Below are 57,671 nucleotides of genomic sequence, written 5' to 3'. Positions count from 1 at the left end.
CAAGAGCCATTGTGACAAAATAAGGCTTTAGGGCCTTGGCACTCCGTTCAAAAGAGACCAAATTCATATCCGTATGAGCCCCATTGGAATAAGGATCCACTAACCCCGGCTTTGGAAGCGTATAGACCTCCTCCAGCAGCGCAACGTATGCCAGTTTTCCAATCCGATATGCAGCTTCTTCCTCCTTTGATGGAACGTTCACACAAGACCCGCTTTGCATTGTCTATTCTCCTGAAAATTCAAATTTTTTAATCTTACGGACAACATCCATTACTGTACCATCACGGCTTTCAATGATTCCCACTACTTTATCATCAAATTGTACCCGTTCCGGCTCTCCCACGATGGAATATGCGATATCCCGCAGCTCCTCTATGGTCTTAAACGGAAGATCCACATTCTTCATGGCCTCAATTAAATCCTGTCTTCTGGGATTAATTGCAATGCCATAATCCGTTATTACCACGTCAATGGATTCACCAGGAGTGGTAACGGTTGTCACGTCGGTACAGATGGCTGGAATTCTTCCCTGTAAAAGAGGTGCAATTACGATGGTGCATTTTGCACCAGCCGCCGTATCCGGATGCCCACCCTGGGCGCCGGTAATAATACCGTCAGAGCCCACCACAACGTTACAGTTAAAATTCACATCTACTTCAAGCGCAGCCAGAATTACGAAATCCAGCTTATTAACCACCGCTCCTTTATTAAACGGATCGGCATATTCACCGGCACTAATGCGGAAATGTCTGGGATTAATTACAGACTCCACTGCATTTAAGTCAAAATCCTGGGTATCAAGCAATGCATCTACCTGATTGTTTTCCAAAAGATCGCACATGGGTTTTGTTAAACCTCCCACGCCGAACTTCATTCGTATGTTTCTCTCTTTCATGATTTTAGAAAGAGAGATGGTTGAAGCAATGGAAGCACCGCCCACACCGGTCTGATAAGAAAATCCATCTTTGAAATATGGTGTATTTACTACAAACTGAGTACAATAATCAGCCATCATCAGCTTTCTCATATCTGTGGTTGGCTTTGCCGCTCCTGTGGCAATTTTATCCGGGTTTCCAATCTCATCAACCACAACCACGTAATCCACCTTTGTCATGGAAATATGGGCAGGAAAGTTGGGAAATGGAACCAGGCAGTCAGTAATGGCAACCACTTTATCCGCATAATCCCCATCAACCATGGAGTAAGAAAGCACACCGCAATCGGACTTTCCGCCGATTCCGCGACAGTTGCCGTAATCATCACAGGTAGGCGATCCAATAAATGCAATATCAATTCTCACTTCTCCAGTCTCTATGGCACGGACTCTGCCCCCGTGGGAACGCATAACAGCCAGACCTTTTAGTTTTCCTTCTGAAATGGCGCGCCCGATTTTTCCTCTGACACCGGAGGACTGAATGTTTGTAATTGTACCGTCTTCTATAAATTCCACCAGCTTATCATGAGCTTTTCCCAGGGAGCTTGCGCAAATGGTAATATCCTTAATACCCATTTTGTGGATCTCTTCCATTACCATGTTAACTACATAATCACCATCCCTGAAATGGTGGTGAAAGCCCAGTGTCATCCCATCTCGAATCCCGCATTTTACCAGAACTTCGTGAATGTTCTCTACCAGCTTACTTCCCTCTGAATTAATGACACATCTGGTAGAAGGACCGTCTTTTTTATATTCGTATCCATCAAAATAGTGATTTCCTTTAAATGGTTCTTTTCCTGTTATTTTTAAGATTTCTTCTGGAATCTCTCTTCCTACTGCATTGATCATCTTATAAATCTCCTTTATATACGCCGGAAGCCTTTGCCAGTTCAATGGTTCTCCTAGCTCCGTCATAAAATGCAATGTCAATCATCTTTCCATCTACTGTAAATACACCGATACCCATTTCTTTTTTCTCTTCAATCTCTCTTACCACCTTTTCTGCAAAGATAATGTCTTTTCCAGAAGGGGTGAAAATATCATGAACAATTGGAATCTGGCGGGGATTAACAATTGACTTTCCGTCAAATCCCATAAGATGAATTGTCTCCACATCACGGCGGAAGCCTTCCATATCATCAAGGTTTGTATATACGGTGTCAAAGCACTGTACCTTTGCGGCTCTTGCAGCGATGATTAAATTCTGTCTGGCTCCCATGAGCTCAATACCCGTACCTGTAATGCGGGTCTGCAGATCTTTGGTATAATCTCCTCCTGACAAAGCAATTCCAAAGAGACGGTCTGATGCTTCACAGATATCCAGAGCCTTCATAACACCTCTTGCCGATTCTATTGCCGCCATGATAAGGATCATACCTTCCGGCATTCCAAAATCCTTCTCTGCCTTTAAAATCTCCTCTTCCACTCTGTGGACGTCTTTGGGGCTTTCCACCTTTGGAATACGAATGGCATCACATCCACCAGCTACTGCACAGCGGATGTCCTCCTGCCAGTATGGTGTATCAAGCCCGTTAATTCTTACCACCCGTTCACACCCTCTGTAATCAATCTCTTTAAGAGCATGATACAGGGAAAATCTGGCAGCGTCTTTTTGGTTTTCTGCAACTGCATCCTCTAAATCCAGGATGATGCTGTCCGGTCTATAAATATAGGGATCCTTAATCAGTCCCGGTTTCTGGGCATTTAAAAACATCATGGTTCTTCTGAGCCGCTTCTTTACTAAATTGATCATTCTAAAGCACCTCCCCATAAAGCATTGACAAATTGATCCATAGAGCGGGATACGGCCGCTTCTACCCTGGCTTTGATGGTGCAGTCCAGGGCGCCCTTATCTACCATGGAAATTTTTATATTATCCACTCCCAGGTGACTCAGAGTTTCAAATACCACTTTTCTGATTTGGTTGCCATACTGATTAATTACTGCACTTTCCAGTGTAAAATCAATTCTTCCGTCTCCTGGCTCAACAGTTACCTGACAGTCACTGGATTCCAGCGTTCCGGCCATAGCCGGTCTTTCTATCTCCATTTTGTTTAAAGCCTCCCTTTAATTTTCTATAATTTCAGTTTACATGGGGAATCTTAACTCTGGAAAAAATGTACCTTAAAAAATATTAAGAAAGGAAGCCTGCATTTTCGTGCAGTGCTTCCTTTCTTAATTGGTTAAATACTCTTTATTTTTCCTGGTGCTTTTGATAGTCCCGGATCATACTCTCTACTTTACGCATCAGCTCCTCAACGGAATGGGTTCTGTTTCTGGCGCACCCTTTTGCCTCCTGCCCGCAGATGAAACAGGTGCGTGCAGGTGCAGAAATAGCTGCTCTGCTCATACTGATCCCTTCTATATTATAAACATCTATATCCCAGAGGCGGCCTAATGGGTGAGTTTCTTCCAGTCCGACAGCCAGATCCTTCACCAGGACTGGGTCCGCACAGTCTAAGACATAGAATTTCATAAACCCAGCATTCTCTGATACTCCGGCCATCTCTATTATTTTTATGCCTGAATCAGTAATTTTTTGTTCTAACCACCTGGTTCCCTCCTCAAAAGCAAACAAAATATCATCGGAAGTTTTAATGGGCCCCGGTATGTTCATTGCCAGTGTCATCGTCACCAGTCCCATATATATTCCCCTCAGTTCCTCCTGAATTCTGGCTTTCCTTTCGCGGAAATGAAGCATTTCTTCAAGTTCAACATATCGATTCATAATCTACCTCTTATCTGTTGTTAATCCTGACAGGTTTCTGATTTTTAACGTCAATGGAATCACCATTAAAATCCAGACAATTGGTTCTGCCACAATAATTCCCATATATTTAAGAACCGGTGCCAGAAATGCTGCAATTGCAACTTTTCCTGCCAGTTCAATAAAGCTTGATACAACCGGGGTTTTATGATCCCCGCATCCCTGAAGTGCATTCCGGAAAATGGAAATAGCTGCAGGTACAAAATAAAACAGGGAATTAATCTTTAAGTAAAGGGCAGCCGTTCCTGCTATATCACGGTTTAAAGAACCGGTCACAAGATACACCAGATAAGGCGCAGCCGTATAACTTAAAAGAATCATTGCCACTGACCAGATGGACGTAATGATAAGCGCCTGGGAAATGCCCTTATAAATTCGGGATATCTTACCCGCCCCCATATTCTGGCCACAAAAATTCGCCATGGTCACGCCCATAACGGAAAAAGGGAGCATGAAAAACTCTGTAATTTTACGAGCCGCCGTGTGTGCAACAATAATATCTGTCCCCAGAAGATTGATTGCACTCTGCAGGGAAAGGGTTCCAAAAAATACCAGTGACATCATTAAAGCCATGGAAATTCCCGACGAATAGAGCTGCCTGATCTCTCCTCTGGTAATTTTAAAATCCCGGATATGAAAGCGAAAAACCGGATAGCGTTTTATCATATAGCAAAGGCTTAACACTGCCGACAGGGTTTGGGACAATACGGTTGCAATGGCCGCTCCCTCCACCCCGGTATGGAGAACAAGTATGAAGAAAAGATCCAGAAATACATTGAGTATACTGGATAAAACCAGAAATGCCAAAGGGGCTGCCGTATCTCCCACCGCTCTTAAAATGGAGGCACATGCGTTATATAGCATGGTCATGACCATTCCAAACAGAATGATCCGGATATATCCCTTTGCAGCAGGCATCAAAGACTCCGGTACATGAAGTGCTCTTAAAAACAGAGGCAGACCTCCCACACACAGCAAAGTAATTACAATGGAGGTGAGAGTCCCTAAAAGCAGACAACCAGCCGAGTACCTTCTGACCTTCTCCTCATCTCCCGCTCCATAGCTTCTTGCTGTAAGCAGGGCGAAACCGCCGGTCAGTCCGGACAAAAAACCAATAAACAGAGTGCTGATGGAAGTTGTAGCTCCCACAGCCGCCAGTGCACTCTCTCCCAGGGTGCTTCCCACTACCCGGGTATCTGCAAGGCTGTAAAATAGCTGAAATAGATTGCCAGCTGCAACAGGAAGCGCAAACTGAAGCATGATTTTTCCAGGGCTGCCTTTCGTTAAGTCTTTCATACTTTCTCCTTAGTCAACTTCATATTCTCCCATGGGGCAGATACCGTCAGACAGTAAAATCCTCAAATCCCGAAATCATGGGATAGGGTGCAATGCTTTTCACCGGACTGGTTATGGTCCCCTTAACATAAGGACTGAATGTCAGACGGCGAAATGGTTCTTTTGTTTTATTTTTAATCAGTCTGTCATTTCTTCCTAACTCACCTATGTAATTTCCATTCTTGTCATACAGCTCTTTGCCGTAAAACTTACCAAGAACTGTTCCATCACACGCAACTAAATAATCCCGTTGCTTCACCCCGATATAGCTTCCTCCCCAGTTCCAATATTTTTCCATTTTTTTAACACCTTTCCATTTTTCATTCGTTAACATCATACAACATTTTTGAATAAAAAGGAACACTTTAGAAGAGACACTTGGTCAAACTTAACCAAATTTCAAGGAACACTGGATTTTTCCCGTGTTCTGTTATATAATCAACTGCAAAAAATAAAACAGCAATGATACAGGAGGATATTATGGGATTTCAATATGTCAGCAATCTGCCCAGCCCGGAAGAAATCAAAGATCGTTTTCCTCTTCCAGCCGCTTTAAAAGCCCTTAAGATAGAAAGAGACCAGGCCATCAGTGACGTACTTACAGGAAACAGCGACAAATTTCTGGTTATTATTGGTCCCTGTTCTGCTGATAACGAAGACTCCGTCTGTGATTATGTAAATCGGCTGGTGAAAGTTCAGGAAAAAACAAAAGACCGTCTGATTCTGGTTCCCAGAATTTACACAAACAAGCCAAGAACCACAGGCGAAGGCTATAAAGGAATGCTTCACCAGCCTGACCCGGAGAAAAAGCCGGACATGCACGAAGGACTCATCGCCATCCGCCGCATGCACATGAAGGTTTTTGAGGAGACCGGTTTATCCACAGCAGACGAAATGCTGTATCCGGAGAACTTAACCTACCTTGACGATATTATGTCCTACATTGCCATCGGAGCCCGTTCCGTAGAAAACCAGCAGCATCGGTTAACATCTAGCGGCTGTGAGGTGGCAGTTGGTATGAAAAACCCCACCAGCGGCGATATATCGGTTATGCTCAACTCCGTAGTTGCTGCCCAGCAGGCTCATGATTTTACTTACCGGGGCTGGGAAGTGAAAAGTTCCGGCAATCCACTTGCCCACACCATCCTGCGAGGTGCGGTTAACAAACACGGTCAGTGCATCCCCAACTATCATTTTGAAGATTTATTTCTTCTTCATGAGATGTACAGCAGACGCAATCTGCAGAATCCCGCGTGCATCGTAGATGCAAACCATTCAAACTCCAATAAAAAATACAGAGAGCAGATTCGTATCTCCAAAGAAGTCCTTCACAGCAGAAAGCACGCGCCTGAGATCCGCAGTCTTGTTAAGGGACTGATGATTGAAAGCTATATCGAGCCTGGCTGCCAGAAGGTTGGAGACGGATGTTATGGAAAATCCATTACCGATCCATGTCTTGGGTGGGAGGAATCCGAGCGTCTGATTTATGAGATTGCGGAGAACTGTTAATTGCCCATATATTTTTCTCAATTACAAGTAATTTAAAAGAAGGTATAGACCAAAACAATCTGATGTATCTTTTAACAGATTACTTTGGTCTATAACCTTTTTTAACTTTAAAGTAATTTTTAAATTTAAATATTTTCTTCACTTGATGTTCTAAACATATCCAAAAAATAATTGATGCTATTTTTTCCTTCGCGCCAATGATAAATTATATCATTCAAGGGATAAGTCCCACTTATGTCTCCACGCATCTTATCTATCCAGCATATATTTCCATAATCCTCTCTCCATTGCCACTCACCACCCCTCCTGGATATCAGTTCTTCTCCATATACTGCCGCCAAACCTACGAGGTTGTTTTCTATCTCTTTAAAATCTTTATTTTTATACTCTTGTATTACCTCATTGATTTTTTCCAGTACTTTTCTTGTTGATGTCTCATTTTCTATCCCCATAAGAATACGGTATTCTCGGTTCAAGTCACTATGTTTTTGAAATAACTCCTGATTTGTTTTTATTGTGGGTCGTTTTTCCGTTGATGGCACACTGATTTCTTCTAATGCATTAAGACCATGTTCCAGGATAATGTTCTTAAATGTATTTAAAATGTCAACAAATTCCTCCTCATTATTCCACAGCCACCATTCTTTCGGAATTGGGAGACCTGGATATAAATAAGTAACCTTTTTGTCTGGATAAAATTCACTTCCATCTATCGTTTTCTGCTGGTATGCATTCGTATTGAATTTGAGTGCTAAATATTTAGAATGTATTATTTGTACATCTATAAACTGCTTTAGATCGCCTCTTTCCCTGACAAACCGAATCCCCTCATTCTTATCTGAATTATTGATTTTAAAACCATGCGAGGAAATGGAGTCACCTATTATCTTTTTAATTTTTCCTATTTTATTCATTATTTTATTCCTCCAAGATCATAATATTACGGACAAGCAAAATTCAATGGAATAGAAGGAGGAAAGAAAAGTGATGGAATCATACGTATTGCTCTATAAAGTATATATCCACCAACTCCGGCTCCAACTCCTATACCCACAGTTTTTGCTACCTTTTCCGCATTTTTCCCCTTTTCTGTACTCACTGATGGTACAACCACAGGTTCTTTCTTTGGTTTATTTACATACCCCCAATAAACCATTCCTGGCTCGTCAAGAAACGTGTAGTATCGAAGATTTTTATTAGGTTTCGTGGGGCAAGGTACCGTCCAGCCATTAGGATTAAATGTGGTTCCAGTTGCATCAATATTATTGATTCCCATAGTTCTCAGAGCCTGTATATATCCTTTCCTCTGTTGTGTTCCTGTTGGTTGTCCTGCATTATTCCAAAATGAATTATGATGATATTGCGATATAGGTTTTATTTCATAAACCTCTGCCATTCCACTTCCATTATTATTTAAATACATATCAATACTTCCGGTTCCGGTCATGCTATAGGGATATCCGGTCACTTTCTTCTCTACTTCACCATTTCCTGGATATCTTACCATAAAAATAGCTTGTAATACTTCATGAGCTTCCCTACCTTCCTTAGAAGTGTAATACCCCCATGGATCAACATATCCCAGAGGATTTTGAAAACAATAGTTATAGTAGTTTAAAGAAGCAGTAATACCCAGACTGCCTCCAAAGCTGTCATTACTGATAAATCTACCTATAGATGGCATATATTCTCTGGCCTGTGCGAAATAATTATTATTTTCTTCCTCTAACTGATATCCTGTAAACCCAAAGGGCTGTAAACAAGGACTATCATCAAGAATATTTCCAAATTCATCATAGCTGTAACTTTCTAACACCGTACCATTATTCGCCAAATACCGAATGGGGCTCCCAAGATCATCTAACCAAAAATACCTTTTTCCATAATTATCCCAGGTACCTGCTAAATTATCATCCCATATATAATTTTGTCCACCAGAATTTGTCTCTTTCCTTAACAAATTGTTATAACCACTTGTTAAATCGATTACGTACTTCGTTTTATCATAAACACCTGTTTTTCTTTTATCACTGCTCTTCCCTATTCGAAATCCCAACCCATTGTATTCGTATTTTACACTCATACCATCATTATCTGTAAAATTTGTAAGTCTGTTTTTTTCGTCAAATTCATAACTATATGTTTCTTTTCCATTCTTAATAACTGAAATTAAATTTCCTCTTTTATCATAATTGTATTCTTTTCTCTCTCTTCCTTCTTCTTTTATAAGCTGGTTCGCAGAATTGTATAAAAATATTGTTTTTTCACCACGTGCCTCGGTGCAGATACGGTTTCCATAAGCATCATATAGATAGTTAATATCCTTCTCACCATTCTTTTCAATTCCTTCCAAACGATTTAGTTTGTCATAATAATAAATAGAATTATCACTTTTGGAATTCATACCTCTACGATAGCTTTTTATATTTTTTTTATTACCAACCGCATCATAATTAATATAATATTCATCTATGGTTTCATCATAGATTGAATGAGTAAAATGGTTTAGTCTACCGGAAACATCGTAATTATAATTTGAAATAAGGCCGTTACCACATTTTTTATTAATTAGCTCATTTTTATCATTGTAGCAGTATTGGCTTATCCAGCCAGTTCCTTCTACTTTTGACAGGCGGTGACATTTATCATAGATATAATTAACACAACTTCCATCTGGATAAATTATCGCTTCTTTCTGATTATTAGCATTATATCTGTAATTAACTGTTTTCCCTTCGCTATCAGTAACCTGATTTATTCTCCCATATATATCATTATTTATTTTGGTTTTACCTGTACAATCATTAATCTCAATAAGCTGCCTGATAGAATTATATATAAAATTAGTTTTTTTATCACTTCCATAGGATATTTCAGTAATCAGACCTGATAAATTATATTTATATTTTGTTTCATAACCATCTGAATCTATCATGCTTACAAGATTTCCGATTTCGTCATAATTATAATAATTAGTGTTACTTAAAGCATCTGTTATGGATTCAACTCTTCCTAACAAATCTCTTTTATATAAAATTGAGTGGTCTCTTTCTTTTTTTTGTCTGCTGTTTATATTTGTTATTTTGTCATACTCCATCTCCATTTTATCAGAAATTCCGCCACTTTGTTGGATAGAAATTAAATCGCCTAAATTATCATATACGTATTGAGTTTTATTTCCAATGGCATCAATAATTTCTGTAAGCCTTTTTGTTGGAGAATATGAGTAGTTTGTCCTATTGCCGTTTCCGTCTACAATTGAAGTTACATTGCCTACCTCATCATATTCATAAACAATGCTCTCACCCAAATTACTTATAATACCCGTAAGCTGATTAAGTATGTCGTATTCGTAATTTAATACATATCCGTTATTAATAATTTTTTCAGTTATGTTCTCATTTGCATCATATTTATAATCTTCACTAACTCCATTTGAATATTCAATTCTCTTTAATAAACCTCCTTTATAATAAAAACATAGTGTCTCTAGTCCGTCTCCATCAATTATTTTTACAGGCAAATTCATATTATTGTAAACATATGTAAGCGTTCTTCCATAAATATCTGTTTCTTTTATAGTTCTACCCAATGCATCATATTGCGTAAGTATGCTTCTTCCGGCATTATCAGTAATTTTAATAATCTTACCCTGGTAATTATACTCAAATGTTGTAAAGTTACCATCGGGTTCATAAATACCAATATTACGATTTAATGCATCATAAGAAAAGACAGTTTCATTTCCCAAGGGGTCTATGATATTTGTCCTGTTGCCATTTCTATCATACTTAAATTTTGTTTTTCCTCCAGATCCATTATCAATACATTCCAATTGATTTAAGTGATTATAATAATATTGAATGCATCTGCCATTAGGTAGTGTTTTTTTAGTGAGCATGTTCATTGTATTGTACTCAGCTATAGTAATATTTCCCTCCTGATCTATAAATTGATAAGGTTTATTACTATCATTATAATTCATTACTTGTTTACTTCCATCATAATCAATGATTAAAGTAAGCCTATTATCTTCATATACAAAAGATTTTCTTTTTCCCGCAGCATTTATTATGCTAACTAAATTATCCTGGTTATCATATTCATATTTTGTTATATTTTGATTTCCATCAACACTTTCAATTATTCTATTTAATAAATCATACTTGTATTTACTGATACCGCCATTTCCTTCTTTGAATGATATCACATTTCCTTTGTGATCATATTGATAACAAATATCTGATTCATCAGGCTGTATAATTCTACTAATCATCTCTTTATCCTGATATAACACTTTAGTTGATATACCAAGCTGATTTATAATTTCCGTACAATTACCATTACAGTCATAATTATATTTTAAGCAGCCATTGCCTGGATCTTTAACTTGAATTAACTGATTACTCGCATTATACGTCATATTTGTTTTCTGTCCCAGAGCATTTATTATCTGTGTAATATTCCCACGGTTGTCATATGCATATCGGGTAACGTTACCATTCTTGTCTGTATAACTGATTTTCTGGTTCTTGTCATTATATGCAAACGTTTCCTCACCATCCTCATAAATAGTTCGAAGGTTACGCATCCGATTATCGCATTCATAAATGACCATATTACCATTCTGCTCTTTCATAAAGGTAAGATTATTTTTATCATCATAGCGCAGCTCTACCTCGCCACCATCTGGCATGATTTGTTTCACTACCCGGTCCGCACCATCATAATTGTTTTTCACTCCCGAAATTCCATTAGGTGTGACAATTTCATCTAACTTACCGTTCTCGTTATATTTATATGTAAAGGTACTTCCTAAGGTATTTGTAAACCAGCGCAATTTGCCGTATTGATATTTTAAGCTGATCTTTCGCCCAGTATGGTCTTCCACATAGATTAGATTCTTTTCCTTGTTATATTTATACTTTAGCTGATCACCTGTACCGTTTTCCACTCTCTCAAGGAGACCAGCCCCATCATATGTAAATGTTCGGCACTTTCCACTTTTATCTTTCTGAGTACGCAATCTTCCGTCGCAGTCGAACTCATAAATTATTCCATCTTCCCTTTCGTACAAATAATTGCTTCCTGACTTATTTAATCTACCTCCATCTCCCATTACCGGAGCATAATCTCCATCTAACTTCTTACGGTATGGAATCTCTCTGCCATCCTCCAGGATGATTCCAAGCAGGTCTTCACCGACAATCTTTACCAGACGCACCCCATAATTATGGCTCCAGCCCACTCCAATATCTCCCTGAGAACCGCAGTCCATTGCATTATAAAACAGCTTGAAACTTAAGGGCATGGCGCCATTAATAACAAGGTCTTCTTTTTCATAAATATAATTCCCTGTATTCATATTAATTGGGTCCTTGCCAAAAACGTGGCAGAGCATATTTTTCCCAGCGGTCCAGCGGACTACATTTTGATAACGTTTCAAAAAAGCAGCCCAGTTTATTGCTCCGTCATACCCCTGACCTGATGTGACTGGAATTATGATTCCTCCCTTTTTGCACATTAAAACAGAACTCATACTAATTGCATCTTCTCCGCCAACCATTTCTGCCTTTGTGGCTGATACTGTAGTATTTTCCCATTTTTCAACCAGATCCATAAAACCCTCACACTGATGAGTATCCTGATTCTTCTTACATTCACCAAAATAAGGAATATTAACACATGCTTTACAATCCTTGCAGTTCGCTTTCTGCTTTCCACCACTGGTATAGTTATGATTTTCCGGTAACTTAAGCTGTGTAATACAACTACCATTGACACACATTAATTTTGCTCCTTCTACCAGATACTGTGTACTGTCAGTGGATTTCTTATCCTGATTAAAAATATTCCCCAGTCCAAATCCTAAATTCAATTTTCCTGTGTCACTCATTAAGGTTCCCCCTATCTTTTGTTCTTTTATCTATCCCTTCTATTACAGCCTATTAAACGCTCCATCAATCAAACAAATCTCTTTTAGTTCCAATCCAATAATATTTCTTTCCAGCAGGCTTTCCGCCAGATCCATTCGAATAACGATCACATTCTCCGCTCCAACTCTGACACGAAACAATGGAGTCCCTCTCATTTTACTCCGATCCAAAATAAGTTCCCGCTGCCCAGGTCCCGGTTTTTGCGCCAGACAGTCCTCTTCTTCCAGCACCGGACTAAAGTAAGAAGCACATTCTTCTTTGTCTGTATCGAAAAGTACAAAAAACAGAAATGGAATATTGGAATCGTATAAGCCAATTACTTCCATAGCTGCCCTTGATAGCAGAAAAACAGGTTTCTCAATGATATCGGGAAATATTCCATCTATACCAAGCTTTGCATTTAGCAATACATAAGAAGGCATGTTCTGATACTCCTTCCTGTTTAGTTTCCTTACATCAATAGACTGGTTAACATTCATAATCTGCAAAAGGGGATTCTTTTCTTCGTTGGTCAGTATAAAATATTTTAAGTTTCCCTGGTACGCCATATAATCTCCCCCTCTCCCTGATACCTGCCGAAAAAGGCAGAAAAGTCTTTTGCCTTTCCTGCCCTTTGAAAGGCTTCTGTTTCCATTATTTCATCTGCCAGGTCCGCGCACAGCTGACGTACGGCCGCATAGTAATATTCCACACAAACTCTGCGGACCGCGTCCTCCTCATACCTCCAGATCCTGGGATACTTTTTCCTTAAATCTACCATTACTGATTTCATATCATCCTCAAAGCACTCAAAAAAGCCGGATGGACGCCAGTACAATTCCACTGGATCCGGATCAAAATAAAATTCGTTATTATATAAAGACAACAAAAACTCATAGCTTCCTGTTTGCAGACTGGTATTGAGATAACAGATCCCAAGCCAGGACCACTTTTTCTCTTTCTTTGCCGCCTCTTCTAATAACTGAACGAAAGGCTCCAAAGCCTGCTTCCTCCACTCTTTGTTCTGGTAATCAAGTTCCAGCCTGCGGCACTTTAATATAAATATCTTATCTTCCGCATTTTGGGCGGCTTTTTCCAGTTCTTTTATCCGACCCATCACACTTCCTCCTGTTTACTGTACTTTCAGTTCCCCACCAGTAAAAGAGATGCCCTGTTCTATATTAATGCTGGTTGTCTTCTGCTTTATATTGACGGAATCTGTTCCTGCTGCAATGAGAGAGCCAGTTTCACTTGAAATAGTAAGGTCATCTTTTGCCTTTAATACAATATCATTCTGGCTGACGATATGGACTCCTTTGGCATCACTTAGTTCTATTTTGGTTCCCTGGTTATTGGTAATTACAATGGAATCTGGAGTAAAACGAATCTCCTTCTGGTATTTATTCTTAATAATTTTGTGCTCTGGATTTTTACGATCAGAACTTTGTGTATCAAGATGAACCGAACTTATCACATATGCTTCTTCTTCCTTTTGTTCCGGTATATGGAGCCGGACAGCATCCCCCACCTCCGGCATACAGTACCAGCCGGTTCCGTCAGGGGTGGAATAAACGGTAGAGTATGGATACCACAGATTAATTTTCTGATCCTGATTCTCATCCTTACTGATCTTCACCATCACCTTATCTTCTTTTACCTTTAGAACTTCTGCCGGGAAAGAACAGCCGGCACGGTCTTTCTCCCGGTATTCCGGAAAATCCATACCAGATCTGGATTTTAAGTGACATGTATGCAGCATTTCACCTCTTTCATACCTGCTTTCTATTTTCCAGACAAAGAGTTGCATTCCATCTATTGAAATCTGGTCACCAATCTGGTAATCCTCCCGGCTTTGTATCACATACTCCAGACAGGAGGCTTCCCGCATTTGCGTTAATCCCTGACTCCGTTTCTTTTGATAATCCATCAGATTCTTTTTAACAGCGTATTTGGCAAACTTGGGGAGTTCATAACTCTCTCCCTTTGGTAAATCGTAAAAATACTTAACCCCGTTTATTCTGGTACTCGGCACAAGGAAGCTGTGAAACCCTGCCGCTATCCTCTTTAAAAATTCCCAGTCTGTCTCCCTGTGCTGCAGCACCAGTTTTCCGGTCTTATCCGTCAGGGGACGATTCTTTATAATGCCCGAATTCTCATAGCTTCCCGTAATTTGTCCGAAAATTGCTTCATATGTAACTGTGCCATCCTGAAAGGTTCTGAAGTGTGATTTCAGATCCATAAAATAGGTACCTGTTGTAAGCTCTAATGTCATCTTTTTCTGATCATTTACCTGTTCCACGGAAAAGCCGGTAACTACTCCCCAGAAAAGTGTCTGTACGTCACCCTCTTCCCCCACTTCTTCAATCTTCTCCCATACATCGCCAGTCAGCTGCTTTAAATAGATATCTTCATCCTCATCTGCGATATACCCGCTTACCACAGCTGTTCCATGCTCATTAATCTGCCTGTTTACCATAAGCTCTCTGACCTCAATAAACTGAATCGGTCCTGTTTTTAAATTATATTCTTTCACATTCTTCCTCCTCTGTCTGTATTGTCTCAAGCATACGAAGGATCACCGGCCTCCATTTATCGTAATCCTTAAATATGCAGTAAAAGGTTCCAACCATCATTTTTCTGTCAGAAAGGATCAAAAACATCATGTTATAGACCCGTTCATCGGCAGCAAAGCTTTTGTAATCAAACCACACCATAGGAACATTGCCGGAAATATTTCCCTGATCATAGAAAACGTTTTTTTCATCTGCGCGCTTTAAAATTTGTATCATTTGTTCCCTCTCATGATACAGATCAAGAACGTAAGTCTTCTTTTCCAGAATTGCCGTCTGGAAGGTCAGTCCTGAATGGGCAGAGGGATTGATTAATACCAGCTCCGGGCGGTTTTTTGAAAAAAAGATGGAAGCGCTTTTATCCTCATCTGCTTCAAAAAAACCATCGGGAATGTCCATTGCAATACCCAGACTGGGAAACCACTTCAACTTTTTTGATCGGTCAGCCCGTTCCTGTGTCTCCTGTTTTATCTTATTAATCTCTCTTTGAAGCTGCAAAAATATCTTATCAATATCGTTATCATTTATCTCTTCCATTATCTCACTCCTGACCTTTTGCGAACTACTATGCAGTTTCCTCCAGCGTATCAAAAAAATACTTTAACAGTGCCTCCCATTTCAAACGATCCTGTTCCGGAAAAGTTGCCGTGACAAGTAACATCCGATTATGAACCGATAAGACCGCTTTTACGTGCTGACTGCTCTCTCCCGCCTCTTCCAGTTCCATGGTAAACCAGCCACACTGGAATTTACCCTTATCGTACCGATGAACCGGAGATAATTCATTTCTTGGATAAATACTGCTGATATATTCTCTAACTGCTTCTGCAGCGATTCCCGTTTCATCCGGTCCCAGCTCCTTATCTATCATTTGGAACGTCATTTGACATTCCCCTGTATCATCTGCGAAAATCATTTCCGGACGATCCTCATATGGATAATATGCTTCCTTCCCGTTATCTGACATCTCTTTTAGCAAAACCGGAATTCTGGCTGTTAAGATTCCACCAACAAGTATAACTTCTTGCATCATAACCGGTTCCTGGAGGCAGCCTTCCGTATTTTCATCATATAATAAATTCATCTGTTACACTCCTGTTTACCCTCTGCTTTGAAAACTGATGCCGAAATCTGCTATGATCTGATCTCTTTTATTCAAACGATCCTGTGCTTTCGCCTGCTCTGACTGGAATACCTTCTGTTCTAAGACAGCTGCTGCGTCAAGCTGGCTGCTGATTGCATTCAGCCGGTTGACTTTTTCAATTAAAGGACTTTTTCCAACTCCGCCGACTTTAATGGTCTTACTCATTTCTTCACCCCCCAAATATTATTTTTATAACAATTTTATATCTATTGCCCTGTAACAAAGTTTACCTTTGTCCCTGTTATCTGCCGTTCCAGTTTTGTGGTGCCTGCCGCACATGGGGTTGATGCCAGAACTGCATTCTCTGCCCCATTTAAATTATATTTTCCCATGTCGGTAGACTCGGTTACAGGAAATCCCACATCACCGCTTCCCTCCATTTTTACCTTTCCAAATTTACCAATGGAATCAAACCCGTTGCATATATTAATAACCGCAGGAGAAGCCAAATCTCTTCTGACAAGGGAGATTTCCTGAGGGGCAAGAAAAGAGACTCGGCTGGCTTTTAGCCACACTCCTTTTTTTGCAAGTACGGTAAGCCCTTTACTACTCTCAATATTTGCTCCCAGGCTGTCGCTAATTTCCACCTTTAACGGCACCCTCTGTTTTAAATCTACAAATCCCAGACAATCCGGAAGCAGATACATCCGTTTATTCTTTGCTGTGGTAAAATATCGCTTTGAAGGATCAGTCATCTCTCCATTACCGGTTCCGTTTTTCCTGATACTGCCGCTTGCCCTGGCACTGCCATCTCCGTCGTCAAATGTAATCCAGATACGCTCTCCGATTTCAGGCATACAGTACATCACATTTCCGGTATCCGGCAGCCATGGATACCAGAACACTTCCTGGCCATTCTGAGCCCCATCAATATCCAGACTTACACGTACACACTCTCCCTTTGTTTCCAGTACCGTACTCGCAAGTGAGATGCCAGCCATCTGGGTATTGTCATATCTGGCTGTGCCAAATACCTGGGGAGAACCAACCGTATAGGTATAAACCAGCAGCCCTTGTTTGAGTTTACACCGTTTGCCAATAATTACCTTGTTGGAATTATTCCGTATTGTTATACTGTCTCCAACCTTCCAGTTCTCATAGTTGCTGATTTCATGACAGATAAACTGGCTCTTTAAAAAATGATACTGCTCTTTATCATAGGTGTAATAAGACCGATCAAACCATATTTTTTCTTTACTGGCTTCCTGGCCCTCTCTGGATTCGCCACGGGGCAAACCAAAATATAGCTCAGGTTTAACCGAAACTCCCCCTGGAAGCAGGGAGGTTCCTAGTTGTCCTGCAATTCTTTTTAAAAATTCCCAGTCCGTTTCCTTGTATTGATAAATCGGAGTTCCAATTTTTCTGTCCTCAATGTGAAATATCACTTCAGCATTTGCTGTATCTGCCAGGACACGCCTTACCAACGCTTTGTAAGTCATGTCAATATTTTGAAAAGATCTGCATTTTTCTTCTCGGTCAAGCAGTTTGGTAGGGGACACTGCCTCTATTTCAACAGTATAGCCGTTCCCCTCCTTGCATATTGAAACCTCCATAATAAAACCACAGAAAACAGGAGGGCTCATTTCATTGCCATTTTTATCAGCCACCGTAACGGATATACTACTTCCCTCCAGTTTTTGTAAGATCGGCGATACTCCAATATCTTCCGAAACATATCCTTTTAGCTTGGCAAGTGTATGGCAGTTTTTCTTTATGTCCATCTCAAATTCAATAACTTCATTGATATTTAAAAGACTGTTGATTATTAGATTTCCGGATGTGACTGCATTCATGAAAAAGCTCCTTCCTCCTCTGTTATTTCCCCTGTTAGTTACTATTAAATTGTATTTGATAAATAATTACATTATACTCCAATAAATTACAAAAACTACTATCATGTAATAATTAGCAGCTTATATGTAACTTTTGGTATTTTTTTTAGTTATATTCGGTCAACACGGGTCAACACCGAGATTCAGGAAGCTTTAAATCTGCTGGTACAAACTTCTTCCTCAAACTGTTTACAATATCTGTTACAAAGACTCTCACACTGTTAGCACATGGTTCTTTGAAATTGTTTGCATAAAAAAATTACCCTGCCATTGTTTTATGACAAGGTAATTTATTTATATAATTAGAACATCACAATCTATCGGGGCAGGCATACACCAAAAAGCATGTCCTTTTTTATTTTCACTCTTGTAATTTCAAATAGAATTGAGTAAAATGAAACTACCAGAGTTACCCCTATACGTAACGTTTCATAAGCCCACACCGGCGTGTCCGGTGCTAAAGAGAAGGAGGTACGGATATGCGGACGATGAATGTCGATATCCAGCTGCGTACCATTCCCATTCCGCTGGCACTCCTGATCAATACTGCCAATGCATTTATGTGCGATATCTATATTGATTACGGGTTGACCAGAGTTAATGTTAAAGACTACGATGAAATGAAGATGGGACTGGTTACACAGAATCGGAATTTATTATTTAACTTCGACGGCGAAGATGAGTTGGCCGCTGAAGGGCGGATCGGAATGCTGTTTAGACCGTAGCCGTCGGAAAGGAACCCATATGACCTACAATACAAAAGAGAGTTGACCGCGGCGATTGGCCGGCGGACAGCTCTCTTTTTCATGGTTCCCTTAACCGAGGAATGCGGTTACACCAAAATACAAAAGTACAATTGCCCCAAGGACAATTCTGTAATATCCAAAAAATTTAAAATCATGCTGTCTGATATATCCCATAAGAAACTTAATCGCATACACAGAAACGGCAAATGCCACAACCATTCCCAAAATCAGATAAAAAACCTGAGCTCCTGAAAAATTAAAACCGAATTTCACAATCTTTAAAAGGCTGGCACCAAACATAACCGGGATCCCAAGAAAGAATGAAAATTCCGCTGATGCCGCCCTGGAGCAGCCCAAAATCATTGCACCAAGTATGGTGGAACCGGAACGGGAGGTACCGGGAATTAAGGAAAGCAGCTGGAACAAACCAATATAAAGAGCTGTCTGGTAAGATATCTCTCCCACCTTCTGCACTTCAAAGTTTCGGTACTTATTCCGGTTCTCAATCACCAGAAAGAGAACACCGTATATAATTAAAGTCGCTGCTACTACATAGCCGTTCATTAAATATTTATCCAGGATGTCATCCACTAATATTCCAATCACAGCTGCAGGCAGACATGCCAGTATAATCTTGCTCCATAAAATAAATGTTGCTTTTTTCTGAGCCGCCTTTTTTCTTGGGGAAAATGGATTTAACCTGTCAAAATACAATACTACTACTGCAAGAATTGCCCCCAGCTGAATCACAACCAGAAACATATTTTTATAACTGTCCGGCTGGTTTAAATGAATGATCTCATCTACTAAAATCATATGACCGGTGCTGCTGATTGGCAGCCATTCTGTAAATCCTTCCACGATTCCCAGAACGATAACTTTTAATATCTCAATTATATTCATCTTAATTCCTCTATTTTAAATATTTTCTATCTGCCAGTCAATTGGAGTCATTCCATTTGCTTCCAGATAAGCATTGGTTTTGCTGAAATGTTTGCATCCAAAGAATCCTCTGTAAGCAGAAAGAGGACTGGGATGTGGTGCTTCCAGTATTAAGTGTTTGGGATTTGTAAGCATTGCCTTCTTATTCTGTGCGGGACGCCCCCATAAAAGAAAGACCATAGGGCGATCCTGCTCATTTAAAATCTTAATAGCCGCATCGGTAAAAGTCTCCCAGCCAATTCCCTGATGGGAGTTAGCTGCATGTGCTCTTACAGTCAATACGGTATTCAGTAACATAATTCCCTGGTCTGCCCATTTTTTTAAGTATCCGTTATTAGGAACCTCACAGCCTAAATCCTCTCTCAGTTCCTGATAGATATTCACCAGTGACGGCGGAATATCCACATCAGGCTTCACAGAAAAGCACAGGCCATGAGCCTGACCCACGTTGTGATAAGGATCCTGCCCCAGTATTACCACCTTAACCTTGGAAAGGGGGGTAAACTGAAACGCATTGAATATGTCATTGGGGTCTGGAAAAACCTGGGTTGTTTCGTACTCTTTCCTCACCTTCTGATAAAGTTCTCTGTAATATGGCTTTTTAAACTCCCCGTTTAAGGGTTCCAGCCAGTCGTTATCAATTGCTCCCATTTTTTCTCCTTTGCATCTTTAAATCCGAACCGGTACTCCTTTCTCTGATAAGTACCGTTTTAACTCCATAATTTCCAGTTCTTTGTAATGAAATAGAGAGGCCGCCAGAGCCGCATCTGCCTTGCCCTCTGTAAGAGCACTGTGAAAATGCTCCATGGTTCCAGCCCCGCCTGACGCAATAACCGGAACGGATACAGACTCTGCAATAATCCGGTTCAGTTCATCATCATAACCAGCTTTTGTGCCGTCACAGTCCATGCTGGTGAGCAGAATCTCTCCGGCTCCCAGACGGTCTGCTTTTATAGCCCACTCTACGGCATCCAGTCCCGTATCGATTCTTCCGCCGTTCTTAAAGACATTCCAGCCGCTTCCATCTGACCGTCTTCTTGCATCAATGGCAACCACCACGCACTGGCGTCCAAACTTATCAGCAGCATCAGAAATCAATCTGGGTGTATTAATTGCAGAGGAATTGATGGAAATCTTATCCGCCCCTTCCCGTAAAAGCATCTTAAAATCCTCTACTGTCCGGATTCCTCCGCCTACCGTAAATGGAATAAAGACCTTCTCAGCAACCCGGCGCACCATATCAACCACTGTATTCCGGTTATCGGAGGAAGCCGTAATATCAAGAAATACCAGCTCATCTGCCCCTGCTTTATCATAGGCGGCTGCGATTTCCACCGGATCTCCGGCATCCTGTAAATTAACGAAATTAACACCCTTTACCACTCTTGCGTTGTGCACATCCAGACATGGAATAATTCGTTTTGTAAGCATCCGGTTCCTCCTTTAAGTCAGTTCAATGAAGTTTTTCAGTATCTTAAGACCGGTATCTCCGCTCTTTTCCGGGTGGAACTGGCAGGCAAATATATTATCCCGTTCCACCGATGCCCCAAAAGCCACACCGTACTCACAGGAGGCGGCAACATCCGATTCCCTGTCTGCCTCTAAATAATATGAATGGACAAAATAAACATATGCACCGGAATCCAGACCTTTAAAAAGTCTTGCGCCCGGCCTGATTGTCAGACTGTTCCAGCCCATATGGGGAACCTTAAGCCCGGACTGATCCGGAAAACGAACAATTTTTCCCGGAAGAATAGAAAGTCCTTTGACTCCTTCACATTCCTCACTGCTGTCAAATAACAGCTGCTGCCCCAGGCAGATTCCCAGAAAAGGAGTTCCTTTTTCTGTAACCTTCCGGATCACATCTGGCAGGTCATACTGGCAAAGTTTATCCATGGCGTCGCCAAATGCTCCCACACCTGGTAGAATCACTTTGTCTGCTGCAAGTATGGTTTCCTTATCCCTGGTCACCACTGGTATCTCCCCTAACGAAGTAAGGGCTTTTTCCACACTTTTTAAGTTTCCGGCATCATAGTCAATAATCGCAATCATGGCAGCCACCTCTTTTTCGCCTTTTTCCAATATTCTAACACAGTCCCTGATCCTGCACAACGCAAAACGTTACTAAATGCTTTCTAAGAATTCCACGGAATTTACAGGAATTGATTCTGCCTTTTCCCGCAGCCCTTCGGAAAGCTGTGCAAAACTTCCATGAATGCGGTACAGAAATGCCTTGTTATTTACAGAAGCCGTTTTCTCAAAAGGCCACCGGATTACAGTCGGCGTCTGAAATCCCACACCAAGCTCTAAGATCACAAGTTTTTTATTCAGTGTTCCTGCCAGCCATCTGGTATAGGCATTCCACTGGGGGAGATACCCCTCTTCAATATAAGTTTCCGCCTGAATGGTATTTCCAGTCAGCGTTTCTCCACAATGAGGGCAGATATCATCAGGAATCTCTCCAGGTTCCCAGATGTCTTTCGTACAGGCTTTGGAACACTGTCTCCAGGTTACATTGCCACAGGGTGCCACCATACGTTTTGGATCCAGACCTGACTTCATCAACTCCCCATTGGTCAGTGTTGTGACAATAAAATAATCCTTGTCTTTTATAAGTCCGCCCAGTTTTTCATAAAGGCTGTCTTCCCCACCAGCGATAATGCCGTTCCATTCCTCTCCGATTCCAATTAACAGCTTTTCACATTCCTTTATTTCATTTAATATCTGCTCTTTTAAAGCCATACGTTATCCACCTTCTTTTCTACAGTACTGATCCATTATACATCACTTAAGTTTTTAAGAAAAGATAGAAATTCTCACCTTGCGGCGGTGCTCTCTTCTATGCTATACTAATCTGTGCTATTTGAATAATGAAAAAGGAAGTCAGCATAACATGAATCGATTCAAAAGGCTCTCTCCCTTTTTGGGAGGCTGTACCGCGATAGCAGTCCTGGCACTGCTGTTAGTCATCTATACTCTGACAAGGCCGGTTCCTATGGCGGGAACCAAGAACATTACCGTAGATGTAGTATATAAGGATGGGACAACAGACCACTATCAGTTAAAGACGGAAGCCCAGTTCTTACTGGAAGCCATAAACGCCATACCAGGTCTTACTCTGGAAGGAACCACCACCGAGGAAACGGGCCTGATGGTGATTAAAATTAATGGCAAGCAGGCCGATTATAAAAAAGACGGTGCCTACTGGGCTCTTCTTTGTGACGGAGAACCATGCAATTACGGCGTCAGCCAGCAGGCGATTAAGGACGGGGAACACTACACCTTTCAGTACACCCTCTCTGATGGTAAAGGCGGCGGGTCATGAAACAATATCGTCCCATTACCACAAAGAATCTGGTAATTGATGGGTTTTTAAGTTCGCTGTTACTGATCAGTCAGGTAAGCTTATCCTGGCTGCCCAATGTGGAGCTGGTTTCTTTGTTTTTAATTTTATACACTTTGGTATTTGGCAGACACGTATGGATTATCCTGTACGTGTTTGTTCTATTGGAAGGATTATTCTGGGGAATTGGCATATGGTGGTTTTCTTACCTGTATGTGTGGGCGATTATACCAGCCGCCATTTTTCTTCTATATAATAAGAACTGCCCATCACCATTCTCCGCCGCGCTTCTGTCAGGAACCTTTGGTATGCTGTTTGGTTTATGTTCCTCTCTGCCCACACTTCTGACCGGGGGCCTGTATGCAGCCTTTGTCTGGTGGACTGCCGGAATACCATTTGACATCCTCCACGGTATGGGGAATTTCACTATTTCACTTATTTTATTTAAGCCCTTATATCAGCTGCTCGTCCGGCTGAAACGGCATCAATCATAAAACAAAGGAGTATCAGACTATGGAAACAGCTATCGTAAGAATTAAAAAGGGAGAAGGACGGTCATTAAAAGCCGGAGGAATGTGGATTTTTGATAACGAAATTGATACCATAACAGGAGATTATACCAACGGAGATATCATTACTGTCCATGATTTTGACGGCTACGTTCTAGGCCGGGGCTTTATTAATACCAACTCCAAAATCACAGTCCGCATGATGACACGAAAAAAAGATGTGGAGATCAATGAGGATTTCATTGAAATGCGGGTACGAAACGCATGGGAATACCGGAAAACTACTGTAGACACCAGCAGCTGCCGGATCATCTTCGGAGAAGCCGATTTTCTTCCAGGAATCGTAGTGGACAAGTTCTCTGATGTTCTGGTAGTGGAATCTCTTGCGCTGGGTATTGACCGCTTAAAACCTGTGATTCTTGAAAAGCTGAAAAATATTTTTGCAGAAGACGGAATTCAGATCCGGGGTATCTATGAACGCAGTGATGCCAAGGTACGGCTTCAGGAAGGGATGGAACGATTTAAGGGATTCATCGGAGAGCCATTTGATACTAAGGTTGAGATTACAGAGAACGATGTTAAATATATGGTGGATGTGGAAGACGGCCAGAAAACAGGATTCTTTCTGGACCAGAAGTACAACCGGCTTGCCATTAAACGCTTATGCAGGGACAAACGGGTTTTAGACTGCTTTACCCATACCGGATCCTTTGCCTTAAATGCGGGTATCGCAGGTGCAAAAGAAGTAATTGGAGTCGATGCATCGGAACTTGGGGTTGAGCAGGCAAGGGAGAATGCAGAGTTAAACGGACTTTCCGATCGTGTCTCCTTCCGCTGTGCCGATGTTTTTGAACTCCTGCCCGAGCTTGAGAAATCCGGGGAAAAATTCGATGTGGTGATTCTTGACCCTCCCGCGTTTACCAAGTCCAGAAACTCCGTAAAAAACGCAGTGAAGGGGTATCGGGAAATCAATATCCGGGGATTAAAGCTTGTTACAGATGGCGGTTATTTAGCCACCTGCTCCTGCTCTCATTTCATGACCCCCGAGTTGTTTACCAAAACCATAAGAGAAGCGGCTGTTAGCGCTCATAAGCGCCTGCGTCAGGTGGAATACCGCACCCAGTCTGCAGACCACCCAATTCTCTGGAGCGGAGACGAAAATTCTTACTACCTGAAATTTTATATTTTTCAGGTTTGTGACGAGAAATAATCATTTAAAAACAGGGCAGGTTAATCCTCTTATAGGATTCCTGCCCTGTAATTCATTATCTTACAGACATAGCCGCATACATACCGCTTCTCACGGCGCCGCCTACTTTTCCTACTTTTGCACAATCACCAATCAGGCGTACCTTATTATGGTATTTTGCATCAATGGCTTTCGCGGTTTCATTGTTAGGAAGCATTCCAAAGGAAGCTACCACTGTGTTTCCTTCAAGGAAAACCTCTTTTCCATCTTTTCCCATAGCCCGAACACCTTCAGCCGTGATTTCAAGCACCTTATGTCCCGTATAAAGTTCTACTTTATTCTCTAAAAGCATTGGTATTAAGGATGCTTTGTTAATCATATGATCTCCAGCTGCCATTTCATCAAGCATTTCAATAATGGCCACCTTCTTACCCCTTAATGCAGTTTCCAAAGCACTGTCACAGGAGGACAGACCACCGCCGCAATAAATGATTTTTTCACCTTTCAGCTTGTTCTCATCCAAATGTGCTTCCAGAACATTAATTGCACGTTCAATACCCTTAATTGGGGGCATCATTGGAATTGCTCCGGTAGCAACGATGATCGCATCCGCCTTCTCAAACACTGGATCATCTTCCCCTATTTCCGTATTCACATGTACTGCAACTCCCGTTAACTCCAGCTGGCGCTTATACCAGGTAATCAGTTCACGCAGCTGACTCTTAAAAGGAGGAGTTGCTGCACTGCGTAACTGTCCCCCTAGATCACTCTCTTTTTCAAACAAGTCAACCTTATGTCCCATAAGCGCCGCTGTTCTGGCAGCTTCCATTCCACCAGGACCTCCTCCGATTACGACTACATGCTGCTGTTTATCCACCTTTTCAAGTTTAAAACGTTTCTCGAACCCAGTGGCTGGATTGACGGAGCAGCTGATTTTCGTCAGTCTGGTGAGAATTCTTCCGATGCAGTCATCGTTACAGCGAATACAGGGACGAACTTCATCACGTCTGTCAGTTAAAATTTTGTTTGCCATCTCCGGTTCAGCGATTAAAGGTCTTCCCATCAAAACAAAATCAGCATTTCCGCTTTCAATTAACTGAACGGCTGTTTCCGGAGTGTGGTTACCGGCATTTAAAAGTGGAATTTTAACCGCCTTACGTGCAACCTCACAAACATCTGCCATACAGGCATCACCCAGATAGGCGGGTGGAAATATATAATCAATATTTTCATAGCTTCCGCTGTCAATATCCAATGCATCGACTCCTGCTTTTTCCAGTTCCTGCATAAGGGGAATGGTTTCTTCAAAAGTACGTCCGCCTTCAAAATTATGCTTTACTGCCATTCGAAACAGGATAGGCATATCTTGTCCCACTGCTTCCCGTATGGATTGTACAATTTCAACGGCAAAACGCATACGGTTTTCCGGTGTTCCGCCATACTCATCTGTTCTTTTATTCCAGATTTCTGACATAAACTGGTCAATTAAATATCCTGCATGACCATGAACCTCAATGGCATCAAAACCAGCATCCTTCAGTACTTTTGCAGAGTAGGAAAATTGCTTCATAATAGTCCTTATTTCTTCAACCGTTAATTCGCGGCACATTAAATTCGGATCAAACATGGAAGGAATTGCGGAAGAAGAAACAGGCGCCTTTCCATTTAACATATTAGGAAATGCGTTTTTTCCGGTACCGCAGCTGAGCTGTGCACAGATCTTCGTTCCATAGCGGTGAACTGCTTCCACTAATGTGGTTAACTGAGGAATCACATAGGTATTATCCAGATATCCTTCCATGGAGCCCTGAGCCAGTTCCTGCGTTAAGAATTGGCAGCCCATAATGATCAGTCCGGTTCCCCCTTTTGCCCGCTCTTCAAAATAATCAATTTCATCATCAGCAATGGTTCCGTCAATATGGCCTGAGTTAAGTCCCATTGGTGCCATGGCAATACGATTCTTTACAATCATATTTCCGATTGAAAATGGTGTGTTTAAAATCTCGTAATTCATATGCCGCCTCCGTAAGTATGTTTTTGATAAAATATTAACATATTTATGGTAACATACTTACGGACGTTTATGCATCGTGCATTTATTTAGAAAAATATCAGAAACAATGACATTTCTGCACAAATGATTTTTTATCTCATTTACTGATATATTCTAAGATTTTATAGGAAAAATATAAAGTCATATAACAGTCCCTGTTATAAATATCCACGGATATCAGTTCTTGGATTTTAGACAAACGGTAGTTCATGGTATTTCTGTGAATAAACAGATCATCGGCAGAAGCCACCAGATTCCCCATGTTTATAATGTACGTATATAAACTTTTCAAATAATCTGTTTTATGGTTCTCATCGTATTCTTTTAATCTTAAAATATCCGGGTGGCAATAATGGATCAGATCCTTTTGTTCCTTTATCCGGTCCAGCATATCATAAATTCCATAATCTTCATATCGATAGATACTTAACTCAGCTGCTTCCTTTTTCCCTAAGCGGATGGCTGCCAATGCCTGCTGGTATGCCTCGGGGATCTCCAATATTTCACCAAAACTCTGACTGACACCGGCGCTCATGTGCATCTGCTTTAAATAATCAGTAATGGGCTGAATCTCTTCATTAGTCAGGTATTGGGACTGATTGCAGCCTGTAATAAATATTAAATGATTATCATGAAACATTAACTCTCCATGGGAACCTTTAAAAAGTTTTGATTCTCTTATCAAAGAGATTAAGCTGAATGTTTCCGAATAATGATTGTATTTTATAATAATAAGATATTTTTTCTCCGGCAATTTCCACTGCAGTCTCTTTGCTCTGTCTTTAATCAATTCCGGTTCCGTAAGACTTCCCTGTATCAGATCCGAAATAAAACGGTTCGCCAGCCAGTCATACTGAAAACCTGAGGATTGATTGTTTTTAATCTCATTTGCTATTACATCACATATGAATTCCGTTATCTCCAGATCTTTCTCTGTAAAAAGCCTGTTGGATTCAAGAACTGCAAAATGACCCACAATACGCCGATCCAGCCGTATTGCACAAAATATCCTTCGATATTTGTAACCCTCTCCAAGACTTCCAATCACAGCTTTTTTATTTTGTACTGTTTTTTCTATCCACTGCTTAAAATTATATTTCTGCGTATACTCATAAGTTGTAAATCCCATGTTCCTGTATTCCATCCACGGCAGGTCATCTACTTCCTTAAAATCAGATGCCGCTAACAAGCGGTGATTATTATCTCCCAGCATTACAGGATTTCCTAATAACTCACTGGCTATATCTATAATATAGGGAAGCCCTCTGCCTTGTATAATGGTATTAAAAAGTGCAGCTGGCCGCTCGATTAACGAATACTGGTCCACAAGTATATCCGTAACATTATTGAGCAGTTCCTCCATGGTGATTCCCGGCTGTATATAAACCATATTGGCATGACGTTCCTCATTTACCGCGTGAGAAATATCCAGGTTAAGCGGACACTCAAGCAAAAGAACATTCCTGGGAAAATTATTGCCGGAACTATTGGAAATGTCAGAATACCGGCCAATATAAAGTATATTAGCATCAAAAACCGTAATATGGTCAGTTAATAGTTTCACTCCACGTATAGTCAGATTTTCTTCGCATAAAACCGCCTTTATAATTATTGTTTCATCTAATTTTTCTAATATGTCTTTTATTCTCAGTATCAATTGGCTCACCTTCTCCATATTAAGTAAAAGTACCCTAATAGTAATACTATTAGGGTACAGTTTTCCTTTTTTTATTCTTATCGATAAAACTGTGAATAAACTCCGCCGGAAACCACTCCGCCCCGATAGCTTGCAAGCTCGCTTACGGTAACCAGCTGATATCCCTGCTCGGATAATCTGCGGATAATCTCAACTGCGGCAGCTCCGCTTTGAGGATAGAGTTCATGCATCAGCACAATATCCCCATCTTTCACCCGGCTCATCACTGTCTGTATGGATTTAGCCGTGTTTCGGGTCTTCCAGTCCAGCGTATCAATACTCCACATAATCATAGGCGCATGAACATTCTGAAGAACTGTGCTGTTTTTATTTCCTCCCGGAAGTCTGACTAATACAGGTCTTACACCGCAGACAGCTTGTACGGCATCATTGCAGCGGTTAATCTGGCTTTGAATCTGCTGGGCATTTAACTTGTTTAAATACTTATGCTCATATGTATGATTACCAATCTCATGTCCTTCTGCAGCCATACGCTTTAATTCGTCAGGATAATAGGCTGCCCGGTTTCCTACCACGAAAAAAGTTGCTTTTCCGCCATACTGTGCCAGACTGTCCATAATCTGATTTCCCACCGGAGCGTACGGACCATCATCAAAGGTCAGAGCAACCATTGGTTTGGAAGGATCAATCACTCTCCCAGCAGGTTGTCCCTCCGTTTCGGATGATTCCTGCTGCCCTGCTGTCTCTCCTGTACTTTGACTTTCTGTCTCCGCCTGTGACTGTGTCGCTGTTTCTGCCTGAGTCTCTTCCTGCTTTCCTGGCTTTGTAGAAATATTCCCGTTTTCATCTACCCATCTGGCAACTCCCGGCCCCAGGTCTTCATCTATCCAGCCGCCTCGTACCTGCGTTGTCTCTTGTGCAGCTGCCGCCGTCTCATACGCCATGGACGGAAATGGAGAAGCTGGCACGAAGGCTGTTATAAGGGCAAGGGCTGTCACACCCAGACCCAGTTGTAAAAATTTCTTCATAAAACATCATTCCTTTCCCTGTTACTAATCTCTACTATACAGGAATTAGGGGGAAATGGAAAGTAAAAAGCAAAAAAAGCCCCAAAATACAGTTGTTTTCTGTATTCCGGAGCCTTTTCTTTTACATCCATACAGGAGTAGGAACGACTGCAGCTTCAGTCCCTCATATTTATACAAATCTTCCCTTCAAAAGGGCAGAAATTATCCCTTCCACGCTTTTTTCTTCTACTTCCAGGGGCTGACCCGGCTCTTTGATGTCCCCCAGCTGATGAGCGTCTGAATTCTGAAGAATTGTACAGCACTCAAGATACGGGTTTTGTCTGATCAGTTCAGGAAGACGGTCCCAATTCCTCACTTCCGCCGCCATAAAACGGCTGTCAGGCGGAACAAAACCCAGGTTTGATAACAGGCTGTTGGCGTTTTTGTCCAAATGAGCGGGAAACATAACACCGTCAAAGGAACGGACCAGAGCCCAAAGTCCGTCAAAGGATATCTCTGTGGAGTTAATCAGAAGATTTTCAAACGTGCCTGCTGCTTCATCTTCCTTATTATATATAAACTGATTTCCAAAAATTTCCACGTTATTTGGAAAGGGGATCAGTTTCTTCTCCACATATGCATCGAATTCCATGGCTTTAGACAGTGTAGGAAAGAGACATACCGCATGTACCTCCTCTGACGTGCAAAGCTCCATACCAGGAATTGCGAGAATCCCGAATTCCTCTGCAAAATGTAAAACAGCGGGACAGTTCTTGCAGGAATTGTGGTCTGTGACCGCAATCACTTCAAGTCCTTTTAACGCTGCCATTCCTACGATATTACCAGGTGTCATATCGTCATCGCCGCAGGGGGATAAGCAGGAATGAATATGGAGGTCATATTCAAGCGTCTTCATGGGAAAGCCTTTTTTCAATCAGCAGAGCTGCTTCAAAAATAGGAAGCCCGGTTTTCATTACTGTAATATTCTGTTCGATTGCCTTTTGTTTTGCGGCCTCGTCAGGTGCTACTCCCTCTGCAAGAATCACACAGGCGGCATCCGTTAAAGACGCAACAGCTAAGGTGTTCATATTTCCCATAACAGTCACCCATGCACACCCCTCAGGCGCTTTGCCCATGGCAATACTTAATAAATCACAGCAAAATGGTTTTGTAATCCTTCTGTCCGTTCTCTCACCTACATGAATCGTCTCAAATTCTCCAGTATCAATCAATTCCCTTATCGTCATTTTGATTTCTCCCCTCTTTCCTGTCAAGCTGGTTCATTTCATCAGAAATCCTTACTATATATGAAGTCATGGCTCTGAATTTACTGTAGCTGTCTCCATCTCCCTCCTCAATATCAGCTGCCAGTCTGGCAACCTCCTTTGTCAGCTTATGAACATTATCCCGGAGGAAATAGATGCAGTCCGACTCCGCGGCTTCCCCTCTGACAATATCTTCTGCCAGTGCCTTACAGGTGGGAGCACCGCAGGAACCGCAATCAAGTCCCGGAAATTTCTTCAGAAGCCGTTCTACCTGATTGAGCCTTGCAAAGCTTTCCATCATGGTGTCACCCAGGTGAAATACCGGCTCATACTGGACCAGTACTGGTCCATCTCACAAGTTCTTCCCCTTCTGATTCCATATGGCTTCTTGCCACAGGCATATATTTACGCAGGCGCTTTAACTTTACCTCCGCTACATAAGGGTTTTCTACAGTAAGAACCCCTCCCACGCAGCCACCGTTACAGGCATTTAACTCCACAAATTTCAAATTGGTAAATTTCTGGTCTTCCATATCCTCCAGAACCCGTATAACATTCTCAATCCCGTCTGCAGCCAGATAATCCTCTGTAAAGAGACCGCTTGCTTCTCCTCCGCTTCTTCCCCAGCTGACGCCGATTTTCCCCGACGTTCCGATCTCCGGCGGTTCATCTCCCACCGCTTTCATGCAGGAAAGAAGCCGTGGATAAACATCTTTAATTGCAAGGACTTTATCCACTTCACTGTGATCTGTTCCCAGGGGAGCACGGGCATAAGTTACCTTTGACGGACATGGTGAAATAAATATGATCCCAATCTTTTCCCTGGGCAGTCCGGTCTTTTCCATGGCTCTTCTCACTGCAAGTATGGCAGCCACCTCAACTGGCGGATTAAGCGGCAGAAGATTGGGGATTAAATTAGGAAAACGAACGCGGATGAGCCGTACCACGGAAGGGCATGCTGTACTAATAACCGGAAGCTTATCCGGGTTCTTGCTTAAATACTCCCTGGTTGCCTCACTGACCAGTTCCGCTGCCGCGCTCACTTCAAATACATCATCGAATCCCATAAGCAGCAGTGCATTAAGCACAATGTTCACATCATCTAAGTTATTAAACTGGCTGTACAAAGATGGTGCCGGCAGGGCAACCGTGTATTCAAACTGCTTTAAATCCTCCATGGTATCGTAAATGGCATGTTTGGCGTGATGAGGGCATACACGGATGCACTCACCGCAGTCGATACAGAATTTACTGTTAATCTGTGCTTTTTTATTTCTGACCCTGATCGCCTGGGTGGGGCAGCGCTTAATGCAGTTAATGCAGCCCATGCAGAGATCCTCATCAAGTCTTACAGAATGATAAAATTTATCCAATGGCTCACCTCTTTTTAGCAATCCATATTTTTGCGGCTACAGATTCACCACCATTCGAATGGTGGTTCCTTCTCCAATCACCGTATGTATCTCCATCTCATCGGAATACTTTTTCATATTGGGCAGTCCCATTCCCGCACCGAAACCAAGGGAGCGAACCGCATCCGGAGCTGTGGAATATCCGGCCTGCATGGCAAGATCAATATCCGGAATGCCGGGACCAACATCTTCTAAAACCATCTCAATCCGTTCTGTTGATATGTGTACCGTGATCTCCCCGCCTTTGGCGTGTATTACCATATTGATCTCTCCTTCATACATGGCAATGGCAACCTTGCGAACGGCTTCCGGTGTAACACCCATTTTTTTCAATTTGCTCTTCACATCGCTGCTGGCCTCTCCCGCTCTTGTAAAATCATCCGGAGAAATCGTATAATGAAACGTAATCATATCCATAATTAAATCGCACCTCCGTGTAGTCCTGCCTCATAGAGCATTCCGCAGGCAGAAAACATGCGGTGCCCGGTGGACAGGAGAATAATCCCCCTCTCAGCCGCCATCTGAAGCATGGCTTCATCCGGCTTTTTCCCTCTTACAAACACGATGCACACAATATCAAGCATTTCAGCAGTCCGAACCACCTGGGGGTTACATAGTCCTGTGAGCAGTACAGAATGATCCTTTGAATAAGCAAGCACATCACTCATCATGTCAGAACCACAGGCGCTTTTCACCTCCTCAGACATATGCTCCTCTCCCACCAGCACTTTTGCACCCAGTATTTTCCTGATATCTTCGACTGTCATATGGCCCTTTTCCTCCATCCATTCACGCTATTCACACAATTCAAGACATTATTGATAATTATATCATAAATAGTTGCTTAAGTGTATAAATTTCCCACGTAATCATTGTTATTTTTTTGTCGAATCTTGATTAAAACTATAGATTTTTTCTCAATAACATGATAAAATATCAGTTACATTGCATAAGCAACATTGAAGGAGGTTATCAAATGACTTGTAAAAAACAAGGCGTCCAGTTTAACGGGACAAAAGAGCAGGAAGTTGCTTTGAAAGAAATGATTTCCCAGCTCAAAGATACAAAAGGATCTCTTATGCCTATCATGCAGAAGGCACAGGATATCTATGGTTATCTTCCAATTGAAGTTCAGACCATAATTTCTGATGAAACGGGTATTCCCCTTGAGAAGATTTATGGTGTTGCCACTTTTTATGCCCAGTTTGCACTTCAGCCTAAGGGCAAATATCAGGTATCTGTCTGTCTTGGAACCGCATGCTACGTAAAAGGCTCCGGTGACATTTTCCATAAAATTGAGGATATTCTTGGCATCACCAACGGAGAATGCACTCCGGATGGAAAGTTTTCTCTAGACTCCTGCCGCTGCGTAGGCGCCTGCGGTCTGGCTCCTGTCATGATGGTGAACGGAGAAGTTTACGGAAGACTGACAGTCGATGATGTTCCAGGTATTTTAGCCAAATACGAATAATTACATACGCTTATGATGACAGAGATTTCTTTAAATATTTTGGATGTGGCAGAGAACTCCACACGGGCAGGCGCCAGCCTGGTTACCATTCTTGTTTCTGTGAATACCTCTACAGATGAACTGACCGTCCAGCTTTCTGACGACGGCTGCGGAATGACAAAAGAACAGTTAGAGAATGTAACAGACCCGTTTTTTACCACCCGCCAGACCAGAAAGGTCGGTCTTGGTATTCCGTTTTTCAAATATGCAGCGGAATCCACGGGAGGGAGCTTCTCCATCGAATCGAAACCGGGTATCGGAACGAAGACAACTGCTGTATTCGGACTTTCCCACATAGACCGAATGCCCTTAGGTGACATGAACAGTACCATTCAGACACTGATCACCTGCCATCCGAATACAGATTTTCTCTATATCTATCGTTATAACGAAGCGTCCTTTGAGCTGGATACCAGACTCTTTCGGGAGATTCTGGGTGAGATTGCCTTTGACTCACCTGAGGTAGCCGCTTACATAAAGGAATATTTATTTGAAAACAAATTGGAGACTGATGGAGGCGCGGTCATTTAGACCCGTCAGAATTGGAGGATAAACATGAAGACTCTTGAAGAATTAAAAGCAATTCGGGAGAAGATGCAGAGTCAGGTCAGCATGCGCGGAGAAGATCACGCCCGTACCCGTATTTTAGTTGGTATGGCAACATGCGGAATTGCAAGCGGAGCAAGACCTGTTCTTAATAAATTGTCAGATCTGGTTCAGGAGAACCATATGACAGACCGTTTTTCTGTTACCCAGACAGGCTGTATCGGTTTATGCCAGTACGAGCCTATCGTAGAAGTATTAGAACCGGGAAAAGAAAAAGTAACCTACATAAAGATGACAGCGGAGAAGGCAGAGGAAGTTTATAAAGAGCATCTTCTGGGCGGACACGTTGTTCAAAACTACACATTATCATCTGCTGATATCAAATAAGGAGGAATCAGGATGTATCGTTCACATGTATTGGTTTGCGGTGGCACCGGATGTACTTCCTCCGGAAGCCAGCAGATTATGGTTAAATTAAGAGATGAATTAGGAAAGCAGGGTCTTTCCGAAGAAGTATCAGTGGTACAGACAGGCTGTCATGGCCTTTGTGCTCTGGGCCCAATTATGATTATCTACCCAGATGCTACTTTCTATGCAATGGTAAAAGAAGAGGATATTCCGGAGATTGTCAGCGAACACTTATTAAAGGGACGTCCAGTTGAACGCCTTCTTTATGATGAGACAGTAACTCCTACTGGAATCAAAGCCTTAAGTGATACGGATTTCTATAAAAAGCAGCACAGAATCGCTTTAAGAAACTGCGGTGTTATTAATCCGGAAGAAATCGAAGAATACATAGGTACCGGCGGATATCAGGCACTTGGTAAGGTTCTTACCGAGATGACTCCTGATGACGTTATCCAGGTTCTTTTAGACAGTGGATTAAGAGGACGCGGCGGCGCCGGCTTCCCTACCGGTATGAAGTGGAAACTGGCTAAGCAGAATGATGCTGATCAGAAATACGTATGCTGTAACGCAGATGAGGGTGACCCAGGCGCATTCATGGACCGTTCTGTATTAGAGGGAGATCCTCATGCATTACTGGAGGCCATGACCATTGCAGGTTATGCCATCGGTGCTTCCCAGGGTTATATCTATGTCCGTGCCGAGTATCCAATCGCTGTTGACCGTCTTAAAATTGCAATTGCACAGGCAAGAGAGATGGAACTTTTAGGCGACGATATCTTTGGAACAGGCTTTTCCTTTAACATTGATCTCCGTCTGGGTGCAGGTGCTTTCGTTTGCGGCGAGGAGACTGCACTTATGGTATCCATCGAAGGAAACCGTGGTGAACCAAGACCAAGACCTCCGTTCCCTGCTCAGAAAGGTTTATTTGGAAAACCAACCATCTTAAACAATGTTGAGACTTATGCAAATATCCCACAGATCATCTTAAACGGCCCGGAATGGTTTGCAGCCATGGGTACAGAGAAATCCAAGGGAACAAAAGTATTCGCTTTAGGCGGCAAGATCCACAACACCGGTCTGGTAGAAGTTCCTATGGGTACCACACTGCGTGAAATCATCGAGGAAATCGGCGGCGGCATTCCTAACGGTAAGAAGTTTAAAGCTGCTCAGACCGGCGGACCTTCCGGCGGCTGTATTCCTACCGAGCACTACGATATTCCAATTGACTATGACAACCTTCTTGCAATCGGCTCCATGATGGGTTCCGGCGGTCTGATTGTAATGGATGAAACCGACTGTATGGTTGATATCGCGAAATTCTTCTTAGAGTTCACCGTAGAGGAATCCTGTGGTAAATGTACTCCATGCCGTATCGGTACCAAGCGTATGCTTGAGATACTTGACAAGGTTACAAAAGGACAGGCAAAACCGGAAGATATTGACCGTTTAGAGGAACTGTGCTATTACGTGAAAGCTAACTCTGCATGCGGACTTGGCCAGACAGCTCCAAACCCGGTACTTTCTACCTTAAAGTACTTCCGCGACGAATACAATGCCCACATTTATGACAAGAAATGTCCGGCTGGTGTATGTAAGGCACTTCTTTCCTACTACATCGATGCTGACAAGTGCAAGGGCTGTACACTTTGTGCAAGAAACTGTCCTGCTAACGCCATTACCGGCTCCGTAAAGAACCTGCATGTGATTGATCCTGAGAAATGTATCAAGTGCGGCGTTTGTATGGAGAAATGTAAATTCGGCGCTGTCTATAAAAAATAATGGAGGGAGATTGTATCATGGAGAATATCACTATAAAAATCAATGGCATGGACGTAAGCGCTCCGGCAGGCTCCACCATTTTGGAAGCTGCCAGACTTGCCCAGGTTGAGATACCGACTTTATGCTTTTTAAAAGATACCAATGAGATTGCAGCCTGCAGACTCTGTACCGTTGAGATCAACGGAGGCAGACTTGCTGCTTCCTGCGTATACCCAATTAATCCGGGCTTAGAGGTAAAGACCAATACTCCAAGCCTTCGTGAATACAGAAAGAAAACACTTCAGCTGATTCTTTCCAACCATGACCGTTCCTGCTTATCCTGCGTACGAAGCGGAAGCTGTGAACTGCAGACTTTATGTAAGGAAATGGGCGTGGACGCAGATGACTACTTTGACGGCGACAAGACTCCTTCCGTTCTGGATGAGAGTGCCGCTCACATGGTCAGAGACAACAGCAAATGTATCCTCTGCCGCCGTTGTACTGCAGTTTGTGAGAAAGTACAGGGAATTGGCGTAATCGGACCAAATGATCGTGGATTTGCCACATTTATCGGTTCTGCCTTTGATATGGGACTGGGAGAAACCAGCTGTGTTTCCTGCGGACAGTGTATCGCAGTATGTCCTACAGGAGCTCTTTACGAGAAATCCAGTATTGATGAAGTAACTGCTGCCATAGCAGATCCTACAAAGCATGTTATCGTTCAGACTGCACCATCTGTACGTGCTGCTCTTGGTGAGGACTTTGATTATCCCATCGGAACCAATGTAGAAGGTAAGATGGCTGCTGCTCTTAGAAGACTTGGCTTTGATAAAGTATTTGATACCAACTTCAGTGCAGATTTAACCATTATGGAAGAAGCTCACGAGTTCATCGAGCGTGTACAGCACGGAGGTGTTCTTCCTATGATCACTTCCTGTTCTCCAGGCTGGGTTAAATACTGCGAGCACTACTTCCCGGATATGACAGAGAACTTATCTTCCTGTAAATCTCCGCAGCAGATGTTCGGTGCCATTGCCAAATCCTACTATGCAGAAAAGATGGGCATTAAGCCAGAGGATATTGTATCTGTCAGCATTATGCCATGTACTGCAAAGAAATTTGAGATTGGCAGAGATGATCAGGATGCCAACGGCGTTGCTGATGTAGATTATTCCTTAACAACCAGAGAATTAGCCAGAATGATCAAACAGGCTGGTATTCGTTTTAACAATCTTCCTGACGAAGAGTTTGATGCTCCTCTTGGAATCTATTCCGGTGCAGGCGTAATCTTCGGTGCTACCGGCGGCGTTATGGAAGCTGCTCTTCGTACTGCTGTAGAGACATTAACCGGTGAAGAACTTAAGAAGTTGGATTTCACTGATGTCCGCGGTACAGAAGGCATCAAGGAAGCCACCTATCATGTTGGCGATATGGATGTAAAAGTTGCTGTTGCTTCCGGTCTTGGCAATGCAAGAGAACTTTTAAACAAGGTTAAATCCGGTGAAGCTGATTACCACTTCATCGAGATCATGGGCTGCCCAGGCGGTTGTGTAAACGGCGGCGGTCAGCCTCAGCAGCCAGGATATGTGCGCAATACCACAGATATCCGCACACTGCGTGCAAAAGTTCTCTACGATACCGATGCAGCTGCACCGATTCGTAAATCTCATGAGAACCCCGCAATTAAGGAACTCTATGATACCTATCTTGGCACACCTGGAAGTGAAAAAGCACATCACCTGCTTCACACCAGTTACGTAAAAAGATCTATCAATAATAATTAATTAATTTTAAAACTCCTTCTGCCTGGTCAGAAGGAGTTTTTTTTGTCATAAAAAGGAAATGAAATAAAAATGCATGGATCGTCTTAAATTCTCCATACTATGACTGGAGGTGATGAGACATGAGCCCAAAAGAATTAAATTATATTGAAGACGCTCTCGGACATGAAAAGTTTTTAAAAACCCAGTGCCAGGATGCTGCACAAAATTTACAGGATCCTGAATTAAAAGCCTGCGCACAGCAGCTGCAGCAAAAGCACCAGCAGATTTTCGATAACATCTATAAATTAGTGTAAGGAGGAAGCAAGATGGACGATAAGTGTATTATGGAAAACTTACTCAACGTCACAAAGGGTGCCTGTGATTTATATATGCACGGAACCATTGAATCCCCTACCATGAATGTACACCAGGCATTTGACAATGCGTTAAATGATACGCTGTGCATGCAGGAAGATATCTATAAAAAGATGTCTGCCAAGGGATGGTATACCACAGAACAGGCAGAACAGCAAAAAATTTCCAAAATAAAGAATCAGTTTGCAGGAATGTAAGCAGATTTATCATTAAAAAAAGTATCCCTGCCGGATTATCATCTGGCAGGGATACTTATATCTGTTACTCTCATCTTATTTAATGACTTCTATGCATCATAACAGCCTCAAGACCCTGTTTTTTCAGATTCTCGTGAACCATTCTGGAATCAGCCTTGCCAAGGAGTAAATCTCTTGCCTTTTTGGCCTCTCCCTCACTCTTATGCTTACTTGGGCCTCCTACACAGCCGCCCATGCAGGCCATTCCTTCCACAAAGTCTGCTGGAAGCTTTCCAACCTTTAAAAGCATCAGCGCTTTCTTGCATTCCGCAGCACCGTTGCATTTCATGACCTCAATATCTGTATTTTCTCCTGATTCCTTGAGACATTCTAATACTGCAGCGGTAACTCCGCCTCCGTTTCCAAACCGTTTTCCAAATATAGAACCTGCCTGATATGTATTCTCCTCCGGCTCCAGTTCTACTCCCCTGGCCGCCATCATGGCACGAGCCTCTCCAAGAGTCAGCACGTAATCCGCATTACCCTTTACATTTAAATCCAAAGCTTCGCTTTTCTTAGCAATACAAGGTCCGATAAAGACAGCGATGGTTTCCGGATCTTTCTCCTTCAGCATTCGGGATACTGCGCACATGGGAGAAACAGTTGTGGACATATTCTCCAAAAGCATGGGGTAATGCTGCTTTATCATATTTACAAATGCAGGACAGCAGGAAGTAGTCATCTTCTTCCCTTCCTTATAAGCCTCTGCCCATTCCGCTGCTTCTGCAGCAGCTGTTAAGTCTCCCCCAAGGGCAACCTCAACCATATCTTCAAACCCGATCTTCTTAAGGGCTGTTCTCCAGCTGGCCATGGTGATGTCCGGCCCATACTGCCCCTCTGTTGCAGGAGCCACCATAGCCACTACCTTTTTCCCGGCCTTAATCAGATTGATTACGTCTACCATGAAGGTTTTTGATCCAATTGCGCCAAACGGACAGCTGTGAATACACGCTCCGCACTGAATGCATTTGCTTTCATCGATTACAACAATTCCGTCATCATCCATGGTAATTGCATCTACCGGACAGCTTCTTTTACAGGGGCGTGTTAAATCTGCGATAGCATTATAAGGACATGCCTGAGAACATTTTCCGCATTCCTTACATTTATCAGGATCGATATGGGCACGGTCATGACCCATGGAAATGGCTCCGAAATTACAGGAATTCTGACAGGCCTTACCCATACAGAGCTGGCAGTTATCTGTTACTACATATCTGGCAATGGGGCATCCCTCACAGGCAGAATTAATTACCTGCACTACATTTTTGGTGTCTCTGCCACTGGGACAGAACCCCTCTGCCAGCCTGACTCTCTCTCTGATAATTTCCCTCTCCCTGTAAATACAGCACCGAAACTGTGCTTTAGGCCCCTGAATCATATGATAGGGAATCTCATCCCTTTTCTGTTCCAATGTACCTTCCCAGGCAAGCTTCGCTACTTCATTTAAAACCTGATGCTTGATGCGAAGTAATGTTGCATCATTCGTTACCATATCGTTCCTCCTTGAAGCTTCCACAAAACGTGGCCGTGTGAATATTCTCTATTAATAATAAGCAACTGTAACCGTCTTCCCCATCTCTTCCACCGCATGCTTCAGCTGCTCCACAAGATTTTGCCGGATTCCCAAATCAAAGGGAAGCCCCGGATTCTGGTAAGCGCTGTTAATCGCTTTCCCCACATACAGCTTTAATTCCGTACAGTCCTCAATAATCATCTTTGCTACCATGGATGCGCCGTTTGGTTTATCCAGTTCCAGAAAAAATTCCTCCGTTACCGACTCATTTTTAACATACCGCTTTAAGAGTTTTAAAACCCGGTTTAAAGTCAATACCCCTTCTGTGACCAGTTCAATACCGTCGATGTAAGCCACAGGCGGTAAATCCGGATCGTTATACTCCAGGGATACCGTCAGTTTCTTATCCATGGTCCTGGAAACAATATTGGCACTGGTTCCTCCGCAGACAATCCTCTTGGTAGTATCATCTCCGGATAAGAAATCCGTTACCATACAAACATCATCTTCCGGATCCTTTGGCGGTCCTGTCATTAAATGAACCGGTTTGCTGTCGATAATCCGCATAACAGCAACGGTTGTATCATCTCCGGGCCGGTACTGGTAAAGTTCATCACACGCTCTGCATAACGCATTGGCCAGACGAACAGCAGATATGGTCATACGATACTGTTTTACCGCATAAGCAGCCACATCTTCCCAGAGCCAGCCAAAATTTAAAAGCTGCCCCACACCTGCATGAATGGTTCCGTCACTAAGCAGAATCAAAGCATCTCCTTTTTTTACCCGGAACCGGTATTCATTAATTTTCTTATCCCGTATCACCCGCATGCTGTGTGGAATGGGGACCAGACTCCCCTCCCTGATAAAGATACAGCCCGGGTTATCAAACTCCACCAGATAGGCATCTCCATTGTGGAATACCTGAAGAATACTGAAGGTAGAATATGCAATCTGTCTCACCTGACAGACAGGAAGTGTCTCCACAATGGTCTCCACACACTCTTCCAGGGTTGCACCGTTTAAAAACATGGTGCCCAGTATCTTAGAGGTCATGGTTGCCAGTATGTTTGCCTTTACCCCGCTTCCCATACCGTCGGCGAGGATCATAATATTGGAGTCATCCGTATGGAGGAGCTCCACCTTATCCCCGCAAAGTACTTCACTGAATTTATTTAAGCTTTTATAAGCAACGTCAACGGTAACTCCCATCATTTAACCTCGCTTTCGCTGCCCTCATCTAACAGAGACTTGCACAGCTTGGTCAATGTGGTTTTCGTTTCTGCCGTAGTCTCTCCCAGAAGCCCTGCGATCTCCTGGGCCACCATCATCTGCTTATGAATTACTTTTTGAGCCAGATCGATGGTTTCTAACTTCTTTTCGTACTCCTGTCTGGCCTGTTCTTCTTCCTTTGTAATGTCGATAAACGTAGCCAGCACCACATCTTCCTTGTTTACATAAACAATGTTCTGAAGAGTAGAAATTCTATATTCTCCATATGTGACCTTTTTGCCATGAATTTTCTGATGGGTATCATACACCCACTGAAAATCAGTGGTATCAATCAATTCATACAGATACATGGTTAAAGCTTCCTGTCTGGTCTTGCCAAAATACTTTTCACCAACTGCAGAATATTCCAGAATCTTCATCTCCTTATCAACAATAAGCACAATGTTGGGAGACGTCTCCATAACAAGATTGGATAATGATTCCGCCTTTTCATGCATAAAAGGAATGCACATATTTAATTCCGCTTTTTTCTGAATAACAGCTACGGCTTTCTCTCTGCATGTGGAATAACCGCATGCTCCGCAGTTTAGTTCATCTTCCGGCCTTGTCTTACCTGTCTTCTTCAAAATCTCCTGAATCTGGGCTTCCGTAGGAACAATATCCCTGGGAGCACGGTTTAAGAAACGTTTTCCAAAGGTAAGGGAGTCGAAGATTTCCTGAATTTCCTCATCGGGAACCCCATCTTTTTCAATGGTATCTTCCATATCAAGCTTTATCCTGAATCTGGATACATGCTCATGATCAGCAGCAGGGCCCTTGATACAGCCGCCTGAACACATATTCATCTCAATGAAGCACCCCGTAATCTCACCCCGGAGCATGCTTTCACAAAGATCAATACAGTTGCGGCAGCCATGGACATAAAACTTCCGGTATCCATCCCGTTCGGCCTCTGTTGCCAGCACAGAACTTACGATTCCATTGGTAACCGGATAGAGCCGGTTCACTCTTGGATTCATATGAACAAAAGGGATATCCTGGCAATCCCCGATGGTAATCTCTTCCTGTGCAAGCCACCGTTCTATATCATTGAAGTTTAAGACAGCATCAATATAATCCCCGTGTCTTAAATCCTCAGCTTCTTTCTTCTTGGCAATACAGGGTCCCAGAAAGACCACCTTGGTATCCCTTCCGAATTCTTCCTTTAACATCTTGCCATGAGCAACCATAGGGGAAACTACCGGTGCCAGATAAGGAATCAGTGCAGGATAATAAATTTCAATTAAATCATTGACACTGGGACAGCAGGTTGTGATTATATTCTCCATGCTGCCTTCCTTTAAAAGTCTGGTATACTCAGCAGTTACAACTGCCGCCCCCTCCGATGTTTCCCGCACATCGGAAAATCCCAGCTTTCTAAGGGCGCCGTTCACCTGCCCTGCCGTTTTATAGTTTAACAGCCCCATATAGGACGGGGCCAGTGAAATCACAGTTTTATACCCAATATCAAGAAATCCTTTGACCAGATCCAGATCACTGATAAGCGTTTTGGCAGACTGAGGACATACCTGCATGCATTTTCCGCATAAAATGCACTTATCAGACATAATTTCTGCCCGTTCATCTTTAATCATGACCGCTTTGACTTCACAGTTACGAACACATTTATAGCAGTGCTTGCATTTGGTCGCCTTGAAATCAATAATTCCCATGACTAAAGCCTCCCCAGAATTTCTTTATCAAAAAACTCCTTTGTATCTTCCGGTTTTAATGAATAGATCTGACCGTCAACCGTTACGCAGACTCCATTCACACAATTTCCGCTGCAAAAAGAACCATTTAAATCCACCTGCTCCTCCAGATGCTTCTCTCTCACCAGATTCTGAAGCTGGGCTATGATCTCTCTGGATCCTTTTAAATGACATGCACTTCCTATGCATATTGTTACTCTCATGAATATTCTCCCTCCGAAATAAATCCCCTGCATGAACTGCCGTTTCGACCATTATCGCATATTGTTATATTTATATCAATACTTATTTACTGATTGTGTGTATTTTTTGAAGTACTGAAAAATATAGTTTTTACAACTTCCTGCCGTTGTACGTCAATCAGACCGCAGGTATTTAACCGCAGCATGGGAATGACTGGAAGACTGGCAAATGCAAGGGTCATAAAAGGGTCAATTCCCGTTCCAATACCAAGCTGGTGCGCATGCTTCTTCAGCCTTTCCAACCGTTCATCTACCCATATTGCGGACTCCGGGCTCATAAGTCCTCCGATGGGAAGAGCCAGCTCCGAAAGAACCACTCCGTCCGCCACAACCGCAATGCCACCCTGATTTTTCCTCACTGTATTTCCTGCAAGCGCCATATCCCGGTCATTTGTCCCCGCTATGATCAGATTATGGGAATCATGGGCAATACTGGTTGCCACAGCCCCACGTTTCAGTCCGTATCCGCCAAGGAATCCAAGGCCAGTATGTCCGGTATTCTTATGCCGTTCCAATACTGCCATCTTTACAATATCCAAGTCAGCAAGGGCCTCCGGGTCAGCTCTCAGCTTTTCAGTCCATGGCACAAGTCTCTCCTTTGTGGTCAGTTCTCCGGGAGTTAAACATAAAACCCGTATGGTGTCTCCCTCTTCCTTCATAACAAAGTCTTCTAGCACAATCTCTTTTAACCGGAAGGAGTTACCCACTTTATCCGGTATCTGTCTGTGAGCATTTGTTCCAGTATCTGGAGATTGTACGGGCCTTCCATCTTCTGCCACCAGAATTCCTTTGCGGTAAACCTTACTGACTGTGAACTCCTTAAGGTCAGAAACAACAATGAGATTCGCCTGATAACCAGGTGCAATGGCTCCTGTCTCATTCAATCTGAAATACCGGGCAGCCTGATAGGAAGCCATGATCACAGCTCGCACCGGATCAGCTCCCAGCCTGATCGCCTTTCTGATAATATAATCCATATGGCCCAGCCTGGCCAGCTCACCAGGGTGCCTGTCATCGGTCACCAGCATACAGCGGTGATAATAGGGCTCCTCAAACAGGGGGAGGAGGGCCTTTAAGTTTCTGGCTGCAGTTCCTTCCCGTATCATCACCCACTGTCCCCGTTTTATCTTTTCCACCGCTTCTTCCATGCAGGAGCACTCATGATCCGACCCAACACCGGCCGTAATATAAGCATTTAACTGTCGGCCGCAAAGAAGAGGGCCGTGACCATCGATGATCCGGCCGTGTTCTGCGGCACTCACTATTTTTTTCATAATATCCGGATCTGCCTGTATGGTTCCATGGGAATCCATCAGTTCTGCAAGTCCAAGCACATATTTTTCCTGATAAAAGGGGGCCAGATCATCTGCTGTTAAAACAGCTCCGGACTCATCAAGCTTTGCAGCCGGAACACAGGAAGGGAGCATGAAGTACACATCCAAATCCAGATTCCTGGATCGTTCCATCATAAATCTTATCCCTTCAGTTCCTGCCACATTGGCAATCTCATGGGGGTCCGTAATGACTGCTGAAGTACCATGAGGTATTACGGTTTTCGCAAATTCTTCAGGAGAGAGCATGGAACTCTCCAAATGGATATGTCCGTCAATCAAACCTGGGCACACCACCTGGCCGGCTAAATCCACCTCTGTTTCCCCCTCATAGAAACCGATCCCCACAATATATCCGCCCTCAATGGCGATATCACCATCTTCCAGCTCTGAAGTAAATACATTTACCATCCTGGCATTTTTCAATACCAGAGATGGCTTTTTTCTTCCTGACGCAGCAAAAATCCGTTCCGCCAGCATACGATCCATAGGCCCCTTCCTCCTTTATTTACCGGCAAGCTTGGTAATAGATGCCGTAATCAGTTTTTTAAACAACGGTGCCACCCGGTCTGCAGTCTCCTGAACTTCTGCATGGCTTAAAGGCTGGTCAATAATACCGCACGCCATATTGGTGATACAGGAAATACCGCAAACCTTCATCCCCATATGGTTGGCAGCAAGCGCCTCACAGGCTGTACTCATTCCAACTGCATCCGCTCCCAGTATCCGGCACATCTGCACTTCTGCAGGAGATTCATAGGCCGGTCCTGTCAGCTGCAGATAAATTCCCTCCTGCAGTTCAATTCCCTCTTCCTTTGCCGCTTCTTTAATTACTGCTCTCAGCTCTTTGCGGTAAATATCGCTCATATCCGGGAATCTGGTTCCCAGCTCTCCGATGTTGGTTCCAATTAACGGAGAAGGAACAAATGTGGCAATGTGATCCTTAAGAAGCATAAAATCCCCCGGTTTGAATTCCTTGTTCACCCCACCGCAGGCATTGGTCAAAAATAAAGTCTTTGCACCCATAAGTCCCATAAGTCTTGTTGGGAGAACTACATCCGTCATAGGATATCCTTCATAAAAATGAACCCGTCCCTGCATAATGACTACTGGAACTTTATTTACATAACCAAAGATGAATCTTCCTTTATGACCGGCTACGGTTGAAACCGGAAATCCCTCAATGTCTTTATAATCTATGGTGGCAGCTACTTCAATCTCCTCCGCATATTCCCCAAGTCCGGAACCAAGAATAAGGGCAACCTCGGGAACAAAATCAGTTTTCTCCCGTACACTTTTTAAACAGCTTAAAAGCTTCTCATATACTTCGTTCATATTGTTTTTTCTCCTTTCACAATCCTGACAGAGTCACGCTCTTCAGGTGTTACAAGTATAACACATTTCCATGAGATTTCGCATAATATTTTGACAAACAAGACTTAAAAATGGTATACTTTACCTGTTCGTACTAACCCGAAAGGAATACCTGACGGAGAAGGCGAGGAGAATACGTCAAACCGGAAATCCCATGCCTGTCGGCGTGGTTTTTTTTCATCCGTTTGCATAAAAACCAATATTAATGGTACGGACAGAAAGTGAGGATTATTATGAAAAAAGTTTTATCAGCACTTGCAGCACTTGCTATGACAGCCGTTGTATTAACCGGCTGTGCAAAAAGCAGTCCACAGGCTTCCACTCCTGCACCGGAAAGCACATCTGCAGCCCAGACTACAGCGGCACCAGAAACCACCAAAGCACCAGAAACCACCAAAGCAGAGGGTTCAAAAGACTCCTACACCTTAAAGATCGGCTCTTTAAAAGGTCCTACTTCCATGGGACTGGTAAGGCTGATGGACAAGGCTAAGAAAGGTGAAACCGGAAATTCCTATGAATTTACCATGGTGACTGCAGCAGATGAGCTTCTTGGTAAAGTTGTGAGCGGAGAACTGGATGTCGCTCTGATCCCTGCCAATATGTCATCCATCCTTTACACCAAAACCAAACACAATGTGACCGTTCTTGACATCAATACCATGGGCGTTCTTTATGCTGTGTCTTCGGATGATTCCATTCACACCTCAGCTGATTTAAAAGGAAAAACTGTTTATTTAACAGGAAAAGGAACCACTCCTGATTATGTCTTAAATTACGTCCTGAAGGCAAACGGGCTGACTGCTGATGACGTAAAACTGGAATATAAGTCAGAGGCAGCGGAAGTAGCCGCTGTATTAAAAGAAAAACCAGATGCAGTAGGTCTTCTCCCCCAGCCATTTGTGACAGCAGCCATGGCTCAGAACGATCAGCTGAAAATGGTTATTGATTTAAACAAAGAGTGGGATGCAGCTGCTAAAGAAGGAAACGGAAGTCTGGTAACCGGAGTTACCGTCTGCAGAAATGATGTTTTAAAGGATCATAAGGAAGCCATTGATCAATTTCTTGCAGATCACAAAGAATCTGCAGAATTTGCCAATAATAATGTAAGCGAGGCTGCTGCATTAGTGGCTGCCGCTGGAATTATTGAAAAAGCGCCTGTTGCAGAAAAAGCAATTCCTTTCTGCAGTATTACCTATGTAGACGGTGAAAAAATGAAATCCCTATTAAGCGGATATTTAAATGTTCTTTATGAAATGGAACCTCAGACAGTGGGAGGCGCACTGCCTGGTGATGACTTCTACTATATGCATCAGTAGCCCGATTAAGGAGATCCAAGTATGAATGCAGGCATTCTCCGCTTTAAAAAAGCCGGAATTATTCTGTTCTGGCTTTTGATATGGCAGGCTGCCAGTACGGCAGTCCACAACAGCATAATACTGGTTGGGCCTTTGGACGTCATATTGGCATTATTCAACCAGATCCGGCTGGCAGACTTTTGGAAAACCATTGGTTTTTCTTTTGGAAAAATCAGCCTTGGATTTCTTTCTGCTTTTGCAGCCGGGATTTTATCCGGCACAGCTGCCTGCCGATATCCCCTCATCGGAGATTTTCTGTCGCCTCTTATGGCACTGATGAAGTCCGTTCCCGTTGCCTCCTTTGTTATACTGGCGTTAATCTGGGCAGGATCTGAAAATCTCTCAGTGATTATTGGGTTTCTTGTTGTATTTCCCATAATCTATATACAGACCATTGCAGGAATCAAAAGTACGGACCAGCAACTGCTTCAAATGGCCGATGTTTTTCAGATGTCAGAAGTAAAAAGGTTTTTTTATCTTTATCGTCCGGCGCTGCTTCCCTATCTGGCAAGTGGCTGCCAGGTGGCGCTGGGTATGAGCTGGAAATCAGGAATTGCCGCAGAGGTAATCGGCGTTCCTCTCCATTCAATTGGTGAAAAGCTTTATCTATCCAAGATTTACTTAAGTACTGCTGATTTATTTGCATGGACACTGGTGATCATTCTGCTCAGCGCGCTTTTTGAATCCTTCTTTCTGTGGCTTTTAAGCCTGGCATCTCCCGGTATCAGACAAAAAAAGAAAGAGGTAGGATGAATATGGAACTTGTAATCAGAAAGCTTTGCAAGTCCTTTAACGGACACTTCGTACTTGACCATGTCAATCTTCATCTGGTATCGGGTAATGTTTACTGCCTCATGGGACCATCCGGATCAGGGAAAACCACATTGTTTCATATACTGCTGGGTCTTGTTTCAGCGGATTCCGGAGAGGTAAACGGTCTTAACAGAGAACGAATTTCAGCCGTATTTCAGGAAAACCGGCTCTGCGAAGCGTTCACTCCGGTAGAGAATGTAACCATGGTAATGCCTTCCTCTTCAGGAAATAATAAAAGGAAGGCCAGGGAAGCCCTTAAACGGCTGCTGCCTGAAGAATCTCTTGACCGTCCGGCATCAACCTTAAGTGGTGGAATGAAGCGCCGTGTGGCCATAATACGCGCTCTGATGGTACCTTTTGATATGGTAATCATGGATGAACCGTTTACAGGCCTTGATGAGGAGACAAAACAACAGGTGATAACCTATATAAAAGAGCAATCGGCAGGAAAGCTGGTTTTAATCAGTACACATCAGGAAGAGGATGTTCAGCTGTTAAACGGAATCAAGATCCACTTATAAAAGCAGGGGCGATAACCATGTTGAACTGGTTACTGCCCCTGCTTTCATTCATTCAATTATTGTCATTTTTATTTCAGTTTAAGAGAATCAAGAGCAGCTTCGATCTGTCCTTCTACACCGCTGTCAGTTGAACCAATGGTTCCTGCTGCACTGATATAGGTTTTTGTAGCTGCATTATAAGAACCGGAGATGGCATAATAACGAACTCCATCCTGAGGTGTCTTATACCGGAGTGCATAACGGAAGGTCTGGCTGCCGTCGCTGCCGTTCTTAACATCATAACGGACAAATTCCATATCCTCACCACGGCTGATTAACTTCTTATATTCATCCATGGTATCCGGATAAACTTCCCTGGCACCATCTGCATCATCACCCTGTACATAAGTAACTTCCAGGTAATCTTCGCCGTTCGGTGAAGAAATCGCTACCACACTCTCGTCTCCGTCTTCGTCCAGTGACCAGCCTTTTGGCGGCATAATCTGATATTTGCCTGATTTGGAAGTAAATAAGCCTTCCTTAATATCTCCTGCATCATTGGCTGTAATCGGCTGTGTTTCTTTTGTTTCCTCTTCTTCCGATGTCTCCTCACCCTCTGATGTTTCCTGCTCAGATGAAGCCACTTCTGCGTTTACCGCTGTGGTCGCCTCAGTGGTTGCTTCTGCCTGCTGCTTGGTTTCCTGTGTCGATTCCGCTTTAGTATTATTCTTTCCGCAGGCTGTCGCTGTCATCATCACTGTCATCGCAATCAAAATTCCTGCTAAGATCTTATTTTTTCTCATAGAATCACTCCTCATCATAAAATTCTTTTCTGGTGACGTGGAGGATTATAACATGAACAGTCCTGAAAGTATAGCATTTTAAACGAACCGAAAGAATCACAATGAAATCTTAATAAATTTTCCAGGTGACACCAGGACTCTCCAGATTCAATAATTTCACTTTAATATTCAGTCCGCCCCCATATCCCACAAGGCTTCTGTCTGCACCAATTACACGGTGACAGGGGATGATTATGGAAATGGGGTTGCGGTTATTCGCCATCCCCACTGCACGGCAGGCCTTTTCATTCCCAATCTGAACAGCAATCTCTTTATAACTTCTTGTCTGTCCATAAGGAATGGTGCAAAGTGCCTCCCATACCTTTTTTTGAAATGCTGTTCCCTCAGGCTTTAAGGGAAGATCAAATTTTGTTCTTTCTCCTATTAAATACTCGTTCAGCTGAAGAACCGCCTTTTTAATCAGGTCTGTGGACTTTTTTAGCCCCTCTTTTGGAGTTTCACTACCAAATTCCACACCTAATATCCCTTCCTCATCACATATTATATGAATAGGACCCAGTTCACTCTCAAAAATATCCCAGTATTTCATAAGTGCTCCTTTCTCTTTGGTTTTTCCTGTTTTACTGTCTGTAACAATTATATCATAAAATGAAATACTTTCTGTTTTTTCAAACATTACTTAGAATTCTTTTAGTTTTTTTATGAAATCTTTATCGACTGGTCAAACTTATGTCATAATTCCAGGGTATACTAATATTTGTAAAGGAACCCCACCCTTTTAACATTGACTTTTTATTTTTCATACTCAAACCGGCAGGAACATTTATGTACCTGCCGGTTCCTCCCATTTTAAGGGCATTCTTCCCGCTTTTCCCCTATTAAAAAATCACGCAAATATCTGCTTTTTTCGATTTTTATTTTTTTTTAAAAATATTGTTGACAAATCTATATCCATCATATATAATAACTCTTGCGTTGCGGAAAACAAGAAAAAAACAAAGACGCAAAAAACCTTCGGGGTGTGGCTCAGCTTGGCTAGAGCGCCTGGTTTGGGACCAGGAAGTCGCAGGTTCGAATCCTGTCACCCCGACTTGAGATCAAGTCATTTAATTCTCAAAAATCCCTTGCGGGTGTAGTTCAATGGTAGAACACTAGCCTTCCAAGCTAGATACGTGGGTTCGATTCCCATCACCCGCTCTTGAGTCTGTAGCTCAGTTGGATAGAGCAACGGCCTTCTAAGCCGTGGGTCGGGGGTTCAAATCCCTTCAGGCTCGTTTCACACTGTCAACCAGCAGTGTGAAGCTTTTTATGGTGGGTATGGCGAAGTTGGTTATCGCGCCAGATTGTGGCTCTGGAGGCCCAGGGTTCGAATCCCTGTACTCACCTTTCCCTTAAAGGGAATTTTTTTTTATCAGGAGATGTTATTGGGCTATCGCCAAGCGGTAAGGCACAGGACTTTGACTCCTGCATTCGTTGGTTCAAATCCAACTAGCCCAGTATGGGATACTAGCTCAGGTGGTAGAGCACTTGACTTTTAATCAAGTTGTCCGGGGTTCGAATCCCCGGTGTCTCATTTTATTATGATCTGTTTGCTATCAGCGGGTATGGCGGAATTGGCAGACGCGCCAGATTTAGGTTCTGGTGGGAGACCGTGCAGGTTCAAGTCCTGTTACCCGCATGAATTATGAATTGATGGAAACACCGGAGTCCCTCGTTAATACAAGGTAATCCGGTGTTTTCATTTTTTTTGCATTATTTTTCATAACTAATCCCCCAAGGCATAAAATATATTACAAACCTGTCGAAACAGAAGGGGAAAAATCTTGTTAAAAATATTAGATGATGATTATTATGATTTAATCGTAAATAATGTTACCGTCTCTTCCTATGGCAGTGATGATGTTACATTATTAAACAGTCTTCACTCATTGAAGCATGTCCTGAAATATGAAAAAGATGCCTGCGGTCTGGAACAAAGCCCTTATGAAACCCTTCCTGCACTGTTTACACTTACCTCTTCTCTCAGCATGGAAAAATCCGGCATTGAAGCGGTTCAAAACAACCCTGATTTCCTTCTGTTCGGCCAAGGAGTTATCATTGGCATTATAGATACCGGTATTGATTATCAGCATTCCGCTTTTATAAATAACGACAGAACTACCCGCATCCTGTCTATATGGGATCAGACAATTCAGGAAGGCTTACCGCCCTCCGGCTTTACGTTTGGTACGGAATACAGTAGAATTCTTATTAATAATGCATTAATCTCTAGAGACCCAGCCTCAATTGTCCCCTCAATGGATACCAATGGACACGGAACAGCGATTGCCAGTATCATTGCAGGTAAACCCGATTCAGATCATTCTTTTTCCGGAATTGTTCCACAATCCGAACTGGTAGTGGTAAAGTTAAAAGAAGCAAAGCATAACCTTAAAAATATCTTCTTCGCTCCTCCAGATTCACTATGCTTTCAAGAATCCGATATCATGCTTGGCGTACGTTACCTTATAACAATATCTCAAAAGCTGAACCGCCCTCTCGTCATATGTATTGCTCTTGGAAGCAGTCATGGAGGACATGATGGTTATGGTCCTTTAAGCACTTATCTGGACATTATTTCACGTTTCCCCGGAATCGGAATATCTGTTTCTGCAGGAAACGAAGGAGGCAATAACAGGCATTACTTTAATAACACTATATCCGAGCCGTTCTACAATAACTTTGCCTTAAATATCGGGATCAGTGACAGACGGTTTTCTATGGAAATCTGGCCGTATGCTCCTCAGAGATTCTCTATTGAAATTACAACGCCAACTCGTGAAAAAACCCAGATTGTTTATCCATCGCTCAATGAGTGTCAGGGAATTATTTTAAGAAACAGTCAGAGTTTTATCTGGGTTAATAACATCTCCTTTGAGAGCAGTACTGGGGATCCTGTCATTTTAATACGGTTTGAAAATCCCCTTCCGGGAATCTGGAATTTTCTGGTGCGTAATAATGAAAAGGAACCGTTCTCTTTTCACTCCTGGCTGCCATCTGGAAATCTGCTTTCCGATGAAACCTATTTCTTAAAAGGTGATCCAAACACAACTATTACAACGCCTGGTAACACGATGAGCGCTCTGACTGTTACCGCCTATAATCAATATAATGATACAATACTGGTTGAATCCGGGAGAGGTTATACAAGAAGCGGTCTTATTAAACCAGATATTGCCGCTCCTGGATACCAGCTTCCTTGTGCTATTCCTAAAGAGCAGTACAGTACGCTTACAGGAACAGGCGCTGCTGCGGCACATACCGCGGGAGTGATTGCCATGATTCTGGAATGGGCTTATGGTAAAGGGAACTTTACAGCTGTCACTGGTATTCAGATCAATCGTATGATTATACGGGAGGCTAAGCGCAACAATCTATATATCTATCCTAATAATATTTGGGGATATGGACAGATAAATATATACAATATATTAAATCGGCTTTCTGGTATTAATCGTACTTGATTTTTATAGCACTTATGTTTTCAATTGGCGGGACCGAACACCGGATACCCGCCATTATCCTTTGTCAATTGTTCGTAATACTGCAGTAAACTCAATATTTTATATATAGTTTAATATCTAATTCATTTATAATTCACCTGGAGGTGATAATTATGAATTTCAAGAAGGAAAAAAAACTGGCTCAAGAATTTGACCGGCTGGAAGCAGCAAGTAAAGATATAGATATTCCAGTTGCTCCGCCGGACGAATTTGAAAACATTTTAAGTGAGATGAAACGCAGGGGAATCAACCCCAGAGTCAGAAAAGAATTAGGCGACATGAAGTAGGCGGGCCGGGTTACCGATAACCCGCCAATATCACGGAATGAATCGTGATTCTTCAGTCATGCCCCACTGTTTTATTAGTTGTTTAATATACGTAGAGGCGGCAGTTAAAAGACTAATATTTCATTAAAGATGTTGTCAATACTGATTTTTCCATACCCCCAGATATTATTGGGATAAACAGCATCAGGGTCTCGCTCTGCCGTTCTCATCATCAGACGATTGATCTGGTTACCTGTAATCGCAGTGTAATTTCCTTTGATGTATGCCCATTCTATGATCTTGACAGCTATCCCGGCAGCATATGCCGCAGCTACTCCGGTTCCAGTGGCTGTTCCATACTGAAAATCTGGTATTGCACATGGAATATTATACCCGGGTGCAGCCAGATCCGGTTTTATCCCTCCCAGCCTTGTATATCCTCTGCTGGACTGCGCAAGAATGGATCCTGTATCTTGGTTATACGCCGCAACTGTCAGAAGATTTGCAGTATCACCCTGCATGGTAATGGTTGTATTGGGATCAGAATTTACAAAATAAGTCTCATTTGAAATCAAATTTCCAGACGGGAGCCAGCAATGAAATGAAAACGGTATTGCATCTTTATTATCCAGCCTGATATACCAGATACCCGGTTCCATATTCCGGAACCGAAGCAGGATGAGCTGATTCCCAGTCTGTGATTCAAATAAAATATTATTTATCCAGACATTGGTTTTAATGGATTGAAAAGTCAGCTTTTTGCACTCTCCTAATGCAGGCTTTATAACCTGGGTGCTTTCCCAGGTGGGTGCTGTCAGCTGTATGGAAAGTCTGGAAGGAATGAAGGGCCAGATTTCTATAAAGTATTCGTTGTCTATTCCTCCTGAGTTTAACTGAAAACTGTCAGTAAACGGTTCTTCTGTGACATCCCCATAATAGTGCCTGCGGCTATTTCCTTCATTACCTGACGAGGTAATGATACTTATTTTAGGCAACAGCATCAGATTGTCTAAATAGGTACTTAAAGCCCCCCGCCCGTCATGTCCGCCCTGATTGGTTCCCAGCGTCAGACAGATTACCAGGGGGCGATTTAACTTGTTTGAGACGGTTAGTAAATACCTTATTCCTAATATAATATCTGATTCCTGATAGCACAGGGCATCAGTTTGAACGCAAAACAGTCTTTTTAAATTTTCTTTTGCTTCCTTTAACTTTACAACCACTAAGTCAGCCTGGGGTACTACCCCGCTAAATTCTTCCTTATCGTTAGATCGTCCTGCGATAATGCTTGCAATTGCAGTTCCATGCCGATAGGGATCATTAGTCGGTACAATGTTATAGGGATATTGGGAAAGAAGAGCAAAATTAATCAGATCCTTTGTGTATTCGGATCCAAAGTTAAAACCTGACGGGGGTGTACCTTCTACTGTCTGATCCCATATAGATAGAATACGGCTGGTTCTGTCATTATTCATAAAGGCAGGATGGCGGTAGTCAATCCCTGTATCAACAATTCCCACTATGACACCTCTGCCGAACAGTCCCCGGGTAGCAGCGATCTGCCTTGATACTTCACCGGTATTTTCCATGCTGACAACCGATTCCAGTGTATATAGCTCCGGAAAGCTGTGATAGGCATTTACTCCAAGATCACAAGGCTCCATACGGTCCTTTGGAATATGAAGCAGAGAAAACAAATCGTTTAGCATGGTAATGTTATCACCAGTATTATACGAAGTGACCAGGGCATTGCTAATAATTAAATCATAATATCGATTGTCCAGAATTTTTTCCATTCGCACCTCCTGCTATCTCAGATGGAGCATATGGTATAATCTATGCAGCAACCTGTTCAATATGAAATTAATTTTCAACTGCATAATAACACGGTTGTTCTCACTTATATAATCTCAAATACCCATTGTTTTTTTAAAGTTTTCACTAATTTATAAAAAAAATTACATATTTATCTTTACTTAACCGTTTTCTTGCGTTATACTTTATGTAACTCTTCTTAGGAGTACCGTATTTCCCCAATCCTGCGGTGCTCCATTTTTTTATCATGTCTTCCTAACAAATCAATAGGATATTACTCCCAGCCCTCTTTTTCTAAATAAGAACCGCAATTTTTACGAACTTTAAAAAACAGATTGGCAACATCTGCATTGTCCCGCTCCCACTCCCGTGATACAATAAAAACGGCAAAGACTTAAGCCGCTGATTGCGGAGAATGGAGCTTCTATGAAAAAACATTACGAAAAAATCATTTTATACAGCGACCGGAAAACAGAAGAAATTATGAATCAGCAGGTCATGGATGAGACCTCAGAATTCTATGGAGGTTTTCGTGATCATGACGGGCTGGTAGAACCAAAACTTGCCATCTTTCAGGTGACAACCATGACCGCCTGCTTATTTAACAGTCAAAGCCGTTTTTACGGCAATGAAGATATATACAATAGAATATCCATCGCTCTCTCCTATATTGCAAACGGTCAGCGGGAAAACGGATTTTTTGATCTGATAAACTGTAATTTTTATTCTGGTGCAGATACGGCATTTTGCATTGACGGACTTCTGCCCGCTTATATCTATTTAAACCGGCTGTCAGAGAAGGAAGACTGCCCTTCTATGGAACGGACCATGCTTTCTACTCTTATGCCTGTTATGGAGTCCATTCTGGTCAAAGGCGGAAAGGCCATGATAAACGGGGGATTCCACACTCCCAACCACCGTTGGGCCATTGCTTCCACTTTAATGATGCTCTATCGCCTCACTTCAGATGAATCCATGAAGAAAGGGGCAGAGAAATTCTTAATCGAAGGCTGCGACTGCAATGAAGACGGAGAATACGCAGAACGGTCAGCAGGAGGATATAACCTGGTTAATAACAATGCCATGATCATGCTGGCAATGGCAACCGGTGACGATTCCTGGTATGAGCCTGTTAAAAGAAATTTAACCATGATGCTTCACTATATGGAGCCGGACGGAAGTATCTTTACCAATAACTCTACAAGACAGGATCGGGGCACAAGGGTTTACCCAACCGGATATTATCTGGAATACTTATATATGGGAATTAAATTCCACAACGAGACCTTTTTGCAGGCCGCCTGCTTTATCATGGATCAGGCTGTTACAAAAGGAATCGGACCTCTGGACTGGCTGATTCATTTCATGCTTCTTCCTGAACTGGGCGAGTTTGAATATGAGGAAAGCAAGATTCTGACTAACTACTGCCATCACTATACTGATTCCGGCATTGTACGGCTTCGCAGAGAAGCTTATTCCTGTTCCATTTTAAAAAGCAGCCCTTCCTTTCTCTATTTTGTACATGGGGATTTATGCGTCAGTATGAAAATTGGTGCAAGCTTCTGTGAACACAGATACTTCGTTCCGGAGAATCTGGTTCAGCTTCCCGGAGATGAGGGATTTGTACTGAATCAGAAAATGGCGGGCTGGTACTACCTTCCCTTTCAGGAACCTCAGGACACCGCCGACTGGTGGAAGATGGATCACTCAAAGAGAGAAAAATTACATGGACCAGACATGAATTTTGTACTGACTGTTACGGAGGAAGCGGATGGAGTTGATATTACCATAGAAACCGCTGGAATTGACCGGGCTCCACTGCGTGTGGAACTTGCATTTGATGCAGGCTGCCGGCTAGAATCCCCTTATTTCATCTCTGAAGGGAATGCAGGCGGCGGAATTGTGGCAAGAGAAGGGACTGTTACTGCTTCCAAGGGTAAATACGCCATTACAGCCGGACCTGGCTTTGGTGCACATAACTATGTAGCAGGCAAGTTCGGAAGTCAGGGACGTTCACAGGACTGTTATACGGTCTATTTTACTGACTTTACCTGCTTTAAGCATACAATATCACTTCGTGCGGTTCCAGCCGCCTATTAAAGTGAAATGAGGGTGCATTCCTGCACCCTCATTCTTTATTTGTGAAAGTAAGCTTTAATCACTGCAATCTGTTTGTTAACACGGTCAGGAATGGAATCTTTCAATTCTTCCCAGGACATCAGCTTGTCATTTTCCAGGATAAATGGTACAAATTCCATAGAAGGCTTAAACCCAAATACTTCCTTAATATATGTCTCAGTCATTTTCTGCAGATCATCATCGGTATGAATCTGATCCTCAAACATATCCTGAACCAGGACACCGTCTAACCCTGCCATCTCCTGGCAGCTTTCTAACCAGGC

56 protein-coding genes, 7 tRNA genes and 1 pseudogene (2 of these 64 running past the window's edge) are annotated in these 57,671 nt (G+C 42.6%); 25 read left to right on the top strand and 39 right to left on the bottom strand.

Going from position 1 to position 57,671, the window contains the following annotated elements:
- The 7 genes from citG to ACOAOT_RS00820 all read right to left on the bottom strand — a co-directional run.
- A protein-coding gene (citG, locus tag ACOAOT_RS00850) for a triphosphoribosyl-dephospho-CoA synthase CitG (RefSeq protein ID WP_420215202.1) crosses the window boundary here: on the bottom strand, positions 1 to 220 show its 5' portion. 767 nt of this gene lie to the left of the window's left edge; the window shows 220 of its 987 coding nt (coding positions 1–220); the start codon lies at positions 218 to 220; its stop codon lies off the left edge, out of view.
- Positions 221 to 223: 3 nt separating this feature from the next.
- Positions 224 to 1,786 carry a citrate lyase subunit alpha gene (citF, locus tag ACOAOT_RS00845; protein WP_420215201.1) on the bottom strand — a complete coding sequence of 521 codons (1,563 nt, stop codon included), beginning with the start codon at positions 1,784 to 1,786 and terminating at the stop codon, positions 224 to 226.
- A gap of 1 nt (position 1,787) precedes the next feature.
- Positions 1,788 to 2,690 (bottom strand): aldolase/citrate lyase family protein, encoded by a 903-nt coding sequence (locus tag ACOAOT_RS00840; protein ID WP_420215200.1) that lies wholly within the window; start codon positions 2,688 to 2,690, stop codon positions 1,788 to 1,790.
- Positions 2,687 to 2,986, bottom strand: coding sequence for a citrate lyase acyl carrier protein (gene citD, locus ACOAOT_RS00835; RefSeq protein WP_420215198.1), 300 nt, complete (start codon positions 2,984 to 2,986; stop codon positions 2,687 to 2,689). Before citD ends, ACOAOT_RS00840 begins: the two co-directional genes overlap by 4 nt.
- A gap of 145 nt (positions 2,987 to 3,131) precedes the next feature.
- A complete protein-coding gene (gene citX / locus ACOAOT_RS00830) occupies positions 3,132 to 3,665 on the bottom strand; it encodes a citrate lyase holo-[acyl-carrier protein] synthase (RefSeq protein ID WP_420215197.1) in 534 nt (177 codons plus the stop codon).
- 3 nt (positions 3,666 to 3,668) lie between these two features.
- Positions 3,669 to 5,000: an MATE family efflux transporter gene (locus ACOAOT_RS00825; protein WP_420215196.1), complete on the bottom strand. Its 1,332-nt coding sequence runs from the start codon at positions 4,998 to 5,000 to the stop codon at positions 3,669 to 3,671.
- Positions 5,001 to 5,046: 46 nt separating this feature from the next.
- Entirely contained in the window at positions 5,047 to 5,337 is a 291-nt protein-coding gene (locus ACOAOT_RS00820; RefSeq protein WP_420215195.1) for a hypothetical protein, read from the bottom strand.
- 182 nt (positions 5,338 to 5,519) lie between these two features.
- Between ACOAOT_RS00820 and ACOAOT_RS00815 the strand changes: the two genes are divergently transcribed.
- Complete coding sequence (locus tag ACOAOT_RS00815) at positions 5,520 to 6,548, top strand: 3-deoxy-7-phosphoheptulonate synthase (protein WP_420215194.1); 1,029 nt, start codon at positions 5,520 to 5,522, stop codon at positions 6,546 to 6,548.
- 125 nt (positions 6,549 to 6,673) lie between these two features.
- Here the strand turns inward: ACOAOT_RS00815 and ACOAOT_RS00810 are convergent, their stop codons facing one another.
- From ACOAOT_RS00810 to ACOAOT_RS00770, 9 genes are read right to left on the bottom strand one after another with little or no spacing between them, the layout of a single operon-like run.
- The gene (locus ACOAOT_RS00810; RefSeq protein ID WP_420215193.1) at positions 6,674 to 7,462 is read right to left on the bottom strand and encodes a hypothetical protein; all 789 of its coding nucleotides are present in this window, start codon (positions 7,460 to 7,462) and stop codon (positions 6,674 to 6,676) included.
- Between the two features lie 26 nt (positions 7,463 to 7,488).
- Positions 7,489 to 12,444, bottom strand: coding sequence for a DUF6531 domain-containing protein (locus ACOAOT_RS00805; protein WP_420215192.1), 4,956 nt, complete (start codon positions 12,442 to 12,444; stop codon positions 7,489 to 7,491).
- Positions 12,445 to 12,486: 42 nt separating this feature from the next.
- Positions 12,487 to 13,032, bottom strand: a complete 546-nt coding sequence (locus tag ACOAOT_RS00800; RefSeq protein WP_420215191.1) for a hypothetical protein — start codon at positions 13,030 to 13,032, stop codon at positions 12,487 to 12,489.
- Entirely contained in the window at positions 13,011 to 13,580 is a 570-nt protein-coding gene (locus ACOAOT_RS00795) for a hypothetical protein (protein WP_420215190.1), read from the bottom strand. The genes ACOAOT_RS00800 and ACOAOT_RS00795 overlap by 22 nt, the downstream gene beginning before the upstream one ends.
- 15 nt (positions 13,581 to 13,595) lie before the next feature.
- Positions 13,596 to 14,996 (bottom strand): contractile injection system protein, VgrG/Pvc8 family, encoded by a 1,401-nt coding sequence (locus ACOAOT_RS00790; RefSeq protein ID WP_420215189.1) that lies wholly within the window; start codon positions 14,994 to 14,996, stop codon positions 13,596 to 13,598.
- Positions 14,983 to 15,570: a hypothetical protein gene (locus tag ACOAOT_RS00785; RefSeq protein ID WP_420215188.1), complete on the bottom strand. Its 588-nt coding sequence runs from the start codon at positions 15,568 to 15,570 to the stop codon at positions 14,983 to 14,985. The genes ACOAOT_RS00790 and ACOAOT_RS00785 overlap by 14 nt, the downstream gene beginning before the upstream one ends.
- A gap of 28 nt (positions 15,571 to 15,598) precedes the next feature.
- Positions 15,599 to 16,117, bottom strand: coding sequence for a hypothetical protein (locus ACOAOT_RS00780; protein WP_420215187.1), 519 nt, complete (start codon positions 16,115 to 16,117; stop codon positions 15,599 to 15,601).
- 15 nt (positions 16,118 to 16,132) lie between these two features.
- Positions 16,133 to 16,342 carry a hypothetical protein gene (locus ACOAOT_RS00775; protein WP_420215186.1) on the bottom strand — a complete coding sequence of 70 codons (210 nt, stop codon included), beginning with the start codon at positions 16,340 to 16,342 and terminating at the stop codon, positions 16,133 to 16,135.
- 41 nt (positions 16,343 to 16,383) lie between these two features.
- Positions 16,384 to 17,970: a contractile injection system protein, VgrG/Pvc8 family gene (locus ACOAOT_RS00770; RefSeq protein WP_420215185.1), complete on the bottom strand. Its 1,587-nt coding sequence runs from the start codon at positions 17,968 to 17,970 to the stop codon at positions 16,384 to 16,386.
- A gap of 518 nt (positions 17,971 to 18,488) precedes the next feature.
- On the opposite strand from ACOAOT_RS00770, the gene ACOAOT_RS00765 reads away from it, so the two are divergent.
- Positions 18,489 to 18,734: an HPr family phosphocarrier protein gene (locus ACOAOT_RS00765; protein WP_104438244.1), complete on the top strand. Its 246-nt coding sequence runs from the start codon at positions 18,489 to 18,491 to the stop codon at positions 18,732 to 18,734.
- A gap of 90 nt (positions 18,735 to 18,824) precedes the next feature.
- On the opposite strand, the gene ACOAOT_RS00760 is transcribed toward ACOAOT_RS00765, so the two are convergent.
- The 5 genes from ACOAOT_RS00760 to ACOAOT_RS00740 all read right to left on the bottom strand — a co-directional run bounded on the left by ACOAOT_RS00760 (position 18,825) and on the right by ACOAOT_RS00740 (position 22,439).
- Positions 18,825 to 19,658: an undecaprenyl-diphosphate phosphatase gene (locus ACOAOT_RS00760; RefSeq protein ID WP_420215184.1), complete on the bottom strand. Its 834-nt coding sequence runs from the start codon at positions 19,656 to 19,658 to the stop codon at positions 18,825 to 18,827.
- Between the two features lie 15 nt (positions 19,659 to 19,673).
- Positions 19,674 to 20,348: a uracil-DNA glycosylase gene (locus ACOAOT_RS00755; protein ID WP_420215183.1), complete on the bottom strand. Its 675-nt coding sequence runs from the start codon at positions 20,346 to 20,348 to the stop codon at positions 19,674 to 19,676.
- An 18-nt stretch (positions 20,349 to 20,366) separates the two neighbouring features.
- Positions 20,367 to 21,128 carry an imidazole glycerol phosphate synthase subunit HisF gene (hisF, locus tag ACOAOT_RS00750; RefSeq protein WP_420215182.1) on the bottom strand — a complete coding sequence of 254 codons (762 nt, stop codon included), beginning with the start codon at positions 21,126 to 21,128 and terminating at the stop codon, positions 20,367 to 20,369.
- Between the two features lie 12 nt (positions 21,129 to 21,140).
- A complete protein-coding gene (gene hisH, locus ACOAOT_RS00745) occupies positions 21,141 to 21,749 on the bottom strand; it encodes an imidazole glycerol phosphate synthase subunit HisH (RefSeq protein ID WP_420215180.1) in 609 nt (202 codons plus the stop codon).
- A 72-nt stretch (positions 21,750 to 21,821) separates the two neighbouring features.
- A complete protein-coding gene (locus ACOAOT_RS00740) occupies positions 21,822 to 22,439 on the bottom strand; it encodes a hypothetical protein (protein ID WP_420215179.1) in 618 nt (205 codons plus the stop codon).
- A gap of 151 nt (positions 22,440 to 22,590) precedes the next feature.
- Here ACOAOT_RS00740 and ACOAOT_RS00735 point away from each other — a divergent pair, with 151 nt between their 5' ends.
- From ACOAOT_RS00735 to ACOAOT_RS00725, 3 genes are read left to right on the top strand one after another with little or no spacing between them, the layout of a single operon-like run.
- Positions 22,591 to 23,022: a DUF4430 domain-containing protein gene (locus ACOAOT_RS00735; protein WP_420215178.1), complete on the top strand. Its 432-nt coding sequence runs from the start codon at positions 22,591 to 22,593 to the stop codon at positions 23,020 to 23,022.
- Positions 23,019 to 23,534, top strand: coding sequence for a hypothetical protein (locus ACOAOT_RS00730; protein ID WP_420215177.1), 516 nt, complete (start codon positions 23,019 to 23,021; stop codon positions 23,532 to 23,534). Before ACOAOT_RS00735 ends, ACOAOT_RS00730 begins: the two co-directional genes overlap by 4 nt.
- A 19-nt stretch (positions 23,535 to 23,553) precedes the next feature.
- Positions 23,554 to 24,759 carry a class I SAM-dependent rRNA methyltransferase gene (locus tag ACOAOT_RS00725; RefSeq protein WP_420215175.1) on the top strand — a complete coding sequence of 402 codons (1,206 nt, stop codon included), beginning with the start codon at positions 23,554 to 23,556 and terminating at the stop codon, positions 24,757 to 24,759.
- 55 nt (positions 24,760 to 24,814) lie between these two features.
- Here ACOAOT_RS00725 and ACOAOT_RS00720 read toward each other — a convergent pair whose 3' ends face one another.
- The 8 genes and pseudogenes from ACOAOT_RS00720 to ACOAOT_RS00685 all read right to left on the bottom strand — a co-directional run bounded on the left by ACOAOT_RS00720 (position 24,815) and on the right by ACOAOT_RS00685 (position 32,899).
- Positions 24,815 to 26,752, bottom strand: a complete 1,938-nt coding sequence (locus ACOAOT_RS00720; protein WP_420215174.1) for an oxidoreductase — start codon at positions 26,750 to 26,752, stop codon at positions 24,815 to 24,817.
- Positions 26,753 to 26,888: 136 nt separating this feature from the next.
- Entirely contained in the window at positions 26,889 to 28,448 is a 1,560-nt protein-coding gene (locus tag ACOAOT_RS00715; RefSeq protein ID WP_420215173.1) for a PucR family transcriptional regulator, read from the bottom strand.
- A gap of 77 nt (positions 28,449 to 28,525) precedes the next feature.
- Positions 28,526 to 29,476: a polysaccharide deacetylase family protein gene (locus tag ACOAOT_RS00710; protein ID WP_420215172.1), complete on the bottom strand. Its 951-nt coding sequence runs from the start codon at positions 29,474 to 29,476 to the stop codon at positions 28,526 to 28,528.
- A gap of 169 nt (positions 29,477 to 29,645) precedes the next feature.
- Positions 29,646 to 30,371 (bottom strand): PHP domain-containing protein, encoded by a 726-nt coding sequence (locus tag ACOAOT_RS00705; protein WP_420215171.1) that lies wholly within the window; start codon positions 30,369 to 30,371, stop codon positions 29,646 to 29,648.
- Positions 30,358 to 30,702 carry a hypothetical protein gene (locus ACOAOT_RS00700; RefSeq protein WP_420215170.1) on the bottom strand — a complete coding sequence of 115 codons (345 nt, stop codon included), beginning with the start codon at positions 30,700 to 30,702 and terminating at the stop codon, positions 30,358 to 30,360. Before ACOAOT_RS00700 ends, ACOAOT_RS00705 begins: the two co-directional genes overlap by 14 nt.
- Positions 30,680 to 32,093, bottom strand: a pseudogene (locus tag ACOAOT_RS00695) ([Fe-Fe] hydrogenase large subunit C-terminal domain-containing protein). Before ACOAOT_RS00695 ends, ACOAOT_RS00700 begins: the two are co-directional and overlap by 23 nt.
- 36 nt (positions 32,094 to 32,129) lie before the next feature.
- Complete coding sequence (locus tag ACOAOT_RS00690) at positions 32,130 to 32,549, bottom strand: ATP-binding protein (protein WP_420215169.1); 420 nt, start codon at positions 32,547 to 32,549, stop codon at positions 32,130 to 32,132.
- Positions 32,550 to 32,551: 2 nt separating this feature from the next.
- Positions 32,552 to 32,899 (bottom strand): DRTGG domain-containing protein, encoded by a 348-nt coding sequence (locus tag ACOAOT_RS00685; protein WP_420215168.1) that lies wholly within the window; start codon positions 32,897 to 32,899, stop codon positions 32,552 to 32,554.
- 209 nt (positions 32,900 to 33,108) lie between these two features.
- On the opposite strand from ACOAOT_RS00685, the gene ACOAOT_RS00680 reads away from it, so the two are divergent.
- From ACOAOT_RS00680 to ACOAOT_RS00650, 7 genes are all read left to right on the top strand, one after another.
- A complete protein-coding gene (locus ACOAOT_RS00680; RefSeq protein WP_104438260.1) occupies positions 33,109 to 33,603 on the top strand; it encodes an NADH-quinone oxidoreductase subunit NuoE family protein in 495 nt (164 codons plus the stop codon).
- A gap of 12 nt (positions 33,604 to 33,615) precedes the next feature.
- Entirely contained in the window at positions 33,616 to 34,173 is a 558-nt protein-coding gene (locus ACOAOT_RS00675; protein ID WP_420215167.1) for an ATP-binding protein, read from the top strand.
- Between the two features lie 24 nt (positions 34,174 to 34,197).
- Positions 34,198 to 34,575 (top strand): (2Fe-2S) ferredoxin domain-containing protein, encoded by a 378-nt coding sequence (locus ACOAOT_RS00670; RefSeq protein ID WP_117415917.1) that lies wholly within the window; start codon positions 34,198 to 34,200, stop codon positions 34,573 to 34,575.
- A gap of 12 nt (positions 34,576 to 34,587) precedes the next feature.
- On the top strand, positions 34,588 to 36,375 hold the full coding sequence (gene nuoF / locus ACOAOT_RS00665; RefSeq protein ID WP_420215166.1) for an NADH-quinone oxidoreductase subunit NuoF: 1,788 nt from the start codon (positions 34,588 to 34,590) through the stop codon (positions 36,373 to 36,375).
- Positions 36,376 to 36,392: 17 nt separating this feature from the next.
- Positions 36,393 to 38,138, top strand: coding sequence for an NADH-dependent [FeFe] hydrogenase, group A6 (locus ACOAOT_RS00660; protein ID WP_420215165.1), 1,746 nt, complete (start codon positions 36,393 to 36,395; stop codon positions 38,136 to 38,138).
- A gap of 119 nt (positions 38,139 to 38,257) precedes the next feature.
- On the top strand, positions 38,258 to 38,431 hold the full coding sequence (locus ACOAOT_RS00655; RefSeq protein ID WP_420215164.1) for a hypothetical protein: 174 nt from the start codon (positions 38,258 to 38,260) through the stop codon (positions 38,429 to 38,431).
- A gap of 12 nt (positions 38,432 to 38,443) precedes the next feature.
- Entirely contained in the window at positions 38,444 to 38,689 is a 246-nt protein-coding gene (locus tag ACOAOT_RS00650) for a spore coat protein (protein WP_420215163.1), read from the top strand.
- A 79-nt stretch (positions 38,690 to 38,768) separates the two neighbouring features.
- Here ACOAOT_RS00650 and ACOAOT_RS00645 read toward each other — a convergent pair whose 3' ends face one another.
- From ACOAOT_RS00645 to ACOAOT_RS00620, 6 genes are all read right to left on the bottom strand, one after another.
- Entirely contained in the window at positions 38,769 to 40,223 is a 1,455-nt protein-coding gene (locus ACOAOT_RS00645) for a 4Fe-4S dicluster domain-containing protein (protein ID WP_420215162.1), read from the bottom strand.
- A 51-nt stretch (positions 40,224 to 40,274) separates the two neighbouring features.
- Complete coding sequence (locus ACOAOT_RS00640; RefSeq protein ID WP_420216633.1) at positions 40,275 to 41,456, bottom strand: SpoIIE family protein phosphatase; 1,182 nt, start codon at positions 41,454 to 41,456, stop codon at positions 40,275 to 40,277.
- Positions 41,456 to 43,189, bottom strand: coding sequence for a [Fe-Fe] hydrogenase large subunit C-terminal domain-containing protein (locus ACOAOT_RS00635; RefSeq protein ID WP_420215161.1), 1,734 nt, complete (start codon positions 43,187 to 43,189; stop codon positions 41,456 to 41,458). Before ACOAOT_RS00635 ends, ACOAOT_RS00640 begins: the two co-directional genes overlap by 1 nt.
- Before the next feature lie 2 nt (positions 43,190 to 43,191).
- Positions 43,192 to 43,431 carry a (2Fe-2S) ferredoxin domain-containing protein gene (locus tag ACOAOT_RS00630; protein ID WP_104438269.1) on the bottom strand — a complete coding sequence of 80 codons (240 nt, stop codon included), beginning with the start codon at positions 43,429 to 43,431 and terminating at the stop codon, positions 43,192 to 43,194.
- An 86-nt stretch (positions 43,432 to 43,517) separates the two neighbouring features.
- Positions 43,518 to 45,290, bottom strand: coding sequence for an adenine deaminase (gene ade / locus ACOAOT_RS00625; protein ID WP_420215160.1), 1,773 nt, complete (start codon positions 45,288 to 45,290; stop codon positions 43,518 to 43,520).
- Positions 45,291 to 45,305: 15 nt separating this feature from the next.
- Positions 45,306 to 46,136, bottom strand: a complete 831-nt coding sequence (locus ACOAOT_RS00620; protein ID WP_420215159.1) for a purine-nucleoside phosphorylase — start codon at positions 46,134 to 46,136, stop codon at positions 45,306 to 45,308.
- A gap of 272 nt (positions 46,137 to 46,408) precedes the next feature.
- Between ACOAOT_RS00620 and ACOAOT_RS00615 the strand changes: the two genes are divergently transcribed.
- The 3 genes from ACOAOT_RS00615 to ACOAOT_RS00605 are packed head-to-tail and all read left to right on the top strand — an operon-like array spanning position 46,409 to position 48,864.
- Complete coding sequence (locus tag ACOAOT_RS00615; RefSeq protein WP_420215158.1) at positions 46,409 to 47,491, top strand: ABC transporter substrate-binding protein; 1,083 nt, start codon at positions 46,409 to 46,411, stop codon at positions 47,489 to 47,491.
- Between the two features lie 21 nt (positions 47,492 to 47,512).
- Entirely contained in the window at positions 47,513 to 48,283 is a 771-nt protein-coding gene (locus tag ACOAOT_RS00610; protein ID WP_420215157.1) for an ABC transporter permease, read from the top strand.
- Positions 48,284 to 48,285: 2 nt separating this feature from the next.
- Positions 48,286 to 48,864, top strand: a complete 579-nt coding sequence (locus ACOAOT_RS00605; RefSeq protein WP_420216632.1) for an ATP-binding cassette domain-containing protein — start codon at positions 48,286 to 48,288, stop codon at positions 48,862 to 48,864.
- Positions 48,865 to 48,932: 68 nt separating this feature from the next.
- On the opposite strand, the gene ACOAOT_RS00600 is transcribed toward ACOAOT_RS00605, so the two are convergent.
- Positions 48,933 to 49,646 (bottom strand): hypothetical protein, encoded by a 714-nt coding sequence (locus ACOAOT_RS00600; protein WP_420215156.1) that lies wholly within the window; start codon positions 49,644 to 49,646, stop codon positions 48,933 to 48,935.
- 109 nt (positions 49,647 to 49,755) lie between these two features.
- Positions 49,756 to 50,235, bottom strand: a complete 480-nt coding sequence (locus ACOAOT_RS00595) for a methylated-DNA--[protein]-cysteine S-methyltransferase (RefSeq protein ID WP_420216631.1) — start codon at positions 50,233 to 50,235, stop codon at positions 49,756 to 49,758.
- A 426-nt stretch (positions 50,236 to 50,661) separates the two neighbouring features.
- Between ACOAOT_RS00595 and ACOAOT_RS00590 the strand changes: the two genes are divergently transcribed.
- The 9 genes from ACOAOT_RS00590 to ACOAOT_RS00550 all read left to right on the top strand — a co-directional run bounded on the left by ACOAOT_RS00590 (position 50,662) and on the right by ACOAOT_RS00550 (position 53,475).
- Positions 50,662 to 50,736, top strand: a tRNA-Pro gene (locus tag ACOAOT_RS00590).
- 36 nt (positions 50,737 to 50,772) lie between these two features.
- Positions 50,773 to 50,843 (top strand) — tRNA-Gly (locus tag ACOAOT_RS00585).
- Between the two features lie 3 nt (positions 50,844 to 50,846).
- Positions 50,847 to 50,920: transfer RNA gene (locus tag ACOAOT_RS00580), tRNA-Arg, on the top strand.
- A gap of 36 nt (positions 50,921 to 50,956) precedes the next feature.
- Positions 50,957 to 51,032: transfer RNA gene (locus ACOAOT_RS00575), tRNA-His, on the top strand.
- 39 nt (positions 51,033 to 51,071) lie between these two features.
- Positions 51,072 to 51,143, top strand: a tRNA-Gln gene (locus ACOAOT_RS00570).
- Between the two features lie 3 nt (positions 51,144 to 51,146).
- A tRNA-Lys gene (locus tag ACOAOT_RS00565) sits at positions 51,147 to 51,219 on the top strand.
- A gap of 25 nt (positions 51,220 to 51,244) precedes the next feature.
- Positions 51,245 to 51,324 (top strand) — tRNA-Leu (locus ACOAOT_RS00560).
- 145 nt (positions 51,325 to 51,469) lie between these two features.
- Complete coding sequence (locus tag ACOAOT_RS00555; RefSeq protein WP_420215155.1) at positions 51,470 to 53,149, top strand: S8 family peptidase; 1,680 nt, start codon at positions 51,470 to 51,472, stop codon at positions 53,147 to 53,149.
- Between the two features lie 152 nt (positions 53,150 to 53,301).
- On the top strand, positions 53,302 to 53,475 hold the full coding sequence (locus ACOAOT_RS00550; RefSeq protein WP_420215154.1) for a hypothetical protein: 174 nt from the start codon (positions 53,302 to 53,304) through the stop codon (positions 53,473 to 53,475).
- A 104-nt stretch (positions 53,476 to 53,579) separates the two neighbouring features.
- Here ACOAOT_RS00550 and ACOAOT_RS00545 read toward each other — a convergent pair whose 3' ends face one another.
- Complete coding sequence (locus ACOAOT_RS00545; protein WP_420215153.1) at positions 53,580 to 55,250, bottom strand: S8 family peptidase; 1,671 nt, start codon at positions 55,248 to 55,250, stop codon at positions 53,580 to 53,582.
- Positions 55,251 to 55,695: 445 nt separating this feature from the next.
- On the opposite strand from ACOAOT_RS00545, the gene ACOAOT_RS00540 reads away from it, so the two are divergent.
- Positions 55,696 to 57,369: a hypothetical protein gene (locus tag ACOAOT_RS00540; RefSeq protein WP_420215152.1), complete on the top strand. Its 1,674-nt coding sequence runs from the start codon at positions 55,696 to 55,698 to the stop codon at positions 57,367 to 57,369.
- Between the two features lie 35 nt (positions 57,370 to 57,404).
- Here the strand turns inward: ACOAOT_RS00540 and ACOAOT_RS00535 are convergent, their stop codons facing one another.
- Positions 57,405 to 57,671 carry the end of a hypothetical protein gene (locus tag ACOAOT_RS00535; RefSeq protein WP_420215151.1) on the bottom strand. It continues 417 nt past the right edge of the window, so the window shows 267 of its 684 coding nt (coding positions 418–684); the start codon falls outside the window, past its right edge; the stop codon is at positions 57,405 to 57,407.

The sequence above is a fragment of the Lacrimispora struthionigena genome (assembly GCF_048627165.1).
Classification (GTDB): Bacteria; Bacillota; Clostridia; order Lachnospirales; family Lachnospiraceae; genus Lacrimispora.
Note: the sequence above shows the minus strand (reverse complement) of the source record. Positions and strands in the feature narration are given on the sequence as shown.

Bases quoted from the DNA above. Each gene is read 5' to 3' on its own strand.
- citF (WP_420215201.1), bottom strand. From the start codon at position 1,786: ATGATCAATGCAGTAGGAAGAGAGATTCCAGAAGAAATCTTAAAAATA.
- ACOAOT_RS00840 (WP_420215200.1), bottom strand. From the start codon at position 2,690: ATGATCAATTTAGTAAAGAAGCGGCTCAGAAGAACCATGATGTTTTTA.
- citD (WP_420215198.1), bottom strand. From the start codon at position 2,986: ATGGAGATAGAAAGACCGGCTATGGCCGGAACGCTGGAATCCAGTGAC.
- citX (WP_420215197.1), bottom strand. From the start codon at position 3,665: ATGAATCGATATGTTGAACTTGAAGAAATGCTTCATTTCCGCGAAAGG.
- ACOAOT_RS00825 (WP_420215196.1), bottom strand. From the start codon at position 5,000: ATGAAAGACTTAACGAAAGGCAGCCCTGGAAAAATCATGCTTCAGTTT.
- ACOAOT_RS00820 (WP_420215195.1), bottom strand. From the start codon at position 5,337: ATGGAAAAATATTGGAACTGGGGAGGAAGCTATATCGGGGTGAAGCAA.
- ACOAOT_RS00815 (WP_420215194.1), top strand. From the start codon at position 5,520: ATGGGATTTCAATATGTCAGCAATCTGCCCAGCCCGGAAGAAATCAAA.
- ACOAOT_RS00810 (WP_420215193.1), bottom strand. From the start codon at position 7,462: ATGAATAAAATAGGAAAAATTAAAAAGATAATAGGTGACTCCATTTCC.
- ACOAOT_RS00805 (WP_420215192.1), bottom strand. From the start codon at position 12,444: ATGAGTGACACAGGAAAATTGAATTTAGGATTTGGACTGGGGAATATT.
- ACOAOT_RS00800 (WP_420215191.1), bottom strand. From the start codon at position 13,032: ATGGCGTACCAGGGAAACTTAAAATATTTTATACTGACCAACGAAGAA.
- ACOAOT_RS00795 (WP_420215190.1), bottom strand. From the start codon at position 13,580: ATGGGTCGGATAAAAGAACTGGAAAAAGCCGCCCAAAATGCGGAAGAT.
- ACOAOT_RS00785 (WP_420215188.1), bottom strand. From the start codon at position 15,570: ATGGAAGAGATAAATGATAACGATATTGATAAGATATTTTTGCAGCTT.
- ACOAOT_RS00780 (WP_420215187.1), bottom strand. From the start codon at position 16,117: ATGAATTTATTATATGATGAAAATACGGAAGGCTGCCTCCAGGAACCG.
- ACOAOT_RS00775 (WP_420215186.1), bottom strand. From the start codon at position 16,342: ATGAGTAAGACCATTAAAGTCGGCGGAGTTGGAAAAAGTCCTTTAATT.
- ACOAOT_RS00770 (WP_420215185.1), bottom strand. From the start codon at position 17,970: ATGAATGCAGTCACATCCGGAAATCTAATAATCAACAGTCTTTTAAAT.
- ACOAOT_RS00765 (WP_104438244.1), top strand. From the start codon at position 18,489: ATGCGGACGATGAATGTCGATATCCAGCTGCGTACCATTCCCATTCCG.
- ACOAOT_RS00760 (WP_420215184.1), bottom strand. From the start codon at position 19,658: ATGAATATAATTGAGATATTAAAAGTTATCGTTCTGGGAATCGTGGAA.
- ACOAOT_RS00755 (WP_420215183.1), bottom strand. From the start codon at position 20,348: ATGGGAGCAATTGATAACGACTGGCTGGAACCCTTAAACGGGGAGTTT.
- hisF (WP_420215182.1), bottom strand. From the start codon at position 21,128: ATGCTTACAAAACGAATTATTCCATGTCTGGATGTGCACAACGCAAGA.
- hisH (WP_420215180.1), bottom strand. From the start codon at position 21,749: ATGATTGCGATTATTGACTATGATGCCGGAAACTTAAAAAGTGTGGAA.
- ACOAOT_RS00740 (WP_420215179.1), bottom strand. From the start codon at position 22,439: ATGGCTTTAAAAGAGCAGATATTAAATGAAATAAAGGAATGTGAAAAG.
- ACOAOT_RS00735 (WP_420215178.1), top strand. From the start codon at position 22,591: ATGAATCGATTCAAAAGGCTCTCTCCCTTTTTGGGAGGCTGTACCGCG.
- ACOAOT_RS00730 (WP_420215177.1), top strand. From the start codon at position 23,019: ATGAAACAATATCGTCCCATTACCACAAAGAATCTGGTAATTGATGGG.
- ACOAOT_RS00725 (WP_420215175.1), top strand. From the start codon at position 23,554: ATGGAAACAGCTATCGTAAGAATTAAAAAGGGAGAAGGACGGTCATTA.
- ACOAOT_RS00720 (WP_420215174.1), bottom strand. From the start codon at position 26,752: ATGAATTACGAGATTTTAAACACACCATTTTCAATCGGAAATATGATT.
- ACOAOT_RS00710 (WP_420215172.1), bottom strand. From the start codon at position 29,476: ATGAAGAAATTTTTACAACTGGGTCTGGGTGTGACAGCCCTTGCCCTT.
- ACOAOT_RS00705 (WP_420215171.1), bottom strand. From the start codon at position 30,371: ATGAAGACGCTTGAATATGACCTCCATATTCATTCCTGCTTATCCCCC.
- ACOAOT_RS00700 (WP_420215170.1), bottom strand. From the start codon at position 30,702: ATGACGATAAGGGAATTGATTGATACTGGAGAATTTGAGACGATTCAT.
- ACOAOT_RS00690 (WP_420215169.1), bottom strand. From the start codon at position 32,549: ATGGATATGATTACGTTTCATTATACGATTTCTCCGGATGATTTTACA.
- ACOAOT_RS00685 (WP_420215168.1), bottom strand. From the start codon at position 32,899: ATGACAGTCGAAGATATCAGGAAAATACTGGGTGCAAAAGTGCTGGTG.
- ACOAOT_RS00680 (WP_104438260.1), top strand. From the start codon at position 33,109: ATGACTTGTAAAAAACAAGGCGTCCAGTTTAACGGGACAAAAGAGCAG.
- ACOAOT_RS00675 (WP_420215167.1), top strand. From the start codon at position 33,616: ATGATGACAGAGATTTCTTTAAATATTTTGGATGTGGCAGAGAACTCC.
- ACOAOT_RS00670 (WP_117415917.1), top strand. From the start codon at position 34,198: ATGAAGACTCTTGAAGAATTAAAAGCAATTCGGGAGAAGATGCAGAGT.
- nuoF (WP_420215166.1), top strand. From the start codon at position 34,588: ATGTATCGTTCACATGTATTGGTTTGCGGTGGCACCGGATGTACTTCC.
- ACOAOT_RS00660 (WP_420215165.1), top strand. From the start codon at position 36,393: ATGGAGAATATCACTATAAAAATCAATGGCATGGACGTAAGCGCTCCG.
- ACOAOT_RS00655 (WP_420215164.1), top strand. From the start codon at position 38,258: ATGAGCCCAAAAGAATTAAATTATATTGAAGACGCTCTCGGACATGAA.
- ACOAOT_RS00650 (WP_420215163.1), top strand. From the start codon at position 38,444: ATGGACGATAAGTGTATTATGGAAAACTTACTCAACGTCACAAAGGGT.
- ACOAOT_RS00645 (WP_420215162.1), bottom strand. From the start codon at position 40,223: ATGGTAACGAATGATGCAACATTACTTCGCATCAAGCATCAGGTTTTA.
- ACOAOT_RS00640 (WP_420216633.1), bottom strand. From the start codon at position 41,456: ATGGGAGTTACCGTTGACGTTGCTTATAAAAGCTTAAATAAATTCAGT.
- ACOAOT_RS00635 (WP_420215161.1), bottom strand. From the start codon at position 43,189: ATGGGAATTATTGATTTCAAGGCGACCAAATGCAAGCACTGCTATAAA.
- ACOAOT_RS00630 (WP_104438269.1), bottom strand. From the start codon at position 43,431: ATGAGAGTAACAATATGCATAGGAAGTGCATGTCATTTAAAAGGATCC.
- ade (WP_420215160.1), bottom strand. From the start codon at position 45,290: ATGGATCGTATGCTGGCGGAACGGATTTTTGCTGCGTCAGGAAGAAAA.
- ACOAOT_RS00620 (WP_420215159.1), bottom strand. From the start codon at position 46,136: ATGAACGAAGTATATGAGAAGCTTTTAAGCTGTTTAAAAAGTGTACGG.
- ACOAOT_RS00615 (WP_420215158.1), top strand. From the start codon at position 46,409: ATGAAAAAAGTTTTATCAGCACTTGCAGCACTTGCTATGACAGCCGTT.
- ACOAOT_RS00610 (WP_420215157.1), top strand. From the start codon at position 47,513: ATGAATGCAGGCATTCTCCGCTTTAAAAAAGCCGGAATTATTCTGTTC.
- ACOAOT_RS00605 (WP_420216632.1), top strand. From the start codon at position 48,286: ATGGAACTTGTAATCAGAAAGCTTTGCAAGTCCTTTAACGGACACTTC.
- ACOAOT_RS00600 (WP_420215156.1), bottom strand. From the start codon at position 49,646: ATGAGAAAAAATAAGATCTTAGCAGGAATTTTGATTGCGATGACAGTG.
- ACOAOT_RS00595 (WP_420216631.1), bottom strand. From the start codon at position 50,235: ATGAAATACTGGGATATTTTTGAGAGTGAACTGGGTCCTATTCATATA.
- ACOAOT_RS00550 (WP_420215154.1), top strand. From the start codon at position 53,302: ATGAATTTCAAGAAGGAAAAAAAACTGGCTCAAGAATTTGACCGGCTG.
- ACOAOT_RS00545 (WP_420215153.1), bottom strand. From the start codon at position 55,250: ATGGAAAAAATTCTGGACAATCGATATTATGATTTAATTATTAGCAAT.
- ACOAOT_RS00540 (WP_420215152.1), top strand. From the start codon at position 55,696: ATGAAAAAACATTACGAAAAAATCATTTTATACAGCGACCGGAAAACA.